Raw genomic sequence first — 57,671 nt, 5'->3', positions numbered from 1 at the left:
TTCTGGAATCCCGATTTTTTCAAAAGTATCTTTAATTTTATCTGGCACATCATCCCATGAACGAGCTGGCTTATCACTAGGTTTTTGATAATATTTAATTTTATCAAACTCAATATCTGATAAGTCTGGGCCCCATTCTTGCATTTTCATTTTATGGAAGGTTTCTAATGATTTTAAGCGAAACTCTAACATCCAATCAGGTTCGCCTTTGACTCTTGAAATTTCACGAACGACTTCTTCTGTTAAGCCAGTTCCGGTACTATAAACGGGTTCGACATCATCGTGAAAACCAAATTTATATTCTTCTAACTCTGGTACGCCCACATTGATCACTCCTCATGTTTTATTTCTTCGGTAATTTTTGTTTCAGTTGGGTTGGCAATTGCTTTATCCAAGGCTTTCCAGGCTAAAGTGGCACATTTAATTCGAGCGGGGAATTTCGCCACACCAGAAAGCATACTTGCATCGCCTAATTCATCTTCTAAAGTAATTTCTTGTCCTTGAACCAATTCAGAAAAAGCAGCAGATAATTCTTTGGCTTGCTCGAGCGTTTTGCCAATTACTGCATCGGTCATCATGGAAGCAGAGGCCGTCGAAATCGAGCAACCATGCCCATGAAAAGCAATATCTTGAATCAGACCTTGATCATCAATCGCCAATTCTAAATGAATCACATCGCCACAAGTTGGATTATTTAGCTCGATTTGTTGACTAGATTGATCCAAAGTTCCGTGATGATGTGGATGACTAGAATGATCCAAAATAATTTGTCGATATAAGTTATCTAATTTAGATAGCGCCATTTGCAAAAAACTCCTTTGTTGCCAGAATCGCTGCCACTAATTGGTCGGCTTCTTCTTTGGTATTGTAAAAATAAAAACTTGCTCTAGCCGTTGCAAAACAGCCTAGTTCTTTAATTAAAGGTTGTGCACAATGATGACCCGCTCTGACTGCAATGCCCTGCATATCTAAAGCAGAAGCGACATCATGTGGGTGCAGATGATCCAAATTAAAAGCAATCACCGCCGTATGTTCTGCAGGATTTTGCGGTCCATAGATAGTTAGTCCTTCAATTTGTTGTAATTTTGGTAACAGATCAGCGACAATGGCTTGTTCATACTCATGAATGGTTTGCATACCGATGTTTTCTAAATAATCAATTGCTGCACCTAAACCAATCGCCCCGGCAATATTAGGGGTACCTGGCTCAAATTTCCAAGGTAAGTCAGTCCAAGTACTTTTATAAAGGTCAACAAAATCTATCATCTCACCGCCAAATGCCACGGGTTCCATTTTTTCAAGTAAGGCTTGTTTGCCATAAAGAACACCGATGCCTGTTGGGCCACACATTTTATGACCGCTAAAACAATAGAAGTCACAATCTAAATCTTGGACATCCACCGGCATATGCGCCACTGCTTGCGCCCCATCAACAACCATAATCGCTTGGTGTTGGTGAGCAAGTTGCGCAATTTTCTTCACTGGATTTACTGTCCCTAAAACATTAGAAACTTGCGCCAAAGCAACAATAGCTGTTTTTTCATTAATGATTGTTTTCGCTGCTTGTACGTCTAAATGTCCATCAGCGGTTAAAGGGATATAGCGCAATACGGCTTGCTTGCGTTTGGCTAACTGTTGCCAAGGAATCAAATTCGCATGGTGTTCCATTTTCGATATAACAATCTCATCGCCGGCTTGGATGAATTCACCATAACTTTGCGCAATGATATTTAAACTATCGGTTGTGCCTTTAGTAAAAATAATTTCTTTATTGCTATTGGCATGGATAAATTGTTGAACTTTTTTCCGCGCTGCTTCAAATTCGGCTGTTGCACGTTCAGCTAAGGTATGCACGCCCCGATGAACATTGGCATTATCTTGTAAATAATAATGATTTAATACATCTAAGACAGCTTGCGGTTTTTGTGTCGTTGCTGCATTATCTAAATAAATGAGTGGCTCATCATTGACAATTTGATCAAGCACTGGAAAATCCGCGCGTATCTTCTTGGCATCAAAAGTTTCTGGCATTAAGCATTCAACTTCCCTTCGATGACATCTACTAATTCTTGTTGCACCGTTTTAATTGGAATAGCTGTTAAGACGCCACCTAAGAAACCACGGATGACTAAACGTTCGGCATCTGCTTTCTTCAAGCCACGACTCATCAAATAATACATTTCTTCAGGATCCACACGACCGACACTAGCTGCATGTCCTGCGGTAACTTCATTTTCATCAATTAATAAAATAGGGTTCGCATCGCCACGAGCTTGGTCAGAAAGCATTAATACACGGCTTTCTTGTTGGGCATCTGCTTGTTTAGCGCCCTTAATAATATGACCAATGCCGTTAAAAGTTAGGGTTCCTTTTTCACGAATAACACCATGTTGTAGAATATGACCCACTGAATAAGAAGCTTTATTCGTCACTCGTGTATCGATAGCTTGGACTTGTTTGCCTGCACTAATCGCCACAATTTTGACTTCAGCGTGTGAACCAACACCGACTAAGTCAGAATCAAAATCAGCGACAATATTGCCATCATTCATAACACCTAAAGCCCAATCAATTGAAGCATCACGCATTAAATAGCCACGACGATTCATATAAGCTGCGACATTTTCACCTAATTGGTCGATGGCAGAATATTTTACTTTCGCACCCTCTTTTGCAATCACTTCAACTACGATATTGCCGGCGATTTCTTTTGCAGCCTTTCCTTGGGAGATAAAACGTTCTAGATAATTCAATTCACTATTAGTATCTGCAACGATTAATAAATGTTTGTAAAAATGCGCTTTAGAGTCCCCATTATGATAAAAAATCGCTTCAAAAGGTTCTTCTACTACGACATTTTTCGGTACATATAAGAACATTCCACTATTTAAGAAAGCCATATGCGCAGCGGTTAGTTTATTTTCATCAAAAGGTACTGCTTTGGTCATTAGATATTGTTCGACCAATTCAGGCATTTCCTGTAAAGCTGTAAACAAATCGGTAAAGACTACCCCTTGTTCGATTAAATGTTGTGGTAATTGTTCAAAAATAGTTTGACTATCTTGTTGCACAAACATTGGATGATTATCGATTTGATCAAAACTGGCAACATTTTCACTATATGTTTCTTGACCATTTAGCACGTCTTCGTCAATTGCTAATAATGGCCAACGATGAAATTTCGCACGTTCGATTTGTGGTAAAGCTAATTCATTGATTTTAGCTAAGGCTTGTTGGCGAAGAGCAAGCATAAAGGCTGGTTCTTCTTTTAAAGCAGAAAAGACGTTGACTGCTTCTTGATATTCCATCAGATCTTTTTTCATTGATCGATTCCCCCTTACGCTTCGTCTTCTTTGTATTCAATACCTAATTCTTTACTGATACCGGCATATCCTTCTGCTTCAAGACGTTTAGCTAAATCAGCATCGCCAGTTAAGACCACACGTCCATCCATCATAATATGCACGACATCTGGTGTAATATAGTTTAATAAACGTTGATAGTGGGTAATGATTAAAGCCCCAAAGTCATCGCCACGCATCGCATTGACCCCTTTAGCAACTACTTTTAAGGCATCAATATCCAAACCAGAGTCAATTTCATCTAAAATCGCAAAGCTTGGTTCTAACATTAATAATTGTAGAATTTCATTACGTTTCTTTTCCCCACCTGAGAAGCCTTCATTTAAGTAACGTTCAGCCATTTCTTCAGGCATATTTAATAAGTCCATCTTTTCGTCTAATTTTTTCAAGAATTCGCGAACTGAAATCTTATCATCTTCTTCACGACGCGCATTGATTGCAGCACGCATGAATTCTGCATTAGTAATTCCTGGGATTTCACTTGGATATTGCATTGCTAAGAATAAACCTAAGCGCGCACGTTCATCCACTTCTAATTCTAAAATATTTTGACCATCTAATAGAATTTCCCCTTGTGTCACTTCATAATTTGGGTTACCCATAATTGCAGCGGACAAGGTAGATTTCCCTGTTCCGTTTGGTCCCATAATGGCATGAATTTCACCTGTTTTTAGCGTTAAGTTCACGCCTTTTAAAATTTCCTTATCTTCAATTGAAACATGTAAGTCTTTAATTTCTAATGTTGACATCTCATTGCCCCCTTTTATAATGTTCTTTTTTATTTTAGACTAATTGAGAATGATATTCAAATCAATTGCACTCATTTCGCGAAAAATTTTTTAACTTTTTAGAATAAGTATAAAAAAGAAAGTATTGTCTCCAGGATTTCCCTAAAAACCAATACTTTCTTCTATTTATGAATTACTATGAATTACATCGATTATTCTTCTTCGTTTAGTAAAGCTTTACGTGATAAATTAATACGTCCTTTATCATCGATTTCTGTTACTTTAACAAGGATTTCATCGCCTAATTTCACGACATCTTCCACTTTATTCACACGTTCATTAGCCAATTGAGAGATGTGTACTAAGCCATCTTTACCTTTGATTAAATTGACAAAAGCCCCGAATTTTTCAATACGAACGACTTTTCCAAGATAAACTTGGCCAACTTCTACTTCTTTTGTGATTTCTTCAATGATTTCAATCGCTTTTGCAATCATTTCAGCATCAGATGAAGCAATTGAGACATTACCATCTTGGTCAATATCAATTTTTACGCCTGTTTGTTCGATGATATTATTGATTGTTTCGCCGCCTTTACCGATGACATCTTTAATTTTAGCTGGATCGATTTGAATCATTTCAATCTTAGGCGCATATGGGCTCAATTCTTTACGAGGTTCACTGATTGTTGAAGTTAACTCAGCTAAGATTTCCATACGAGCTTTTTTCGCTTGTTCTAACGCTTCTGTTAAGATTTGTTCGGTAATCCCTTGAATCTTAATATCCATTTGTAAAGCAGTAATCCCATCTTTCGTACCAGCTACTTTGAAGTCCATGTCTCCTAGGTGGTCTTCTAAGCCTTGGATATCTGTTAAAATTGTATAGTTTTCGCCATCAGAAACTAACCCCATTGCAATCCCAGCTACTGGCGCTTTGATTGGCACCCCAGCATCCATTAAAGCTAGTGTACCGGCACAAATACTTGCTTGAGAAGATGAACCGTTAGACTCTAATACTTCCGCAACTAAACGGATAGTGTAAGGGAAGTCTTTTTCACTAGGAATGACTTGCGCTAAAGCACGTTCGCCTAAAGCACCATGTCCGATTTCACGACGACCAGGAGAACCTGCACGACCAACAGACCCAACTGAAAATTGTGGAAAGTTATAGTGGTGGATGAAACGTTTAGACTCTTGAACACCTAAACCATCGATTACTTGATGTTCCCCCAATGGCGCTAAAGTACAAGCTGATAAGGCCTGAGTTTGTCCGCGAGTAAATAATCCTGAACCATGCACACGTGGTAATAATGCTACTTCAGAAGATAATGGACGAATTTCATCTAGCTTACGACCATCTGGACGAATCTTATCAATCGTAATTAATTCACGAACGACATCTTTTTCTAAGTCTTCCGTGATTTGTTTGACTTCTTTTAATAATTGACTTGCTTCTTCTTCGTCTTCAATATCAGCGGCGATGGCTTCGTATTCGGCAATAATCATCGCTTTGACGTTTTCGATTTCTTCTTCACGCGCCAATTTTTCTTCTGTTAAGACGGCGGTTTTCATTGTTTGGTAGTTTGCATCATAAATGGCTTTTTTCAATTCTGGATCAAGTTGCAATAACACAACTTCCATCTTCTCTTTACCAACTTGGCTCACTACTTCTTCTTGGAACGTCACCATTTCTTTAATAGCTTCAAAACCAAATAATAATGCACCTAACATATCTTCTTCAGATACTTCTTTGGCACCTGATTCTACCATGTTAATCGCTTTTTTTGTTCCGGCAACTGTTAAATCAATATCTGATTGCTCTTGTTGTTCAATAGTAGGATTCAATACATATTCGCCATTGACACGACCCACTTGAACACCAGCAATCGGACCATCAAATGGAATATCTGAAATAGAAAGCGCTAAAGAGGAACCTAACATTGCGGCCATTGCTGGTGAGCAGTCTTGTTCCACACTCATAACGATATTTGTGACTTGAACTTCATTTCTAAAACCTTCCGCAAACATTGGACGGATAGGACGGTCAATCAAACGCGCGGTTAAAGTAGCTTCTGTAGACGGACGACCTTCACGTTTAATAAAGCCCCCTGGGACTTTACCAACTGCGTACATTTTTTCTTCATAATTGATGGTTAATGGGAAGAAGTCAGCATCTTTGGCTTCTTTTGAGGCAACTGCTGCACTTAGTACTACAGTATCTCCATAACGAACTAAAACAGCACCATTGGCTTGTTTTGCTAATTGACCGATTTCAACTGATAGTGGGTGGCCTCCCCAAGTGGTTGAAAATACTTGTTTTGTCATAATGTTTCCTTTCTTACCGGGGGACTTGCTACTAAACAAAGGGAAACGCACAAAAATTTGTTCCCTTTCCTTTGGTTAGTAGTAAGACAAAGAAACCCCAGTGATAAAAATTTCAATCAATTTTATTCGTGGGCAAAGTTTCCCACTGGATAGCTTTGTTTACGGATTTAGGCAACGAATCCTAGTGCATAAGGTATTTTTGAGACCTTATCTACTGAATTTTCTCATTGCTTCACTACCTTTTACAAAAAAAGTGAGATTCAGTGTGAACCTCACTTTTTCTTCTGAGTCGATTAACGACGTAATCCTAATGATTGGATTAATTCGCGGTAACGTTGCACATCTTTTTGACGTAAGTATGCTAATAAGTTACGACGGTGACCAACTTTTTTCATTAGTCCACGATATGAATGGTGGTCTTTTTTGTGTTGGCGAGCATGTTCATTTAGGTGGTTGATTTCTTCTGTTAATACAGCGATTTGTACTTCTGGAGAACCAGTGTCACCTTCATGACGTGCATATTTTTTCATGATTTCATTTTTTAATTCTTTTGAAATTGCCATTTCATTACACCTATCTTTCTAATATATTGCTCCGAAAACTGAGTAAAGCGTTGGTGATTCGCAAAACCAAGTAATGGAGGTGTTTTTACACACAAATTTACTTTACTTGATTTATGCGTAAAATGCAAGAACTTTTCATGAAAAACACGCTTTTTTCAAAATCACTCAATTTCTGTCAAGACTTATTGGTAAATAACAGACAGCTTTATTGCCTTTTTATTAAAGATTTTGTATTTTCTGAAAACAAAAGGAAAATTACTTGCAATTTCATTCAAAATCTCCTAAAATGTTTCAACATAAAGAGAAAGATTTTAGTTTTCTTTACTTTAATGATGATGTTGACTTTTTGAAAATAAAAATACATCTAGGAGGTAGAGTCATGCATTCAATTACTATTCAAGATTTCCAAGCAATTGTAGGAAATGAAGATGTGGTCGTATTAGACATTCGCGACAAAGCGGCGATTGCAGAATTTAGCTTACCAAATACTGTTGCAATGACTACAACAAGTTTACCTAATCGATTAAATGAATTAAACGCCGAAACTCAATATTACGTACTTAGCCATTCAGGTCGTCGTTCAGAGATTATTGCTGAATTTTTACGTAACAATGGTTTCAAAGCAACTCATATTATCGGTGGCGTTAAAGCCTTCAAAAAAGCTGCCTAAAACTCACATTGCAAAAAAGGTCCTGCGATTGTACCGACCCCCAAAAGTTAGACCATAAAATCTAACAATTGGAGGTCGGTATTTTTATGTCCAAATATTCTTTTGAGTTTAAAAAGCAAGTTGTAAATGCTTATCTTAATGGCGAAGGTGGTTATACTTATCTTGCAAATAAGTTCGGCATTCCATCTGTTAATAAAGTTAAACTATGGGTGGATAATTACAATGCATTTGGTGATGAAGGATTAAAACGTTCTAGAAAAAAAGATTTTTATTCTTTTGAAAAGAAGCTTTCTATAGTAGAGTTATATTTATCAAGTGAAATCTCATATCAAGATTTAGCTCTGCAAGAAGGAATTACTAATCCAAGTATGATCACAAATTGGGTGAGTCGCTTTCGTGCAGCTGGTCCTGATGCCCTAAGACCACGCAAGAAGGGACGAAAGAAAACATTGAATACAACTAATGGCAATACACAAAACAAACCAGTTGAAGAATCTTCTGTTGATACAAGTGCAGAACATGTAAAAGAGCTAGAAGAGGAACTTCTTAAATTGAGAATTGAGAATGCCTTTTTAAAAGAACTGAGGAGGCTGCGTTTAGAGGACGAGGAAAAAATGAGAGAACGGCACTCGTCATCAACAGTCTCCGACGAGAATTCAAACTAAAAGACCTTCTCTCTTATACAGGCATGCCTAAAGCAACATATATGTATTGGCAAAAACGATTTGATAGAGAAAATCCTGACAAAGAACTTGAAGAAAAAATCCAAGAAATCCGTAAGAATAATAAGGATTACGGATATCGTAGAATACATGGAGAGCTTCATAATCAGGGATATCTCATCAACAAAAAGAAGGTTCAGCGAATAGTTCAAAAACTTGGCTTGCAGGTGACATCCTACACACGCAAAAGTAGGAAATATAGTTCCTATAGGGGCAGGACTGGTACCATTGCACCCAACAGAATTCGCAGACGCTTTAATACGCACATACCCCATCAAAAAATCACAACGGATACGACTGAATTTAAGTATTATGAAGTTGATGTCAAAGGACATATGACAATGCATAAGCTGTATTTAGATCCATTTATGGATATGTGTAATGGAGAAATACTAAGTTACGGTATCGATAAGAAACCTTCAGCAAAGAATGTAATGAATGCCTTGGATAAAGCCATTGAAATCACTTCAGACTGCCCTTATAGACGAACATTCCATTCTGACCAGGGTTGGGCATACCAGATGAAGGCGTACTCTCACAGGCTAAAAGAAGAACGAATATTTCAAAGCATGTCTCGAAAGGGCAACTGTCTAGATAATTCCGTAATGGAGAATTTCTTCGGTCTGCTTAAGCAAGAGATATACTATGGCGTTATTTACTATAGCTATGAGGAATTAAAAATGGAAATAGAACGATTTATAAAGTATTATAATGAACAACGAATAAAAGAAAAGTTAGGATGGATGAGTCCTGTTCAATATAGGCTCCATCTTTTAGCTGCATAATGAAAACGAGACGACCGGAGTCGTCTCGTAAAAAAGTCTAACTTTTGGGGGTCACCTCATTCGCAGGACCTTTTTTTATCTTTCTTCTGAGTTTTCAATTTCTTCATACAATCGTGAACGTGCTTGATACCATTGAAAGATATTGCTAATCACTACTTTTAATACGGCATAGGTCGGAATCCCTAAAACCACACCGACTAGGCCAAATAATTTTCCTGAAGTTAATAATACAAATAGGATTGTAATTGGATGAACGGCTAATTGACTTCCTAAAACTAATGGTGAAATAAAACGTCCTTCAATCGTCTGCTCAATCACAAACACGACTAAGACTTTCACTAATAAAATAGGGCCGCCTACAATTCCTAAAATAATCGCAGGTACCATTGCTAAAAAGGATCCTAAATATGGAATCAAATTTAAGAATCCAGCAATCACTCCTAATGTAATTGCATAATCTAAGCCAATAACAGAAAAGCCAATGACAAACATTACCGCCACAGCAAAAGCCACCGTTAATTGTCCTCGAATATAAGAAGCGATTTGATCATTTGCTTCACTTAAAATTTTTAAAGTAGGTTGACGTAATTTGGTTGGTAAAAATTGTACGATATAGGGCCCTAAATTCTTACCATCGCGCAATAAATAAAACAAAATAAACGGCATAGTAATTAATGAGATGACAATCGTTGCCAAAGTGCCAAAGAAACTGCCGATATTTTTAATCGTGACAGTCGATAAGTTTTTGACCAAATCAGTAATATTATCAAGTAATTTCTGACCTGAATCTTGAAACTCGGTCGTTAATTTATTCAAAGTTGGATCATTGAAAAATTTCATTCCTTCTTTTTGAATGGTTTCAATATATCCAGGTAGATGGTTGATAAAACTCATCGTCTGAGATTGGATGCTAGGGATAATGACGATTATTCCCCAAACAATCAAGGCAATCACGACAATAAATAAACCAATAATACTATAAACGCGCTTCACTCCTTTATTTTCTAACAAGTCCACGAGCGGATTCATCAAATAATAAAGAATACCGGCCATAATAATCGGTAAGCCCACAACAGCTAAAAATTGCCAAACTGGCTCAAATAAATACGAAACCTTGGTAAATGTAAAGACTACTAATAAAAATAATAAGATATTTAGCAATACAGCTGTCATCTGATTATTTAGAAACCATCGCCAAAACCAAGAAATCTTTCCCTGATGCTTTGATTCCTGCATGCTCTTTTCCCCCTATTCTTCGTAGGTAATCATCATTCCTTCTGATAATTTAGGGAATACATAAGGTTTGACATAAATCATGCTTGAAATCATCTTATCCTCATCAATTGGATTAAATGAAATATTGACATGACTCAATTCATGCATGTTATGTTCCACTGCATTTCCCACTTTTTCTACATGATACACTTGATCGCCGAATTTTAACTCCATCCCAGGAACGATTTTCGCTTCTTCATTGATAAATTCTTGAATCACCGCATAATCTTTTAAAACTGATGTGGCTTTTTTGCCAAATAAAATTAAAATATTTTCGGTGGTTGTTGCTACCATTTCACCTATTGAAATAATCTTTGCTTGCGCCATTAAACATTCCCTCTGTTCTCTAATTTTTCTTTATTATATCATATTTCATTTCATATGAGTAAATTCATGTTTTTTATGGTACAATATTTTTATAAAAGTTATTGGAGGTCTGATTATGCAAGAAAAGATTTTTTTAGGCACATATACTAAAAAGAAAAGTCAAGGTATCTATACTGTTGAACTAGATACAGACAAGAAAGAGCTAACAAATTTAACTTTATTCACTGAAGAGAGTGGTCCTACATTTGTTGCTTTAAGTGAAAAAGGAAATTTATATAATGTGACTAGTGTAGATGGCAATGGCGGTGTCGCTAGTTATTCAAAAGATGGCAAACTATTGAATACGGTTACTTCTCCAGGAGCTTCTCCTTGCTATGTAGCGGTGGATGAAGAGCGTCAATTAGTCTTTAGCGCAAATTACCATAAAGGTCAAGTTACTGTTTATAAAATTGAAGCAGATGGTAGCTTAACGTTAACCGACGAAGTAACCCATACAGATCCGACTGGTAGCCACGAAAACCAAGACAAACCTCATGCGCACTATGCCGATTTAACACCTGACCATCGCCTAGTTGCTTGTGATTTAGGAACTGATACTGTTTATACTTATGATTTAAGTGCTGATGGCAAATTAAGTTTAGCGAGCAAATTAAAAGTAGCCGATAAAACAGGCCCTAGACATCTTACTTTCCATCCGACACTAGATATCGCTTATTTATTTGGTGAATTAAATAGTACTATTAGTGTCTTAGCTTATAATCGCGCCGATGGACATTTTGAAGTATTGGCCACTTACCCAACATTACCTGCTGATTACGAAGGTTTTAACAGTGGTTCTGCTGTTAAAGTAACGAAAGACGGCAAATTCTTATATGGTTCCAACCGTGGCGATAACTCAATTGTTGTCTTTGCGATTGCTGAAGATGGACGTAGCTTAACCTTTATTGAACGTGTAGATACTTATGGTGACTTCCCTCGCGACTTTTCTTTAAATCCAAGTGAAGAATTTTTAGTTTGTGCACACCAAAATTCTGATAATCTTACTTTATATCAACGTGATGCCCAAACCGGAAAATTAACCTTACTACAAAAAGATGTCTTTGCACCAGAAGCAGTTTGTGTCAAATTTGTATAGAGAGGATGAAGCTGAATGTTTTCAAAAACGCCCGTAGAATTATTAGTGAAAGATGCCTCAAATATCTATAATAAATGTCAATCTTTACTAGAACTCGTTCAAAGTCGACGCTATGATGAAAATCTCGTTATCTTGACTACCGCTGAAGTCTATGCGATTGCTGAAAAGCTATATCTTCGCTGTGATACCTTTACCAACTTACAAACAGAAGAAATTAGTAACTATATCAATGCATTTGATGATTTTTATTTCCAATTGAAGCAAATTCTATTCCATGATAAGGATGATTATGCATTATTAGCCAGTCATCTAGAACGCATGAATGTATGCTTTGAAAAACTTTATAAACTATATGATTTATTCTAAGGTGGAAAAACAGATGACATTACAAGAAGTACTTGATAGATTACGTAAAGACTTAGATATGCCTAAATTTTATGCTCCTTTAAAAGACAAAGAGTATACCGAAGAGGAATATCAAAAACTAAAAGCAGATTTACTTGATTATTATCGCAATTACGTCGATAATTTTGAACATTAATCCTAGGACCCGCAAGTGACGTGATGCTTGCGGGTTTTCTCATTTTAGTCTTTGTATTAAGCCAGTTATTCAACTATTCATACTCATTTACCAACAATTTTCCCCATTTATTCGAGCTTTCACATTAAAATTGAATTAAAATTATAATAAAATCATTCATTTTCACAATATTTCATGATATATTTCAGTAAATATCAGAAAGGTGGAAAAGTTCTTGATAGAATTTTTAAAAGATTTATCCTTATTAAAACGTATAGCAATTGGTATTATTCTTGGTATTCTTTGTGGTATCTTCTTGCCACATTGGACATTTATTACCATTTTTGGGAGTCTATTTGTCGATGCATTGAAAGCCATCGCCCCTATTTTGGTATTTGTACTGATTTTGGCCTCCATCTCCCAACACAATAGCGACAATAAAAGCTATCTCAAACCTGTTATTACACTTTATCTAACAGCAACCCTATTCGCTTCAGTTGTGGCAGTATTCGCAAGCTTTCTATTTCCAGTTAAGATTGCTTTACAACAGACAAGTACGCAACAAGCTGCCCCACAGTCGATTAATGAAGTGCTAAATACAATTCTAACCAATATCGTTCAAAACCCACTACAAGCCATGATTGAAGGAAACTATTTAGCCGTTCTTTTCTGGTCAGCATTAATCGGGTTTGCTTTAAGATTAGCAAGTCCAGCTGTGAAAAAAGCCACCCAAGAAATTGCCCAAGCGATCACTTTAGTTGTCCAATTAATTATTGCCTTCGCCCCACTTGGCATTTTCGGCTTAGTGTTTCAATCGGTTGCAACCACTGGGTTAAAAGGACTTTTACAATATGGGCAATTATTATTATTACTCGTTGGTTCCATGTTCTTTGTCGCCCTAGTCGTCTACCCAATTATGGTATTTTTCCTAATCAGAGAAAATCCCTATCCCTTGGTTTTCTACTGCTTAAAAAACAGTGCGATTCCAGCCTTCTTTACCCGCAGTTCCGCAGCCAATATTCCAATTAATATGTTGCTTGCCAAAAACATGGGGCTTACCGAATCAGCCTATTCCATTTCTTTACCATTAGGGGCTACTATCAATATGGGTGGAGCAGCCATTACTATCTCAACGATGACACTTGCTGCAGTCCACACATTAGATATGCAAGTTTCGCCAGTACTAACTTTAATTTTGTGTATCCTTTCTGCTTTAAGTGCCTGTGGTGCCAGTGGAATTGCCGGAGGATCATTATTATTGATTCCTTTAGCATGTAGTTTATTCGGCATTTCCAATGATATCGCCATTCAAGTCGTTGGTGTTGGTTTTATTATTGGAGTGGTACAAGATGCAATTGAAACAGCTGTCAATTCCTCTAGCGACATTCTCTTTACCGCCGCTGCTGAATTTAGAGATTTACGAATCAATAATCAAGACATTCATTTAAAAGAACGTTTAAGTAAGTAATCCTCAAAAAGCCCGTCTGATTGCGACTTCTCGCATCAGACAGGCTTTTTGGGACATAAAAAAACCACTAGGTTGGTTAGGCCTAGCGGAAAAAGGAGTAATTACTCAACTAAGGAGTAAAATGAAAAATAAAAAGGTTATTGTTGGTTATGTGATTATTATATACTAGGTAAAACAATTTATCCTAAAAACTGACTAATATTTAGATTAGATTTTTCTCCTTTTTTGGAAGTGCTTTTATCATTAACGTTTCATCAAAAGCATGGTCATTCTTTGAATCGCAAAAGCTATTGTGTCAGTCGCTTCATCTTGGTGCTGCTCAGCTTGATTAAAGGCCTCTACGTCTACCTCGGGAGTTTTACAGTTGAATTGAAATATTTTCGCTCTATGCCTTGGTATAAAGCTATTTTTTTGTCAAATTTTTTCAATTTTACACTCGTACTTTTTCGTACTTTATGGTATAATAGAGTTGGGTGATTACTATGGGAATGCGTTTAAAATCAACAAAATCTAAATATTCAGAGTCGTTTTCAATTATTGATGATTATACTCATCCTGAAACCAATAAACGCTCTACATTTGTTGTGGAGGCTCTAGGTTCTTTAAATTCATTGATGGAAAAATATCAAACTACAGACAGAGAAGTAGTTGTCAATCATTTGAAAGATTATATCGAAGAGCGAAAACAACAACTGAAGGCAGAAAATGGTAAAATGCTTATTGAAGTTGCTCAAAAGGATTTAATAGAAAAAGATGAAACCAGCATTTACAATGTTGGATATTTGTATATCAAGGATATTCTTTGTTCTCTAGGGCTAAAGCGTATATGTCAAGAAATTCAAACTCGATACAAAATACAATTTAATCTTTTTGATATCTTATGTGATTTAGTTTGTACACGTATTATTGAACCTTGTTCAAAACGCGCAACCTTTGAATACAAAAAACGTTTTTTACATCAATCTACTTATCAATTGGAAGATGTGTATCGGGCACTTCATATTTTGTATCAAGAACGATATACGATTGAAAATGCATTATATCAAGGATCTACAAAATTATATCCGCGCAATACTAATGTTTTATACTACGATTGTACAAATTTTTACTTTGAAACAGAAGAACCAGATGAATTTAGATTATATGGTTTTAGCAAAGAACATCGTCCCAATCCAATTGTTCAATATGGGTTGTTTATGGATGGTAATGGGATACCTTTAGCGGACTATGCTTTCGCAGGGAATATGAATGAGCAGCCTACGTTACGCAAATTAGAACAAAAAATTGAAGAAGATTTTCAGTTGAAAAAGTTCATTGTCGTTGCGGATGCTGGATTAAATGGTTGGGAAAATAAAGTGTATAATAACATGAAAAACAATCATGCCTATATTGTGACACAACCTATCAAGAAATTAAAAAAATCACTACAGGAATGGGCTATTGATCCTTCAGGTTGGAGAATTAGCGGCTCTAGAGAGAAATTCAATTTACAGGATATCATGAACGCCGCAGAAAATGCCGAAACTGATTTGAAACATTATAAAATAAATATTGACGGTACGGAACGAAATGTTTATGATTTGATTTTTTACAAAGAAAGATGGGAAAAGACAACAAAAAAATCTGACGTAGCCAAAGATAAATATTCTCTTGAAGAACGTTATATTGTATCGTTCAGCTTTCGTCAGAAAGCTTATCACGAACATATTCGTCAGAAAAAAATTGATCGTGCTCTTAAATTTATTGAAAATCCAAGCAAGTTAGATCGTAAAAATCAAAGACAGCCTAGCTATTATATAAAAACGACCACAACTACTGAGGATGGAGAAATCGCCTCTAACAAGGTCATTCAATTAGATACAGAAAAAATTAAAAATGAAGCAAAGTTAGATGGATTCTACGTAGTGACGACTGATTTAGAAGATAAAAATATCGGTATCATCATTCAAGCTAACCGTCAAAGATGGGAAATCGAAGAAAGTTTTCGAATTATGAAAAGTGAATTTCGAACCAGACCTATGTATGTTAGAAAAGAAGAATCAATCAACGGGCATCTATTAACCTGCTTTATCGCTCTTCTTGTTTATAGAATTCTTGAAAAACATTATTTGTCAGAAAAATATAGTCCAGAGCAAATCATTACAACCTTACGTCAAATGAATATCGTTTATCTTGAAGGTTCAAACTATACTCCTGCTTTTGACCGAACTGATTTAGTTGATGAATTGATGGATATTTTTGGATTCCAAGTGGCTAGAAAGATATTATCGCAAAAATATATAAAAAAATTTTCTAGAGTGGTTAACTCAGAAAAAAGTACGAAAATAGAATAAAGTAAGAAACGCCCCTAAAAGCTTATGTATCAAGCATTAGGGGCGTTTTATAATTAAATAACTGTAAAACTCAGGATTATATACTAGGTAAAACAATTTATCCTAAAAACTGACTAATATTTAGATTAGATTTTTCTCCTTTTTTGGAAGTGCTTTTATCATTAACGTTTCATCAAAAGCATGGTCATTCTTTGAATCGCAAAAGCTATTGTGTCAGTCGCTTCATCTTGGTGCTGCTCAGCTTGATTAAAGGCCTCTACGTCTACCTCACCTTCAAGGCTAGCAATCATATCTAGGCAACCTTGCACATATTTTTGATAAGCAGCTACTAACTTTTTATGCAAACCAATTACCCTAGCTGGTGCTTTTAACCCTTGTAATTTGGCTAAGTATGCTTTATATGTTTGGGTTCCTTCATTAAAAGTAGCTAAAATCTCAGATAATTGTTCAGAAGATAAAGTAGCAAGTTGATTGTCTTCTATTGCTTTTTTCACTTCTTCAAATTTGGGATTCATTTTTTCCCCGACAGCTTCTGTATCTTGAATAAGTTGATTAATCATTTGAATATAATATCCTAAATCGACACGCATAGATAAATTCTCTCCTTTTCGTAATGAGTCTATTTTAGCATATTTTTGAGATAAAAAAAACGCCACTAGCTAGATATCCTAACTAGTAGCGCAATTATTTGATTAGTCTTTACCCATTGCACGTTGAATAGCTTTGACAATTTCAACAACTGGAATAATCGCAAATGAAGAAGCTAGAACGATTCCCCATTGATATAAATCAAGGTGAGAAACTCTAAAGATGTCATTCAATCCTGGTACAACAATAATGACCATCATTAAAGCAAATGACAATAGTATCGCCCAGTTAAAGACGCGGTTTTTAAAGGCACCCACTTTAAATAGAGATTGATGAACCGACTTCACGTTAAATGCGTGGAATAGTTGCATTAATCCTAATGTTGCAAAGGCCATGGTTAACGCATCGGCATGTTGTAATTGACTTAAAGCCGCCGCAGACATACCTGGTGTATTCGCTGCAGTGTGATCTGGCCATTGAATTGCTGCCCAGTATACGAATAATACAGAAGCCGCTTCTAAAATACCTTGGTAAATGATACTACTCAAGACCCCACCAGAGAAGAAGTTTGAATTCTTACCACGTGGTTTGTGTTGCATCAGTCCTTGTTCAGCTGGTTCCATACCTAAAGCAATGGCAGGGAAAGTATCAGTTACTAAGTTAATCCATAATAGGTGAATTGGTAATAACGTATCCCATCCCCAAAGTGTCGCTAAGAATAAGGTTAAAACTTCCCCTAAGTTCGCAGCCAATAGATATTGAATGGCTTTTTGAATATTAGAGAATACTTTACGTCCTTCTTCAACAGCCACAACAATTGTCGCAAAGTTATCATCAGCAAGGACCATATCAGAAGCCCCTTTAGAAACTTCCGTACCAGTAATCCCCATACCAACACCGATATCTGCTTGTTTCAAGGCAGGCGCATCGTTTACCCCATCACCGGTCATCGCAACGACCTTACCAGCTTTTTGCCATGCTTTCACGATACGTACTTTATGTTCAGGAGAGACACGTGCATAAACAGAATATTGGGTCACTTTTTGGGCAAATTCATCATCAGACATTTGGTTTAATTCAGCCCCAGTTAATACCGCAGCATCGTCTTTTTCTTTAATAATACCAAGACGTGCGGCAATTGCTTCAGCTGTATCACGGTGGTCACCAGTAATCATAATTGGACGAATACCTGCTTCTTTGGCCACTTTAACAGCATGAGCAGCTTCAGCACGTTCAGGGTCAATCATCCCCACTAAACCAGCAAATACTAAATCATTTTCAAGTGTTTCGCTGACTAATTCTGGCATTTCATCTACAATCTTATAAGCCATTGCCAAGACACGTAGAGCTTGTTGGGCCATGTCTTTATTATTGGCTAAAATATTGTCTTTATCTGCTTGTTGTAATGGACGTACTTGACCATCCATTAAAATTTGCGTCGTACGAGTTAATAAGACATCAGGCGCACCTTTGACAGCAACTAAATATTTGCCATCTGCTAATTGGTGAACAGTAGACATCAATTTACGATCAGAGTCAAATGGTAGATCAGCCACACGAGGTTCAACCACTAATGCAGCCTTCACGTCAAAGCCTTGATCTAAACCAAATTGAATTAAGGCAGTTTCTGTTGGATCACCGATTAAAGTGCCTTCTTGAGAAAATTTAGTGTCATTGGCAAAGTTCATTACTTTAATCGCCATATGATCATTGGCAAATTCATCATGCACTGCAAATTGTTGGTTATCCACATATAATTTTTCAACTGTCATTTGGTTAAGAGTTAGTGTACCTGTCTTATCAGAAGCGATAATATCAGTAGCCCCTAATGTTTCTACGGCAGGTAATTTACGAATCATAGCGTTACGTTTGGCCATGACTTGTGTACCAAGCGCTAGGATAATCGTAACAATGGCAGGTAAACCTTCAGGAATCGCTGCAACGGCAAGTGAGATAGAAGTTAATAACATATCTGCCCATGAAGTATTGTTGAAGAAAATACCAACAAAGAACATAATTACCGCAATCACGACAATCGCAGCTGTTAAGAATTTACCTAATTCGTTTAAGTTACGTTTTAATGGTGTTTCTGTTTCATCGGCTTGAGCTAACATTCCGGCAATCTTACCAACTTCGGTATCCATACCAGTGTTAACGACAATCCCTTTACCACGACCATAAGTGACATTACTATTTGAATAAGCCATATTCACACGGTCACCAATACCCACTTCAGCATTTTCTAAAACGATTAATTCTTTTTCAACTGGCACTGATTCACCGGTTAAAGCTGCTTCTTCAATCTTCAATGAACTTACTTCAACCAAGCGCATATCTGCAGGAACAATATCCCCTGCTTCTAGTAATACTAGGTCACCTGGTACTAATTCATCACTTTTGACTGTCATCGGATGACCATCACGAACGATATTCGCATTTGGTGTAGACATTTGTTTTAAAGCTTCAATGGCTTGTTCGGCTTTGGCTTCTTGCACCACACCCATGATGGCGTTAATGATAACCACCGCTAAGATAATTAATGAGTCCACTACTTCATGTGAAACAACAGCAGAAATAATTGCAGCTACTAATAAAACAGCAATCATCAAGTCTTTAAATTGCTCGATGAATTTTTGTAGCATACTTTTTTTCTTACCTTCTTCTAGTTCATTTGGGCCAAATTTTGCTAAACGCGCCTTTGCCTCACTAGAAGTTAAGCCATCAAGAGTTGTATCTAACGCCTGTGTGACCTCATCGACACTTTTTGCATAAAAAGCTTCATGCAATTGTGCTTGTTTTTGTTGTTCTGACATATGTTCCTCCTTCAAAATTCTCGCTAACCAATTACTTGAACTGGTTGCTAAATTTCACAAGTCTATTTCTTGCTAAAAAAAATAGACCTGTGTATGCAAAAAAATACATACATAAGTCTCACTAATTAAGGCAACACCAGAAATTTCTTTCTTGCTGGTGATGTTGCCACAGTATTCCTACTGCCAGTTACTCCCTCATGAATTATTACATTGTCATTATACTAAACAATTCCAAACCTGACAACAACCAACACTCACAGAAAACGTTAACAAATGAAATAAAAAATAAGGTTGTGAGAAAGGTCGATCAGCTACAAGCAGAAGGTTATCAATCAACTTGGTCAAATACGAGAAAATTCATGTGTTACCTACTGCTTAGAAAATCGGATGAAAGGAGATTTTCTTAAGCAGGAGGGTGAATTTTCCGAGTATTTAGTTGATTGATACCGAGAAAGCTAAGGTTGTCCGGAATGACTGGAAAATCCACTATGTTTAAAGATTTTCCTAGGCAGTCCGGCTTAGATGCGATGTAGCTACCCTTCGAACACCGTCTAATAAGGTTGTAAATCGACTTGGTCAGCTACGAGCGGATAAGTTTGTCCAACACGTCGGGAAAGTCCGAGAAGTAAATACTTTCCCAGACAGGGTGGCTTATACGCCGAAGTAGCTAGTCGATTTACACCGTCTATCAAGGTTGTGAGGCAGCTCAGAAAGCCTCGAAGAAATTTTGTGCTTACCTACCGCTGAGAAAATCGGATGAAAGGAGATTTTCTCAAGCGGGAGGACGAATTTTCCGAGTATTTAGTTGATTGATACCGAGAAAGCTAAGGTTATCCGGAATGAGTTCTAAAGGTAAAAAAACTAGCCACTCAAAATGAATGACTAGTCAAAAATCTAAATGGATAAAGAATTAAGCGATAATCGAACCATTTGGCATGTTTTCAGGAGCTTCTACAATTTGTAGGCGTCCTTGACTATCTTCAGCAGATAAAATCATCCCTTGGCTGATTTCTCCACGCATTTTTCGTGGTTTAAGATTTGCGACAATTACCACTTTTTTACCGATTAAAGCAGCTGGATCTGGATAGAACGCTGCGATACCTGAAAGAATTTGACGGTCTTGCTTATCCCCTGCATCTAAGCGGAATTGCAATAACTTGTCGGCATCTTTCACACGTTGGCAATCGATAACTTCAGCGACTTTTAATTCTACTTTATCGAAATCATCATATTTAATTTGCTTTTCTTTCACACTTACTAATTCTGTTTCTTCAGGGTTCCAATTGACTTTTTCTTCAACACTTGGCACACCTTGAGCCATCTTTTCTTGAATATAAGCAACTTCTTGTTCTACATCAAGACGTGGGAAGATTGGCACACCTTTTTCGACTACTTTTGTATCTTTAGGAAACTCACCAAAACGTAAATCAGTCAATTCTTTACTTGCATTACTAATACCAAGTTGTTCAAAGATTTGATTTGGTACATTGGTCATCACTGGTTGTAAAAGAATAGCGACAATACGTAATACTTCGGCTAAGTGAATCATAACAGAATCTAATTCAGCTTTACGTTCAGGATCTTTTGCTAAAATCCATGGCTGAGTTTCATCGATATATTTATTTGCACGAGAAATCAAATTCCACACTTCGCCTAAAGCAAGGTTAAATTCCATATTGTCCATCGCTTCATGATATTTACTGATGACATTAGCCGCAGTTGTAGAAAGATCCGCATCAAAGTCAGTAACACGAGATTTATACTCTGGAACAAAACCGCCACAATATTTGTTAATCATCGCAACTGTGCGGTTTAATAAGTTACCTAGGTCATTGGCTAAATCATAGTTCACACGCGAAACGAAATCTTCTGGAGTAAAGACGCCATCAGATCCAAATGGTACCACACGTAATAAGTAGTAACGTAAAGCATCTAAACCATAACGTTCCACTAACATTTCGGGATAAACGACATTCCCTTTAGATTTACTCATCTTGCCGTCTTTCATTAATAACCAACCATGACCAAAAACTTTCTTAGGTAATGGTAAATCAAGCGCCATTAATATGATTGGCCAATAAATAGTATGGAAACGGACAATTTCTTTACCAACCATATGAACATCAGCTGGCCAGAATTTTTCAAATAAACTTTCATCATCGCTACCATAACCAAGTGCTGTGATATAGTTTGATAACGCGTCAATCCACACATAAACCACGTGTTCAGGATTCGCATCAATTGGAATTCCCCATTTGAAAGTCGTACGAGATACCGCTAAATCTTCCAGTCCTGGTTTGATAAAGTTATTGATCATTTCATTTTTACGAGACTCTGGTTGAATAAACTCTGGATGTTCTTCATAATACGCTAATAAACGATCAGCGTAGTTACTCATTCTAAAGAAATAAGACTCTTCTTTCACTAATTCAACTTCATGACCACTTGGCGCTTTACCACCAATCATGTTGCCTTCTTCATCACGATAGACTTCAGCTAATTGTGTTTCTGTAAAGAATTCTTCATCAGATACAGAATACCAGCCTTCATATTCACCTAAGTAAATATCTCCTTGATCAAGTAAACGTTGGAAAATCTTGCGGACTGCTTTTTCATGATAGTCATCAGTGGTACGAATAAATTTATCGTAGCTAATATCTAAGGTTTTCCATAATTTTTTAATATCCGCAGCCATTTTATCCACATATGCTTGTGGTTCTAATCCCAATTCAGCTGCTTTCTTTTCAATTTTTTGACCATGTTCATCCACACCAGTAAGATAAAACACATCAAAATCCATTAATCGTTTATAACGGGCCAATGCATCACAAGCAATGGTCGTATAAGAATTGCCAATATGTAACTTGCCACTTGGATAGTAAATCGGAGTGGTAATATAATAAGTTGGTTTTTCAGACATCTTTCAATTTTTCCTCCAATCAATAAACGACTTATACCAAATTATTGTAGCATTAGATGAAATGATTATCAATTGAAAAATAAGGTTGTGAGGTAGCTTGCACAGACATGAAGAAATTCGTGTGTTTACCTACCACTGCAAAAATCGGATGAAAGGAGATTTTTGCAAGTGGTAGGGCGAATTTCACAATGTCTAGCTGCCGAACACCGTGGATAAGGTTGTAAATCGACTTGGGCAGCTACGAGCGGATAAGTTTGTCCAACACGTTGGGAAAGTCCGAAAAGTAAAGACTTTCCCAAACGGGGTGGCTTATACGCCGAAGTAGCTAGTCGATTTACACCGTCTAATAAAGTTGTGAGAAGGGGCATTCAATGAAATAAAGGTACAAATTACTTAAAATGTGATATAATGAGAGTTACCAGGAAAATTGTGAGGATTATTTATGAAATCAGCTTCGAAAGCGGCTTTTTTATTTGCTTGTGTGCTGACATTTTTACATATTTTGCTATTTATCAATCGTGATTATATTCAAGCCTACTTTATGATGCACCACGGTATAGCAATCTTTTTACAATTGCGCCTATTATTCAAAATTCTTTGTTTAGTAGGAGTAATCATTCTAGGTGTGCCACAGGTCCGCAAAAAGCCCAATCTTTGGTTCCCATATACGGGACTATTCTTATTGAATCTCATATTATCTTAAAGAGGTGTTGATCGAATATGGAATTTTCATCAAAAGCCGAAGAAAAAAAATATTACGAACAAATCGCAACGGAAGAAGGATTCTTAAAATGGTACCATGAACAAGAACATCCTACCTACGAAGCCCCTTCTTTAACCGTAGATATGGTATTACTTTGTTATAATCGCCAAGAAGAACAACTGAAATTGCTATTGATTCAGCGTAAAAGTCACCCATTCCGTCATTCTTGGGCTTTACCTGGAGGATTCGTCTCAAAAGGTGAGTCCACTGATGATAGTGTCATTCGCGAAACATTAGAAGAAACCGGTGTACATATTAACCAAAATCAAATTGAACAACTCTACACATTTTCTACACCAAATCGTGACCCTCGTGGTTGGGTGGTAACTGTTAGCTATTTAGCCTTTATCGGTGAAGAGCCAGTAGATGCCGGCGATGATGCGAGCCAAGTACGCTGGTTTAATTTAAATCGCAAACAAAATACAATTGTCCTTGAAAACCAAGAAACGCAAATCATTCTCGATTTAGAAACCGGTGAATCGCTTGGAAAAGATACCTTAGCCTTTGACCACAGCCAAATTATTCTTAAAGCATTCCATCATGTATTAGAAACAATGATGCATGACCCACGCGTACTATTAGTATTGGGACCTGGCTTTACGATTACCGATGCCAGAAAGGTCTTTGCTAAATTTTTAGGCATTGATTTTAAAAATATAGACCACTCTAACCTCAAAAAAGCATTGAATGATCATTTAGAAGCTATCGGTGAACGTGCTAGTGGTGTTGGACGACCATCAAAAATCTATCAATTAAAGACCGATAAAAAAATCAGCCCGAAATAGGCTGATTTTTTGTGGTTTTTCATAATTAGTGGGCACTTTTCCTAGAAACAAATCAATTATTACCTAGGCGAACCCTGGCACCCCTACCAGTTATTTTTTTAAATATTTTGACAATTTATGATTTGAATCTCTTTACCGTACCATTGTGCTTTATATTTCAATAAACGAACTAATTGATGCCATTCATTGCTGGTGAATAAAGCATCTTCAGCACAAGACCTATCTTCTGGTTCGACAATTTCGATTACATCATATTCCTTAATATAAAAGACAGATAAATGATTCAAATAATCTTTTATCTGATTATTAAGGTGTGTCAATAATTTGTCATACTGTTTTTTTTGCTTCTGGTAATTCTTACAGTCGGCTAATATCCGATTTTGCTTACGCGCAACCCGAGCCTTTACCTTTAATCTTCGTTGTAAAAACGCCAGACGTCCTTTCGTATGTTGAATGGGTTCAATCACTTCAGCACGATATTTCGCTTGTTGGACTAATTGATGCGCATCAAAAGAAAGTCTGATTTTTTTACCTGTTTTCTCGAACTTATCAATGGTTTCCACGCACAAAATCGAAGCATAAAACTCCTCGTTATTCTTCGCTGAAATAGTCACTGATTTAATTTTGCCAGTAATTTTTCGATGTTCGCATATTTGAATTTTTTCTTTTAACTTTGGCAATTTCAGATAACCATCCTCTATACGTACTGTCCCGTTTTGATTATTGGTCGTGTAAGATTGCCAGACAGAACTCTTATTTTTCAACTTAGGATAGCCACTACGCTGTTGATAGTAATTTTGAAAAGCCCTATCTAAATTTCTCTTCGCATTTGCAAGGGCTAGACTATCCGTCTTTTTTAAAAAAGGATAATCACGTTTGAGACTCGCTGGCGTAATAATCTCTTCACTTGTGCGCTCAGCTGTATCTAACTTCAGAAAATAATTATAGATGAAGCGAACACAACCAAACGTTTCAATAAAGAACCTTTTTTGTGCTTCATTGGGATAAATTCTAAATCGATAACCCTTTAAATTTTTCATCGAATCAACCTTATTATTTAATATACAAAGGGTAGCTCCTAGGTAGATAAGCCAATTTGGTTAGAAAAGACTTATATTAAGCTGTCTTTTTCGCCGATTTGGGAACCTTATCTACCTTTAGCTGACCAACCCTTCTTACATCCTTTTCTAATCAGTGTAAATCGACTAGCTACTTCGGCGTATAAGCCACCCCGTCTGAGAAAGTCTTTACTTTTCGGACTTTCTCGACGTGTTGGACAGACCTTATCCTTCTCGGTATCAATCAACTAAATACTCGGAAAATTCACCCCCCTGCTTAAGAAAATCTCCTTTCATCCGATTTTCTTAGCAGTAGGTAACACATGAATTTTCTCGTATTTGACCAAGTTGATTGATAACCTTTTGCTCGTAGCTGATCGAGTCGATTTACATCCTTTTCTTCTCTGCTAGTTTTTCGGCGAAGTGTTTGGCTTCTTCATCGCTAACATAGACATAGTGGCCTTCTGCGATTTCTTGCATCTTTCGTGGTATTCTGTCTTCTTTAGGTGGTGTATACTTGATACGTTTACGAGTACGTTCATAATCTGGATCAGGTAATGGAATCGCTGATAGTAGACTTTCTGTATATGGATGTACCCCATAATGGTAAATCTCATCACTCGTACCCATTTCAAGCAATTTCCCATGATGCATTACGCCGATACGGTCACTAATATGTTTCACCATCGATAAGTCATGGGCAATAAATAAATAGGTAAGATTTTTTTCTTTTTGCAAGTCTTGTAATAAGTTAACAACCTGCGCTTGAATCGAAACGTCTAACGCAGAAATTGGTTCATCACAGATAATGAATTTCGGATTAACCGCTAAAGCACGCGCAATCCCAATTCTTTGTCGTTGTCCACCAGAAAACTCATGTGGATAACGTGTACCATGGTTTGGATTTAACCCTACTGTTTTTAACAAGTCATCCACCATTTGATTACGTTCTGCTTCACTTTTTGCTAAATGGTTGATATCAATCCCTTCAGCAATAATATCACGAACCTTCATTCGCGGATTCAATGAAGCATAAGGATCTTGATAAATCATTTGTACTTCACGACGAAATTCTTTTAATTCATCGCGTTTTTTCAACTTCATAACATCTTTTCCATCAAAAGTGATTTCTCCGCCACTTGGTTGATTTAATCGGATAATCGTACGGCCAGTAGTCGATTTCCCACTTCCTGACTCACCTACCAAGCCAAAAGTCTCACCTTCATAAATATGGAAAGTAATGTCATCTACCGCTTTAACTTCATCTTTGCGGCCAACGTTAAAATATTGTTTTAAATTTTTAACATCTAATAAAACTTTTTTCACGTTACGACTTCCTTTCTAGGCTTGACCTTTTTTTATTTGATTTTTTTCTGCAAATTTTGCCCAACGAATTTGAATTTCTTTCGGTGGGGTTACTTTTGGTGCTTGAGGTGCTAATAACCAAGTAGCAGCCTTATGCGTTGGTGACACTTCAAAGAATGGTGGTTGTTTTTCAGCATCAATCTTTAAAGCATACTCATTACGTGGATAGAAAGCATCTCCTTTTGGTGGTTGCAATAAATCTGGTGGTGTCCCTGGAATCGCATATAGTCGCTCTTCTCCACCTTCTAAGGATGGCATCGAACCTAATAAGCCCCAAGTATATGGATGTTGAGGATTATAGAAAATTTCCTCAGAAGTGCCGATTTCTACAATTTTTCCTCCATACATAACAGCTACACGGTCTGCCACATTTGCTACTACCCCCAAATCGTGGGTAATAAAGATAATCGAGGTTTTAATTTTTTCTTGAATATCTTTTAATAGTTCTAAAATTTGGGCTTGAATCGTTACGTCTAGCGCAGTCGTTGGTTCGTCAGCGATTAAAATTTGTGGATAACAAATCAAAGAAATCGCGATGACAATCCGTTGACGTTGCCCACCTGAAAATTGGTGTGGATAGTTGTTCAAGCGTTTTTCAGCATTTGGAATTCCTACTAGTTTTAATAGTTCTAAGGCCTGTTCCATCGCTTCTTTTTTTGAAATTTTCGTATGTTTTAATAAAGATTCTGCCACTTGTTTTCCGATTGGCATGGTTGGGTCTAGAGAAGTCATCGGATCTTGGAAAATCATCGCAATCTCTTTCCCACGAATTTTTTGCATTTCTTTTTCGGTCTTTTGTACAATATCTTGACCATTAAATAAGATTTGACCATTTTCAATATTGGCATTACTTGCAAGTAAGCCCATGACACTTCGAGTAGTGACTGATTTACCACTTCCGGATTCCCCTACAATCGCTAAGGTCTCCCCTTCATATAAATCAAAACTCACATTACGGATGGCTTGCACTTTGCCGGCGAAGGTGTCAAATGAAATTTCTAAATCTTTTACTTCTAGAATTTTTTTCATATTCGTTTACTCCTTCATCTTAGGGTCGAAAGCATCACGTAAACCGTCTGCTAAAAGGTTAAACCCAATCATAATTACTGATAGCATGATGGCTGGAATCCACATTTGATATGGCAAGAATAAGAATGTCTTATATCCATCACTTAAAAGCATCCCTAGAGAAGCTGCTGGTGGCTTAATCCCTAAACCGATAAAACTTAAGAAGGCCTCGAAGAAAATTGCTGATGGAATACTAAACATCATTTGCACAATAATCACGCTAGAAATATTCGGCAAGATATGTTTAAATGCAATCTTCATTTTAGATTCACCTAATGTAGTCGCTGCGAGTACAAATTCTTGATCTTTTAGCTTCAAGGATTGGGCCCGCACAATTCTGGCCATTGGAATCCAGTTGGTAATCGCCATTGCTGCAATGATTGATGGAATACCTGGTTTAAATACAACTAACATCAAAATCATTACGACTAAGGTTGGAATACCAGATAAGATTTCAATCAAACGTTGTAAAATCGTATCGACACGTCCACCAAGTAAGCCAGAAATCAAACCAACGACTACCCCGATGGAAATATCTAGTATAGCCGCAATAAAGGCGATAAATAGAGAAATTCGCGTTCCCATTAATAAGCGACTTAATAAATCACGACCTAGACTATCTGTACCAAAAATAAAGTACACATCTTTAGGTACGTCTGCTTCTTTATATTTATCGACTAATTCACCCCCGACCATGGCTTTCCCGTTAAGGCCATTGATATCTATACCAGGAATTTTTGGTGGTAAGTTAATATAGTCAATATTTTGTTTAGCTGGATTATGTGGTGAGAAGAAAATTGCGCCCACACTCACAACTAAAATAATCGCTAATAAAGTAATTGAAAATACAGCGGCCTTATTTTTCTTTAATCGACGCCATGAATCCTGCAAGAATGTCAAAGAAGGAGCGGCAATGGCTTCACGTTCTTCAACGGTATCTTTTTGTAGAAATTCAAATTCAGAAGCAGGAATTTTGGCAATCTCTTCATGCATTTGTTTCACTTCCATCTAGCCACGACTCCCTTCTGATACACGAATACGAGGATCAACAATTCCATAAAGGATATCGACCACTAAGATAACGACAACCAACATTGTAGAGTAAAGGATTGTTACGGCCATGATGGTTGGATAGTCATTTGTAGTAATTGATTTAACGAATTGTTCCCCGATACCTGGAATAGCAAAAATATTTTCGATAACCAATGAACCAGTCATCAAACCGACTGCTAAAGGTCCTAATAATGTTAATAATGGAATCAAACTATTACGTAAACCATGATGAAAAACAATTTGCCAACGACTCAATCCTTTGGCACGCGCTAATTCAATATAATCACTATGTAAGACTTCGACCATTTCCGTACGAATAAAACGAGCAGAATCGGCTAATGGACTCATCGCAAGGGCAATCGTCGGTAAAATCGTATATGCAAAACCTTCCCATTTCGCGATTGGTAAAATGTGTAATTTCATCGCAAAGAAATATTGTAATAATACCGCAAACACGAAGTTAGGAATCGAACGCCCAATGATAGCCACTAAAGTCGCCAAGGTATCCACCCAAGTATTTTGCTTCATGGCTGAAATTGCCCCTAAAACTGTTCCGAAAATCGTACCTACAACAATAGCTTGGAACCCTAATTGTAAGGAAGGTCCAATACGATCCATTAATAATGAAGCAACAGGTTGATTTTTAAATTGGAAACTAGTCCCAAAATTAAAGTGTAGGGCATTCCATAAATATTTTCCATATTGAACAATGACAGGTTGATCAAGCCCCATTTGTTTATTTAAAATAGCAATTTGTTCTTTGGATAATTTCTCAGCGTTGGTATATGGTGTACCAGGTAGAAGCTTCATTAAAAAGTAAGTAATGGTAGCAATCAACCACAAAGTAATTACCATATAGAATAGTCGCTTAAGAATGTATTTTACATAACTATTCAAATAGGTTCCCTCCAATTTTTTAAGTATAGGATTTTTTGACTTCTCACATGATTTTGTGTACATTTAGCATAGATAAACCAAGAAAGGAGCTTCTTATGCGTCCCAAAAAGTGGTCTCTGTATCTATCTCTCATTATTTTACTTGGCAATATAGGATTTCTAACAATGAAGCATGAATTACATTTGGTCAATCTTTCAGACACTTTGTTTTTATCCATGCTACCATTTTTAATCATTGCCGTCTTTTTGTGGATTTTATCTTCTGGAGTGTTTGATTTCTTCCATTACTCCATGAAAAAAGCCTTCAAAAAATTAAAAGAAGATGATCTTTCACTCTCGCAAGCAAGTAAAGGTAGTTCCCGCTTCTTTTTTGAAATAAGTGGCCTACTCTTACTTACGAGTGTGCTTTGTCTACTTTTTTCTGGTTATTTTTAAACCTATAAAGCTGATGCACTGAAGTAAAAGTGCATCAGCTTATTTTTTGAAAGTTTCACATTGCTTTATTTAGCGATGTAAGTCCACTTGAAGTCGTATTTCGCACCAGCTGGGTGGTTGACGATACCTTTGACTTTTGGATTACGCATATAGGCAACTGCTTTTTGATAGATTGGCACTACCCCTTGTTCATCCATGATAATCTTTTCAGCTTTTACAAAGTCATCCCAACGTTTTTCTTCATCAGCGGCATCTGTAGTAGCTGCGGCACGAACAAGTTTCGTATATTCTTCATTGTTCCAGTTTCCACGGTTGTAGCTGTTACCAATTGTAAACATATCTAAGAAGCTAGAAGCATCTGCATAGTCAGCACCCCATCCGCTTAGAACCGTATCAAAATCACCTTTGTTTGAACGATCTAGACGAACTGAGAATGGCACTGGACTAACACTTACTTTTAGACCTGGTAAGTTTTCTTGTAATGAACCTTGTAGATATTCAAGCATCTTTTTAGCCACATCTGAGTCAGAAGACAAAATGTCTAGTTTCACTTGATCGACACCAAGTTCTTTCTTGGCTTTTTCCCAGTATTCTCTTGCTTTCTTCTTATCATATTTCACAGGAGATTTCGCTTCTTTGACAAAATCTTTCTTCGTCTTAGGATCATAAATGAATTTTTCTGGCATCAAGTTGGTTGTCGCAATTGAACCATTGGCTAAAACTTGTTTTGCTAGAGAATCACGATTGATTGCATAGGAAATAGCTTTACGTAAATTAGCATTGCGATATGGTGATTTTTCATCTTTTTGGTTAAATTCTAGATAGAAAGTTGAAGCTTCTGGAATCGTTAAGTAAGCTTCATCATTAGCCATTTGTTGTGCTAATTCACCATTTAGCGTTACTTGATCAGATTGACCATCTTTAAATAAGTTCAATGCTGTTGAAGATTCTTTAATAACACTCACATTGATTTTATCTAATTTCACATTTTTAGCATCCCAGTAAGTATCATTTTTCGCATAAGACCATTCTGTATCTGTACCTGGGCCATCAAAACCTTCTAAAGTAAATGGTCCGTTATAAACAGCATTTTCAGATTTTGTTGCATAGTCACTACCAAATTTCTCTACCACTTTTTGACTTTGTGGGAAGAAGATTGGAAATGCTAGTAATTGGTCAAAGTATGGTGTTACTTTTGCTAGTTTAATTTCTAGTGTATAATCATCCACCGCTTTAATACCTAATTCACTTGTTGCTTTCTTACCGGCAGTGATATCAGAAGCATTAGCAACTGGTTCAAATAGGTAAGCATATTCAGAAGCTGTCTTTGGATCGACTGTACGTTGCCAACCATAAACATAATCTTTCGCCGTTACTGGGTCGCCATTTGACCATTTAGCATCTTCACGTAATTTTAATGTGTAAGTTAATCCATCCTCACTTACTTTTGCCATTTCTGCAGCACCTGCAGGAATTGGTTTATTATCTTTGTCTAATCGATATAGACCTTCATAACAGTTGTTTAAAGCTGAAAAACTCACTTCATCTGTTGCTAATGAAAGGTCTGCTGATGGCATTTCAGCACCCTCAACCATATTAAAGACTTGTTTTTTCGCTACTGCTGATGTGTCAGAAGATTTACTTTCTTCCTTTTTTGATGAGTTTCCTGTTGAACAGCCCGCTAACACTAATCCGCAAACTGCCAGAGTTGCAATCACCCATTTTTTCTTCATACTAAACTCCCCTATCATTAATTTTGTTTTAAAAAAATTAGCTTAATGCAATTTTAAATAATAATTATTAAAAATTCAACTAGTTTTTCTCAATTATTTTTAATTTTTCATAATATTTGAAAGTTGCTATCAATTTTTTGTTTTTATTTTTCAGTAAAACATTTTTATATTAACATTATCAGAAAGATATAGATTTTTTTCTGTTCTTTTTACAAAAATAAAAAAATTCAGATTATTTCAAACAATTAGATTCATATTTTAAGTAAGCATTAAAATAAGCAGTCTAGCAAACTGCCAGACTGCTTAAATAAACTTATCCTTCTCGGTATCAATCAACTAAATACTCGGAAAATTCACCCTCCTGCCTAAGAAAATCTCCTTTCATCCGATTTTCTTAGTAGTAGGTAACACATGAATTTTCTCGTATTTGACCAAGTTGATTGATAACCTTTTGCTCGTAGCTGCCCGAGTCGATTTACGACCTTATTTGACTTCTACCCATTTGTATTCGTATTGGGCGCCGGCTGGGTGAGCAACGATGCCTTTTACTTTTGGATTGCGTAAGTGTGCTTCTGATTTATAGAAGACTGGGATTACGCCACTTTCATCTAGAAGTACTTTTTCAGCATCTAGTAAGTCATCCCAACGTTTCTTTTCATCTGTCGCATCAGCATTACCTGAAGCATCAACTAATTTATCATATTCAGCATTACTCCAGCGACCACGGTTATAGCTATTACCAGTAACGAATAAATCAGTAAAGCTACTTGCATCTAAATAGTCAGCTGCCCAACCACTCACAATCATATCGAATTGACCTTTATTTCCGCGATCCAAACGAACAGAGAATGGTACTGGCGTTAAGTTCACTTTCACACCATCTAAAGTATCTTGTAATGAACTTTGTAGGTATTCACTGACTTTCTTCGTCGCATCGGTATCATCAGAAACTAATTCAATTGTTAAGCTATCAATGCCTAACTCTTGTTTAGCCTTGTTCCAATATTCTTTGGCTTTTTTCTTATCGTATGTCACTTTGACTTTAGAATCTTCAGTAAAGTCTTTACCATCTGGACCTGTCATATTACCTGTAGGAACTAAACCAGTCGCCACTGCAGAACCATCGCCCAAGATATTATTCACTAAAGATTTACGGTCAATAGCATAAGAAAAAGCTTTACGTAAATTAGCATTGCGATATGGTGATTTTTCATCGCGTTGGTTTACTTCTAAATAAGTGGTACGTGCTTCTGGTTGTGTCACATAAGCTGGATCATTTTTCATTTGTTTGGCTAATTCACCAGTTAAAATGACATCATCTGCTTGACCATCTTTGAATAAGTTCAATGAAGTAGAAGATTCTTTGACTACATTGACATTTACTTTATCTAATTTGACATTTTTTGCATCCCAATAAGAGTCATTTTTCTTATAAGCCCACTCAGTATCGGTACCAGGTCCATCAAAACCATCTAATACGAAAGGTCCATTGTAGACAGATTTATTAGATTTTGTCGCATAAGCATCGCCAAATTCTTTCACCGTTGCCTCATGTTGTGGGAAGAAAGAAGGAAACGCCATTAAGTATGGGAAGTATGGTGTTGCCTTTTCTAATTGAATTTCTAATGTGTAATCATCTACAGCTTTAATCCCTAATTCGCTCACTGGTTTTTCACCATTGATGATGGCTTCTCCGTTTTTCACTAATGCATATAGATACGCATATTCAGCTGCTGTTTTAGGATCTGCTGTACGTTGCCAACCATAGACATAATCTTTGGCCGTTACTGGATCACCATTTGACCATTTAGCATCTTTACGTAATTTAACGGTATAAGTCGTACCATCCTGAGATACTTCTGCCTCTTTTTCAGCGCCTGCAGGTTGTGGTTGGTCTTTTTTATCCAAACGATATAACCCTTCATACACATTGTTCAAAGCTGTGAAACTAATCGTATCAGTCGCTAAAGAAAGGTCTCCTGAAGGCATTTCTTGTTGGACCACGACATTAATTTCTTGTTTTGCAGCCTTATCGCCACTTTCAGTTTTGGCTTTGTCACCGCCACCTGTTGAACATCCCGCTAAAACTAAAGCGCATAAAGCAAAAGATGCTAATACCTGTTTTTTCTTCATTTTCATTCCACCCTTTTATCCATCTATCTTTCAATACTATGAGAGATAAACTAATAATAATGATTAATTATTAAAAAATCAACATAATTTTCATCCGTTTTTAATAATATAACTGATAATTTATCTTGTTTGTTCTGAATTGTCTGAAAAATCAAGCAAGGAAGCTTTTTTTAAAAAATGCAAAAAAATGACTTGCCTCCTTCAATTTTTTAAAAGAAAACAAGTCATTATGGATTGAATTCATTTCGAACTACGTAGCTGCCCGAGTCGATTTACGACCTTTTTAATCTGTATTCGGCGAGCTGCCTCACATCCCTTTATACACGGCGTTCGAAGGGTAGCTACATCGCATCTAAGCCGGCCTGTCTAGGAAAATCTTAAAACATAGTGGATTTTCCTGACATTCCGGACAAACTTAGCTGCTTGTAGCTAATCGACCCTTCTCACGACCTTTTTTTCATTTGTTTGCTTCGTAGTTGGCCACAGGCGGCATCGATGTCGGTTCCGTGTTCTTTACGGATGACACAGTTAACGCCATTTTTCTTCAATGTATCATAGAAACGCAATACATCGTCTTTGCTACTTCTTGAATATTGGTCATGTTCACTGACTGGATTATATGGAATTAAGTTCACATAGGCTAGTTTCTTCTTATCTTTGAGTAAATTCGCCAATTCTTGGGCATGATGCACACGGTCATTCACACCGGCCAACATAATATATTCAAAGGTAATACGGCGGTTAGTCTTTTCTAAATAGAAATCTACCGCATCCATTAATTTTGCCAATGGGAAGCTGCGGTTAATACGCATGATAGATGTACGTAATTCATCATTTGGCGCATGTAAAGAGATTGCAAGATTTACTTGTAAACCATTATCAGCAAACTCTTTAATCTTCGGTACAATCCCACTCGTTGAAACAGTAATATGACGCGCACCAATAGCCATACCTTTTGGATCATTCACGATGCGTAAAAATTTCGTTACATTATCATAATTATCAAAAGGTTCACCAATTCCCATCACCACGATATGAGAAACACGTTCACCTAAGTCACGCTCATCAAAATAGTGTTGCACAAGCATGATTTGGGCCATGATTTCCCCAGCTGTCAGGTCGCGTTGTTTTTTCAATAAGCCACTCGCACAGAAGGTACAACCAATATTACAGCCCACCTGCGTCGTCACACAGACACTCATTCCGTAATCTTGACGCATTAAAACTGTTTCAATCATATGCTTATCAGGTAATTCAAATAAATATTTTACTGTACCGTCACTTGATTCTTGCACGACAATTTGATTTAACGGACAAATCTCAAAGTTCTCTTCTAATTTAGCAATCAAGGCTTTGGATAGGTTGGTCATTTCCGCAAAAGTCATCACTCGCTTTTCATATAACCATTCCCAAACTTGAGTCGCACGGAATTTCTTTTCGCCATTTGCTTCAAACCAGGCAATTAATTCTGCTTTTTCTAATCCATAAATAGATGGTTTCAATCGTTTTTCCCTCACTTTATCAATATCGTATCCACTATAGCGAAAAATTTAGGGAAATGCAATGAAATCTACTTTAAATTTTGCTGAAAACTGACCTGAGAAAATCTAAGTGCGAGCACCACTTGCGTCAAGCCAAAGACCACAAATAGGCTATAGTAAGTTTGAATATGTATCAACTGACAAACAAACATCACGAGCAAACCTGCTAGATTAACAATAATTGTTTGCATAACAACCATTTTTTCATGATTTTGCGCTTGTAAGTAGACCTTAATGATTTCATAAAATGGGACAGCTAGCATCACACTAAAAGTAAATCCCGCCATGAATGTTAAGTGACTAAACATTTGCTGGGTAAAAAGTTGCGCAAAAGCTGGGATAGTCAAAGTTCCTACAATGGATAGCCCAATAAACAATAGAAAATTTATCCGCAATAACCATTTTAACAGTTGTGCCTTTTGTTTTTGAGTGACTTCTGGTAAAAAGACTGGCAAACTATTGGCATACATTAGACTTGGTAATTTTATAATTGCAAACATTTGAGAAATGACAGCATAAGCACCTAGCGTAGTATTCCCCAAATGTCCCATAAAACTTTCAAAAACGAGGATAAATAAGACACTCTCAAATATTTCCTGGATGGCTAACGGAATACCTAAACGTGTGATAGCAAGCATTTGATTAGCTGATTGCAAGAGACTTTGCTTGAGGATGGGAAAAATATGCCATAAATAGGCCAATACGAGGTACAAGACACCTGCCATATTCGCTAAGGCCGCTCCTTGAATCTCCCACAGTGGCACTAAAATGATATTCAAGCCACATTCGAGTAAAGCACTGATTACGCCGATACGAAAAATCACTGTTGTCTTTTGGGCGAATTTGAGCAGATTGCTAAAAAGAAACGAAAGCAATAATAGTAAGATATAGCCCGACATGATATAGAGATACTGACTCGCTTTTAGCAATAAATCCCCTTGAAAACCATAAAAATATCGCAAAAACAGTTTGCCAAAAAGCAAGCAAAGAGCTAAGAAGCCCCCGCCAAATAATAAACACAAGCGCAAGGCTGAATGTACATATTGCTGGAACTGTTGCTTCTCTTGGTAAAAACTTCGCGCCGCCAAAATATTAAAACTCAGACTAAATGCCCCTAATATTCCACCAAAGGCATATAAAAAATTTTGAATAATCGTAATGGCAGAAAGAGAATGCGTAGAACCGGCTGTTGCAAAGTGTAGTGCTGCAATGCCAATCGCCATCTGTAGCAACTGACTGGCGATTAAGGGAAATACATAGTGATTGATTTGTTGTTTAAGTGTTTTCATCTTAATTCCTTTATATTTAATATACTTGTACATTTTATCACAAATAAAAAATACACAATACAACAAAAGCCTTGCTATCAGAGTCGATCCTCTCGACCTAGCAAGGCTAATTTGTTATTCATAATCTTGAGGCAGCTCATCATACTCCGCAGGTGTATCTAGGGATTCCAGATAAACTTTCCGTGGTTTACTCCCCTCAGAAGGGCCAACTACCCCATTGGCTTCTAACTCATCTACCAGACGGGCAGCTCGATTATAACCAATTCTAAAGCGCCGTTGTAAAAGCGAAACACTTGCCGTTTGCATCTCAACAACTAAGGCCTTGGCTTCTTCATACAATTCATCTTGTGGATAGTCATTGTTGCTTTCACTTGGTGCTTCTTCTTCCAGATTCATCATCTTCTCGTCATAATTTGCCCCCATTTGATCGGTCACAAATTTGACAATACGCTCAACTTCTCCATCTGAAATAAAGGCTCCCTGCACACGGATAGGTTTATTCTCACCCATTGGTAGGTAAAGCATATCTCCACGTCCCAATAGTTTTTCCGCCCCATGACTATCAATAATGGTGCGCGAATCCGTTCCTGAAGATACTGCAAAGGCAATACGTGAAGGTACATTGGCTTTGATAATTCCCGTAATGACATCAACACTTGGACGTTGTGTGGCTAAAATCATATGAATCCCAGCTGCCCGGGCCATTTGTGCTAAACGAATAATCGCATCTTCAACTTCATTACTTGCGACCATCATCAAGTCAGCCAATTCATCAACAATCACCACAATAAATGGTAGAATTGGACGTTTTTGCCCATCTTCTTGATTTTTTGCTTCAATTAGTTCATTATAACCAGCAATGTTGCGCACACCAGTAGCCGCAAATTTTTCATAGCGTTCTTCCATTTCTTTCACGACTTTTTGAAGCGCTTGGGCAGCTTTACGTGGGTTGGTTACCACTGGTGTTAACAGATGCGGAATCCCATTATACACATTCAACTCAACCATTTTCGGATCAACCATCATTAATTTCACTTGATGTGGTTTGGCTTGCATCAAAATACTGGTGATAATCCCATTAATCGCTACCGACTTCCCACTACCTGTCGAACCAGCAATCAATAAGTGCGGCATTTTCGTTAAATCACATGTCTGCACTTTACCAGAAATATCACGACCTAATGGCACTTCAAGAATCTTATCTGGATGTGCCGGTGTGGCTTCAATAACTTCTCTAAATGAAACCATCGAAATATTTTGGTTTGGCACCTCAATCCCAATCAATGACTTACCTGGAATGGGTGCTTCCATCCGAATATCTTTGGCCGCTAAAGCTAAGGCAATATCATCGGTTAAACTAACAATTTTGCTCACTTTTACCCCAACAGCTGGCTGAATCTCAAATTTCGTCACAGAAGGGCCTAAGCTTGCCTTCACCACCGTAGCATCGACGCCAAAGCTTTGGAAAGTCTGATTTAAGATTTCCCCGTTTTGCTTAATTTTTTCATATTCATCGCTTTGATCTTGAACTTTCGCCGGATCAAGCAACGTACTTGGTGGCAACTCATAAAATTCATCTGGCTCCTCATTTTCCATGCTAAATTCTAATGGATCATCGCCTTCTATGTCCTCTTCAGGAGCTGCTTTGGTTTTGCGGGAACGTTTGGGTGGAACCTGACTCGCATCCTTTTGTTCTTGCATTAACTTTTCAGCCTCAGTTGGCTCAATCAAACTCATCTGATGAGGCTCAATAATCATTTCTGGTGCTTTATGTTGGCGTTCTTGTTCCTCAGTTTCAGTAAAAGGTCGCACTTGATTTTTCTGCTGTTCTAACATTTGCTGACGGAGTGCTTCTTTTTCAGCCTCTTTTTTCGCTTGTTTGGCCTTTTTCTTTTCTTCACGCAATTTTTGTTTTTCTTCACTGACCTTGAGACGTTGACTAATTGCCTCGCCAAAATCTTGAAGAAAATCAATCAAATCTTGCGCCGACTTTTGCGTAAATAAAAAGACCCCAACAAAAATACTTAAGACACCCAATACATAACTACCAAATTGGGCCACTAAGAAGTAAGTTACTTGGTAGAGCGCGCCACCAATCATGCCTCCACCAAGACTTTGGCTAATTTGGCTATGTTTTAAATCACTCACCCATAGATTTAGCGTTGTTCCTAAAATATTAGGATTTTTAGTATGAATCTTCGCAAAAAGCATCGCCGAAACAATCACTAATATCCCAACATAGGTTAATGCCAAACCAGCACTACGCTTACGAGAATCAAAGACGGTGAGCTGATGTTTGACCAATAACCAGATTCCATAAAAAATGAGTATTACCGCTAATAATGGGTACGTATTTCCAACAAAAAATCTTAATATATTGGCAAATAAAATGCCTAAAAAGCCTAATTTAAATAAACCAAGTAAACTTAAAAAAATAAAAGAAAAGCCGGTAATAATCATTGCCATGGTTTGATTATTGGCTTGCTGTTTTTTTGTTCTCTTGGTCGATTTTCTTTTCTTTCTTTGCGCCATAAATCATTTCAACCCCTTCATCCTTTCCATTATACTAAAAATATGACAAAAAAACGATGCCCGAAATCAAATTCATCACATCGTTTCTAATTATACCTAAATTCCGTATTCCTTTATCATTTTTAAAAAGTAGCACGCACTCAAAGCAAGCTCACATCGGATACTTTTTTTGAAAATACAAATTGATATACATTCCAATCATAAAAATAATGTAAATGAATAGAAAGAAATAGTCGTGTACCACAAATAATTTATAGATTAAGTAACCAGTCATAAAGCCAAATAGCGCGCCATAAATGACAACCAAAAATTTCATCGTACTATCTAAACTTCTAAATTTTAGATCCAGACTTCTCATTTTTTTGTTTAATTCTTGCAACATAAGACTCACCCTTTCTTTCTAATGTGTAACTCCAATGATGAGTAAACAGGATTAGCTATCAAGATTTTTCCTATCCCTTTGTTACTCCGTCACTTCTACAAGTTCATTATATCACAACTCACACTTAGTATAAAGCGTTACCATTATAACGAAATAATCATTCTCCCTCATTTAATTTTCGAAGGAGAATGACGTACTTAAAACCCAAATAACGTAATTGCAAGTGGAAGAAGTCCAGCTAAAAGAATGCTTAAGCCAGCTATCCAATAATTCTTATAGCATAGAGCCAGCAGTAAACAGATTATGCCAATTATCGGATTAATAATCAACCCAACGACACCACCCCAACGAAAATTTCCCAAAATATCACTCAAAAAATCAGTAGGGAGGATAAACACACTCAACCAAAACAACAGACCAATCACAAGTAGAACTGGATAATACTTCTTAATTACCATCTGAAATTCCCTTCTTCATCTCTTTCTTCTATTTATTAAGACTCTATATACTATCACAGCAATTAGCATCCAAAAAGTGACAAAATTAAATACTTTTGCAACGGAAGGAAGATATGCATTGAAAATTATCGACAGTAAAAATGCTAATACAAAACTAAAGATTAATAAATGGTCTTTTTTCATCGCTTTTCCCTTCTTTTCATCCATGTTCTATCTATAACGGCTAATGAGTAATCGCTGCCACCACTTATGAAAAGTCATCTTATAACCACACTTTCCTCTCGTCAACTTAATTGTAATTCATATAAATCAAAAAAATAAGAATACATTAACGAAATGCAGGTTTTATCAACGAAATGCAGTCTATACTAAAAACATTTGATTACAACCAAATATTTTCAACTAATCTAAGGGCAAAACGACTCTAGCTATAAACTGTTGATTTTTAACGTTGATATCAAAAATTCCCTTACTTCTTTCAACAGCATCTCTAACATTTTTCAAACCCAAACCGTGATTTTTCTCATCTGCTTTTTGAGATTTAATCAGTCCATTTTCAATACTGATTTCATTTGATACCTTATTTTTCACAACAAAAATAAATTGTTGATTCTTAATCGAACATGACACACTAAAGAAATCATTTTTTCTAGGATTGTTGCCTCTAGCGCGTTTTGTAATAAGTTATAGCAAATAATCGTTAAATCAACGGAATCCACATTTAAGTCTTTTGGAATGATTCCTTCTATATTAACTGTGATATTATTTTCGCGTGCTTTTTCGATTAAATTCGTCAACAAGATATCGATTATCTGATTCCCTGTATAAAAATATTGCTTATCAAAATGAAAAAGATGCGCGATTTCATCCAAATAATTCATCACTGCTTGATCATTGTGCTCTTGAGCGATTTGGGCAATTGTTTGAAAATGAGCTTTCATATCATGACGGAAATTTCTAGTCTGCTTACTCTGATGCAAAATATTCTCAAAATAAACCTCTTGCATAGAATGGAATTGTTGTTGAAGTCGAAAATTTTCTTCTAATAGGCTATAATTTTGGGCTAGAATCACTTGATAAACACCTAAAAAATTTAAAATTGTAGCAGAAAATACTGAAAAAAATCCAAATAACGCTCCATCTTTAAGCGGATGAATCAAATGTTGGTAATGATTCACATAAAATATCATCATACAAGTTAATACCAAAATCGTATAGAGCGAGACTAACTACTTGTTGCTGAGCATAATTTCGTCATCCAACCATCTTTTTCTGAATAAACATAATAGCAATAGAACTAGCAAGGAAACGCCCATTGTAAAATCAGAATAGGGTGATAAAGAGAAGAGGTTAATCACTTCAATATGAAATAAAAAACGAAAAATATACATCACATTTAAGTTCAACAGAGCAATCATCACAAAAATGAAAGGATATAAGACTATCAGTTTTGAGGTGACCCCCAAAAGTTAGACTTTTTTACGAGACGACTCCGGTCGTCTCGTTTTCATTATGCAGCTAAAAGATGGAGCCTATATTGAACAGGACTCATCCATCCTAACTTTTCTTTTATTCGTTGTTCATTATAATACTTTATAAATCGTTCTATTTCCATTTTTAATTCCTCATAGCTATAGTAATTAACGCCATAGTATATCTCTTGCTTAAGCAGACCGAAGAAATTCTCCATTACGGAATTATCTAGACAGTTGCCCTTTCGAGACATGCTTTGAAATATTCGTTCTTCTTTTAGCCTGTGAGAGTATGCCTTCATCTGGTATGCCCAACCCTGGTCAGAATGGAATGTTCGTCTATAAGGGCAGTCTGAAGTGATTTCAATGGCTTTATCCAAGGCATTCATTACATTCTTTGCTGAAGGTTTCTTATCGATACCGTAACTTAGTATTTCTCCATTACACATATCCATAAATGGATCTAAATACAGCTTATGCATTGTCATATGTCCTTTGACATCAACTTCATAATACTTAAATTCAGTCGTATCCGTTGTGATTTTTTGATGGGGTATGTGCGTATTAAAGCGTCTGCGAATTCTGTTGGGTGCAATGGTACCAGTCCTGCCCCTATAGGAACTATATTTCCTACTTTTGCGTGTGTAGGATGTCACCTGCAAGCCAAGTTTTTGAACTATTCGCTGAACCTTCTTTTTGTTGATGAGATATCCCTGATTATGAAGCTCTCCATGTATTCTACGATATCCGTAATCCTTATTATTCTTACGGATTTCTTGGATTTTTTCTTCAAGTTCTTTGTCAGGATTTTCTCTATCAAATCGTTTTTGCCAATACATATATGTTGCTTTAGGCATGCCTGTATAAGAGAGAAGGTCTTTTAGTTTGAATTCTCGTCGGAGACTGTTGATGACGAGTGCCGTTCTCTCATTTTTTCCTCGTCCTCTAAACGCAGCCTCCTCAGTTCTTTTAAAAAGGCATTCTCAATTCTCAATTTAAGAAGTTCATCTTCTAGCTCTTTTACATGTTCTGCACTTGTATCAACAGAAGATTCTTCAACTGGTTTGTTTTGTGTATTGCCATTAGTTGTATTCAATGTTTTCTTTCGTCCCTTCTTGCGTGGTCTTAGGGCATCAGGACCAGCTGCGCGAAAGCGACTCACCCAATTTGTGATCATACTTGGATTAGTAATTCCTTCTTGCAGAGCTAAATCTTGATATGAGATTTCACTTGATAAATATAACTCTACTATAGAAAGCTTCTTTTCAAAAGAATAAAAATCTTTTTTTCTAGAACGTTTTAATCCTTCATCACCAAATGCATTGTAATTATCCACCCATAGTTTAACTTTATTAACAGATGGAATGCCGAACTTATTTGCAAGATAAGTATAACCACCTTCGCCATTAAGATAAGCATTTACAACTTGCTTTTTAAACTCATAAGAATATTTGGACATAAAAATACCGACCTCCAATTGTTAGATTTTATGGTCTAACTTTTGGGGGTCGGTACATTTCTTAGCACTTTCCTTTTTTACTAATAATAAGAGCAACATGATTGAAAAGAATGCTTCTTGTGTGGGATTAACAATATTTAACGCGCGATTGATATATATTGGAATAACTATTAACAAACTGATTAACGTCCCCCATAAAATTTTTGAAGAGACAAAGTTTATTCCACCAAAAAAGGCATAACCTAATAATACCGCGATAAGAAACAACAATTCATACATCACTGCATTGATTAACTCACCCATTTAGATCACCCATTTTCCATATAATCCATGTATTTTCGTTGTAATTCTTGATATTTTTTTCGACCCAGAGGAATTTTCGCATTTGAGAGCAGCGTCACATCTTTCCAAGTCATCTTTTTAACTTTTGATAGCACAATGGCATAAGAACGGCGACAAACAAAAATCGGTAGTTGCTGAAATTGTGCTATTGTCTCTGTAAAAGATTGATGGATAATCATCTCCGCTTGTGGAAATAGATGAATTTTCGTATAGCCTCTTAGCGCTTCGAAATACTCGATATTTTCTAGATAGAGGGTATGAACCGTATCATGAATATCTTTTATCGTTATTTTCAAGTTACTCTGTGTAATCTTTTTACTTACCTCTAACACTTTGATGAATAACTTTTCCTTCTCGATGGGCTTACTGATAAAGCCTAGCGTTTTTTCACTAAAAGCTTCACTCATTTGTTCAACAAAATTTGAGACATATACGATCCATGAAATCTTTTTATTCCTTATCAAATATTGATTTAAAGCAATCCCATCTAGTCCATCCATTTCAATATCTAAAAGTAAAAGGGCCATCTTTACTGCTTTTTCATCCTGAATATAGTCCAATACTTCTTGTGCATTCATAAAATCGAACACTTTGATTTCTTGTCCATACTGATGAGAAAATTATGACAATAGGTTATGTAATTGTTCATGAATAGCCATATTATCATCACAAATTGCTACGTTCATCTTTCTCACCTCTCGTTATAATTATATCACTTTTTCGTCATTGAATATACCAAAATATAAAACGCTTTCTTAGTTTTTTCTCTGAATAATAAAAAAAGAACCACTTCCTTTTATTGAGAAGTGGCTCTGAGTATCAAAAGCAAATCCTTATTGTTTAGGTGTGACGTCTTGGCCAAACCATTTTTCTGAGATTTCTTTAAACTTGCCATTTTCTTGTAATTTTTTGAAACCTTCATTAATTTGTTTGGCTAATTTTTCGTCATCTTTACGTATCCCAACAGAGAAATCTTCGCTATCAAATGGTAATTCGATAATATTATATTCTGCTAATTTTTTGGCTTGTGTCAAGTAGTATTCAGCATATACCTTATCAATTAGCAGACCATCAATCCGGCTATTTTCTAAATCGATAAAGGCTTCATTAAAACTAGCATACAGCGTCGCATCATTATTTTTAACGATATCTTGTAGAACTTCTGGCTGTTTCGTAAAAGTATCATAACCTGAAGAGCCTTCTTGTGCCCCTAACACTTTGCCTTTCATTTGTTCAGGCTTGGTGATATTGCTTTTCTTAGGTGTGACTAGCACTTGGGTATTTTTCATATAAGTATCTGTGAAAGTCACTTTTTTCTGACGTTGAGGAGTCACAGAATAACCATTCCAAATCATATCGATCGTTCCATTTTTTAATTCTGTTTCTTTCATCGACCAGTCAATTGGTTGGAATTTCACCTTTTGATCCGTTAATTCAAATACGGCTTTCGCTAAATCAACATCAAAACCAACAATTTTACCACTGTCATCTTTGAATCCCATTGGCACAAAGGTATCATCTAGCCCTACCACGACTTCTTTTTTGTCGGCAGCAGACTTACTCGTTTCGCCTTTTTTCTGAGTAGAACATGCGCCTAATACTAAACCTAACGCAACAACTGATAATACTTTAAATAATTTTTTCATTTTCATCTTCTCCTTTTATTTTTATGTTTATTCAACAGGGGTTACCTGATAAAGTTGATCGGCAATTCTCTTGGCAAATTCCAAATCATGAGTCACCACAATTTGCGTCATACCTGCTTCTTTCATTTCTAAGATTAAATCAGCGACTTGTTGACTTAAACCTGGATCAAGGGCACTCGTTGGCTCATCATAAGCTAACACTTTGGGATTCATCGCCATCGCCCGTGCAATTGCGACCCGTTGTTTTTGCCCACCAGATAATTGATAAGGATAATGGTCCAAAAGTTGAGATAAACCTAAACGTTGCGCCAAGTTTTGTGCCATTTGTTGAGATTCGACCGCCGATTGCTTCAATGCCAACTTAGGAGCTAACGTAATATTTTCCATCACACTTAGATGTGGAAATAATTGAAAATCTTGAAAGACGACCCCAACGACTTGTTCCTTTGAAGTGCTTGGATTAAAGGGGTGGCCATCTAATAAAAATTCGCCACTATCATAAGTTTCTAAACCAGCTAATATTCTTAACAGTGTCGTTTTCCCACCACCAGAGGGACCTACAATACATAAAATCGAGCCTTCTTCAATGGATAAATCTAGATTGCGAATAATTTGTCGTGAACCGAATGCTTTGTTGACTTGTTTTAGTGCTAACATACAATCCCTCCTAACGATAATAATTTAAGCGTCCTTCAAAGTATTTCAACAGTAAAGTCACGATGGCAGTCATTAATAGATAAACGATTGCCACGCCTACTAATGGCAACAAGGTAGATTCTCTTTCCATCGCAATTTTACCAATACGCATCACATCGGATAAACCTAAAATATATACAAGCGAAGTATCCTTGACTAGGTTAATAATTTCATTGCCGACAGAAGGTAAGGTAATTTTAGTGACTTGCGGAATGATGATTTTACTAATCGTTTGCCAAGGACTTAGATGCAATACTTTGGCTGCTTCATATTGGCCTTTAGGTATGGATTGAATCCCACCACGGAAAATTTCTGCATAATAGGCGGCATAGTTTAGAATAAAGGCAATCAAAGCTGCTTCAAAACGATCAAAGACGATGCCGATATAAGGCAAGCCGTAAAAGACTAAAATTAATTGTAATAGTAACGGGGTTCCGCGCATGAGCCAAACATAGAATTGAATCAATAATTTCACTGGATAAAAGCGGCTCCTTAATAAGAATGCTAACAATACCCCTAGTGGAATTGAACCTAAGATGGTCAATCCAAATAGCTTTAATGTTACCCCTGCCCCTTGAATAATTTGGGGAAACGTATCTAATATTACTTGCACATGTATAACCTCATTTCTCTATGATTGGTGAACTTACCCACTATCTTGCCCTCAAGGTATAAAATAAGTCCTTTGATCATTTTGACCAAAGGACGTGATTGACGTGGTGCCACCTTTTATTTATCTTTCCCTCGCAGAAAAGAACTCCGTGAGTCAAGTAAACTTTTTTTTGGGAAACCTTATCCTGCTTGGAGCTGATCGACCCACCTCATATCCTTAAAATAAAAAAGTCCTTTGGTTTTTTTAACCAAAGGACGTGTTGACGTGGTTCCACCTTTTTTCACAACTACCTCGCAGTAATTGTCTCAATAAGTCTACTTGACTCTGGCTATAACGGGCCACCCGAATCTTCCTACTTCCTCATTTCAGAAAATCTACTCCAAGATGTGTTTCACACATAGGTCTCTACTTCTTTGCACCAACCAGAAGCTCTCTGAAAAAGGACTATGGCTACTCTTCTTTTCAACGTATTTTCAATTTGATGAATCCAATTTATCAGAAAATTTTGAGGATGTCAATATGAAAATTCGATTAAAATTTTAAATTCGAAATTAAATAAACCATTAATAAATCATTTAGCTCTTTCAAATTCAAATCAAAACGTTGTTGAAACTTTTCCATTTTATACAATAATGTATTACGGTGCATGAATAAATCTTTAGCAGTCGAAGAAACGTTGGCTTGATTTTTCCATAATGCATGGATGACTTCTTTCATGCCTTCTTCTGCAAAAAAGATTTTTCCTAACTCTTTTAATGACTCATAATTCGTTAAATCTTGACTCGTTGCTAAATATAAAACGCAATCACTCAAAGAAAGATACTTTTTAGGATTTTCAACTAACATTTCTTGAAATAACCGGCTTTCCTCACGATAAATCTTCGTAAAATCAACCTCGCTTGGATAAAAAGCCCCCACAAATATCTGGGTAAAGGTCGCAAAATCATCATCCAAAGCCGTGAACAATCCATGCAATTCTTCTTTTTGATAATAATTCTCTGTTCTTTTGTCAATAAGTAGGGCTTGGTTTGAACTAACAAATAAACAATCGACTAAATTTGGCAAAATAGTTTCCATCGTTTGTATCCATGAATGATAAATACTGTCATCCATCCGCTTAAACTGGACTTGAATAATCCGGTATTCACCCGCGTCTTTTTCAGAAAGTCGTGTATGTTTGAATAAAACTTGATACCAAAATTTGCGCTCTAATTCATAAAGAGGGGCTACATTGGGATATAATGTTAAAAGTAATTTTTGCTCTGTAACGCTTAACTTTTGCTTTTCAATACAAAAGAACTTTCCCTTATATGGAATACACAAAAAATCTTTATTAAATAAAGGCTCATCCTTAATGAAACCTTCCGCATAAATTTGCTCTAAAGGTAAAATTTGCATTGTCATCACCTCAATTATTTTCATCTTTATTGTATCTAAGAAAGACAGATTCGACAATTCTTTCTATGTGTGAAAAGCGATTTCAACATTTTGCACAATTCACTGAGGTGTTCTTTGTACATGTTAACGTTGAGATGTAAAAGGCTTTCATTTATATTAAGGATGTCGATAAAAAGATTTCTCGCAAAAATAAACTTTGCGAATAGGATGATTAAACATAGAAAGAGGTATAAACTTATGGTAGAAATGGCTTTACGACATGTATATAAAAAATATGATAACGCTGAAAAATATTCAGTAACAGATTTTAACTTAGAAATTGCCGACCGCGAATTTATCGTTTTCGTTGGTCCTTCTGGTTGTGGTAAATCAACTACTCTACGTATGATTGCCGGTCTTGAAGATATTTCTGAAGGTGAATTATTAATTGGCGATAAAGTGATGAATGATGTCGCACCAAAAGATCGTGATATCGCGATGGTATTCCAAAACTATGCCTTATATCCACATATGACAGTATTCGATAACATGGCTTTTGGTTTGAAATTACGTAAATATGATAAAGCAGAAATCAAAAAACGTGTGGAAAATGCCGCTCAAATCTTAGGCTTGTCTGAATATCTTGATCGTAAACCAGCTGCTCTATCTGGTGGTCAACGTCAACGTGTTGCCTTAGGACGTGCGATTGTGCGTGATGCTAAAGTCTTCTTAATGGACGAACCTTTATCAAACTTGGATGCGAAATTACGTGTAGCCATGCGTGCAGAAATCGCGAAGTTACACCAACGTTTAAATACAACAACGATCTACGTTACTCACGACCAAACAGAAGCGATGACAATGGCTGACCGTATCGTTATTATGAAAGACGGTATTATCCAACAAATCGGCTCTCCAAAAGAAGTTTATGATACACCAAGCAATGTCTTTGTAGCTGGTTTCATCGGATCACCTGCCATGAACTTCTTCAAAGTAACCTTAAAAGATGGTTATATTACAAACGATGGTGGTTTGAAAGTGAAATTACCTGAAGGACGTAATAAAATCTTAGTTGAAAAAGGTTATGAAGGAAAACAATTAATCTTTGGTATCCGCCCAGAAGATATTCATAGCGAACGTGTCGTATTAGATGCAACTCCTGATGCTTGTGTGAAATCAACTGTTGTCGTATCTGAACTTTTAGGTGCTGAAACCATGCTTTATACTATGATTGGTGATACTGAATTTGTTTCTCGTGTGGATGCGCGTGATTATCACAAACCAGGTGAAGAAGTAGAATTAGCCTTTAACTTGAATAAAGCACACTTCTTTGATGTAGAATCTGAAGAAGTTATCCGTTAATCTTGCACATTTCTAGTCTTCGTCCCCTTTTTATACATTAGTTTAGGCCTAGCAATCCATCTGCTAGGCCTTATTGTTATGCTTGATTTTCTTGTGGTTTTATTTCCGCTGATTTTAAATTGGCTTGTAATAGAATGGGTAACAGTACCATCATGACAATCATAACGATTCCTGAAATAAAGAAGGTCAGTCCACCGTTGGCCACTTCAAATAAGAATGAATAAAAAACAATTCCCAGAGGCATTAATAATTGCACTCCAGTCATTAAAAAGTGAAAGACACGACCTTGAAACTGTGGATCGACATACGCGCTTAACCAAGTATTCAGCGGCACATTTAAAAGGGTAATACATACACCCATTACAAAATTTCCGACAATCATAATGACAATCATCCATTTTAACGGAAGAGATTGCATCAATATAAATCCGAGAATACTCATAATTGCCCCTAATGAAATCACATAAATGTAGGTATTCAAAAGTGGATAACGAATATTTTTAATCATAGATAAAATCAAGGAAGCCAAGATTAATCCAAATCCAAAAGCTGATTCAGAAAAACTATAAGCTTGTGTTGGAAAATGAAGTTGGTGAATTTGAATATATGGAATTCCGACGCTAATAGAAGATAAGACGAAATTAATGGACATACCCATCACCATCGCAAACATCAATAAACGATCCTTTTTGATATAATTTAATCCGGATAAAAACATCTTTAACAAAGAATCCTGTGACTCATCCACGTGACTGTCGCTAACTTTGCGATAATGAAAATTCACCATCATCAAGACTATTACTGCCAGACTTTCACAAACAACTTCCAACAATACGATATTGGCTAAGGAAATAAGCACATAAATGATGCCACCAATAATTGGCGCAATAATTTGACTCACTGCTGAAACTAATTGTTCAAAACTTCTCACCTTTTGTAAATCGGCTTCATCTACCAAATGAATAGTTGCTGCTCCATAGGCCGTACTCAGAAAAATATCCGCTAGCCGTAATACAATCAATAGCAAATAAGTGGAAATCAACACGGAAAAACCACTTTTTAACGAAAAAGCATAAAAGACAAGCATCAGAATACTCACAACTTGTGCAATAAAGATGATTTTCTTCTTTTCAAAACGATCGACCACTGCCCCAGCAAATGGCAGTAAAACCAACGATACCACAGGACCAATTAACTGCGTCCCACCAAAAGCAAGTGCAGAATTGGTTTTGGATAAAATTTCTAACCCGATAACAAAAGATAAAACACTACTGCCTAAAGAACCAAAAATCAATGAAGTAATGATTTTAACAATCTGTTTGTTTCCTTCTTTCATTTCATCACACCTTTTTTTAATTATTTTTTCATTCATTTTACCACAGCCAAATATCATGCACAACATAAAAAAGATACTCGCCTCCATGCAGGATTTGAGTATCTTTTGTATTATTTATCTTCAGCCATCATCGCTTTTAAGGCTAAAGCTAATGGACTTTCCATTTCTGTATTTTCTTGACTGTATTTTTTCAATAGTCGTTTTTCTTCATGTTTGGTCATTTTTTGTTTTCGTTCAGCCTTGGTTTGCATTTTTTCAGTCGTGCCATCATATTTACAACGATAATAAGCGCCATTTTTCCCTTCGATGATTTCCATTTTCTTATGACATTGTGGGCAACGATGATTGGATACTTTTGGCTCTTTTCGTCTTGAGTATTGACAGTCTTCATTCGTGCAGACCAAACGCTTGCCATCGCGACCATTCTTTTCTTTTAAGAGCGAACCACATTCTGGGCAACGTTTTTGCGTAATTGAAAAATCTTGATAGCTTTGGTTACTTTGCTTAATCTCAGCCACTAAACGCTTCGTATCTTGTTCGATTTGTTGGATGAATTCTTGACTCTTCATCTGACCTTTCGCAATTTTTTCTAGGTTTTTCTCCCATTTTTCCGTCAATTCAGGCGTGACTAATGAAGGATTCACCAAACCTAGTAGCTGTTTTCCCTTAGGAGTGACCGCTAAATAATTGGCTTTGCGTTCCATCAAGTCGCTTTTAATCAACTTTTCTATCATTTCAGCACGCGTGGCCGGCGTACCTAAGCTATATTTTTCCATCTTCGCCAACAAAGTACCTTCACTCAATGGCTTAGGCGGGGTGGTCAATTGTTTTTCAATGCTAAACTCACCCTTGATTTTTTGACCTTCTGTATAGTGCACGACCTTTGCTTTTACTTCGTCACTTGCCCCTTTCCAACCTGGTTCAAGCACTTTTTTATTACTTGCAACAAAGCGTTCAGCACCAAATGATAGTGTGATTTTCTCAACCTTTTCTTGATATTCAGGTAAGAACAACATCAAAAAGCGTGACACAATCATCTGATAAATGCGTTGTTCATCACTGGATAACTTAGCAAAATTTGCCCTTTGTTCAGTTGGAATCAAGGCATGGTGGTCAGAAACCAACGCATTATTAAAGACTTTCTTTAAGACAACTTTAGACCCATTTTTAATAATCGTCTTGACTTGCGGATCAAAATCACTAATTGCTTGTAGGCGTTCCTTCATCGTATTTTGCATATCCGTGGTTAAATACTTACTATCAGTCCGCGGATAAGTGACGACTTTATGGGTTTCATATAGGCTTTGCACCAAGGAGAGCGTTTTTTTAGCAGAAAATCCGTAACGTTGATTAGCCTCACGCTGGATTTCTGTTAAGTCATAAGGTAATGGTGCGGCTTGGCGTTTGACTTTTTCTTCAATTTTTTCCACGGTGCCTGCTGTTTGGCTCATCTTTTGAACTAATTGTTGGGCCGCTTCTCGTGTTTTGATAGCTTGCGGATTCTTTTGTTGATGAGTAAAGGTCAACTGATTATCGGCAAACTGAATTGTAAAATATTCTTGTGGAAGAAACTTTTCAATTTGCTTTTCTTGCTGTCTCACTAAGGCCAAGGTCGGTGTTTGTACACGTCCAGCACTTAGATTATCTTGATATTTCACAGTTAAAGCGCGGGTCACATTTAATCCTATCAACCAGTCCGCCTTTGCTCTAGAAATAGCTGACTCATATAAATTGTCATATTGACTGGCTGGTTTTAAATTGGCAAAACCTTGTTTAATGGCTTTGTCTGTTTGTGATGAAATCCATAGACGCTTCACTGGTTTGTTAAATCTCACCCACTGCAAAATCCAACGGGCAACTAACTCTCCTTCACGTCCAGCATCGGTCGCAATCACGGCTTCTCCTACATCTTTTCGTTTGGCCAACGATGCAATCGCCTTTAATTGATGACCAGTTTTTGGTAAAGGTTTGATACCTATTTGCTTTGGTAACATTGGCAGTGTCTCTAATTGCCATTGTTGCCATTCTTTGTTTAGATCTTCAGGCATTTTTAAGGTTAATAAATGTCCTAAAGCCCAAGTGACGATCACTTTGTCGCCTTCATAGTAATTTTTAGTTTTCTTCGTTGCTTTTAACACTCTACTCAGATCTTTGGCAACACTTGGTTTTTCCGCAATGATTAGCTGTTTCATATAAATTCCTTTCACTTGTTATTGTGACGGGTTCAAAATCTTTTAATAAAGCAATGGAATGATATTGCTGTAAATCATCCTCACATTCCTCACAATAACGTAATTCTTCTTCATTCCAAAACGCACAAAGATAATTTTCTTTTGCACTGACACAGGAATATTTTATTTTATATTCATGCCATAATAAGGTGTAAGCTACGACTGCTTCCTCAAAAGTAGCAAAATATTGTTCTTCCACAATGTCTTCTTGCCAACCTTCAAAGAACCACCACACTTCATTATCACCATGCATACGAATTACTTGATACATCCTATTCACCATCTCTATTTTCCTAAATCATTCGTAACAAATCAACAAAAACTTTTATAACAATTTTTAGTTTGTATTTCCTTTTGTTTCATTCGTTGTAAACTATATACTATTTTTCCTTGATAACTCTATAGTATTAAGCTTTGATTTATCTGGCAAATAATTTACTTGTGAAAAGGACAGTAAAGCAAATTTGTAGTATCTCATTTATAAAAAAAATACCGAACAGCCGCTAACAAACAACGACTATTCGGTAATATACAGTCTAACTTTTGGTCATGCTGTTGCCCGTAGCTGACCGAGTCGATTTACGACCTTTATTGACGGCGTAAATCGACTAGCTACTTCGGCGTATAAGCCAGCCCGTCTGGGAAAGTCTTTACTTTTCGGACTTTCCCGACATTCTGGACAAACTTATCCGCTCGTAGCTGATCGAGTCGATTTACGACCTTTATATATACTGCATTTGTTTTTGGTCTTGGTAGGCTTGGTCGATGAGTCCGCCGCCTAAGCATTCTTCTCCGTCATAAAAGACGACTGCTTGGCCAGGGGTGATGGCGCGGGCTTTTTCATCGAATAATACTTCAGCACGGTCCCCATCTAATAAACGGACAGTAACGGGTACATCTTGTTGCCGATATCTAAATTTAGCGGTACAGCGAAATTCTTGTGGTTTTTCTTCATTCGTTGTGAAGTGAATTTGGCTTGCTGTTAAACGGTTCGCATACAATAATGGATGGTGGAAACCTTGATCTACAATTAAGGTATTTGTTGCAAGGTCTTTTCCTACTACAAACCATGGCTCTTGTGTTTTACCGCCCCCACCAATACCTAAACCTTGGCGTTGACCGATTGTATAATACATTAAACCATCATGCGTTCCTTTTTCTATTCCATCAGGAGTCATCATTTTCCCAGGTTGAGCGGGTAAATATTGACTCAGAAATTGTTTAAAGTTCTTTTCACCAATGAAGCAAACACCCGTTGAATCTTTTTTCTTGGCAGTTGCTAAACCAGCCTTTTCCGCGATAGCACGTACTTCTTTTTTCTCTAAATGTCCAAGTGGGAACATAGTTTTAGACAATTGTTCTTGTGATAACTGACTTAAAAAGTAAGTTTGGTCTTTGTTATTATCATTTCCTCTTAGCATATGCACGACGCCATTTTTATCACGTTTCACTTGTGCATAATGACCCGTTGCGACAAAATCTGCACCTAGTTGCATGGCATAGTCTAAAAAGGCTTTAAACTTAATTTCTTTGTTGCACATAACATCAGGATTTGGGGTACGACCCGCGCGATATTCGGCTAAGAAATATTCAAAAACACGGTCCCAATACTCTTTTTCAAAATTCACTGAATAATAGGGAATCCCAATTTGTGAAGCGACTGCCGCAACATCTTTATAATCTTCTGTTGCCGTACAGACACCATTTTCATCGGTATCATCCCAGTTTTTCATGAAGATTCCGATGACATCATAGCCCTGTTCTTTTAATAAAAGGGCAGTAACCGACGAGTCAACCCCGCCACTCATACCTACGACAACACGAATTTTGCTGTTGTCTTGCATAAAAAATCACCATCATTTCTTTATAGATTCTGAAATCTACTACGATTGAAGGTCGCATTATTTTCAGTAAATTTCATTATAGCGCAATTTTTCCCAACATGCACGAAAAAAATCGCAGTACACAGACTACGATTTTCTTACCTTATGCTTTTTCTAATAAACCACGATCGATAAATCCATCCATCAAGAAATAGAATTTATCTTGCAACATTTTATGCTGTTCGCTCTTGAAAATATTGACTGCTTTAAGACCTGTCGCATTGGTAATCGACATTTTTAAAGTTTGAAGGTCTTTAGAAATAGTTATTTTTAATTTAAAGCCTTCCTTACTTTGAGGAGTTGCTTCTAATGAACGAATCAGTTGGAAGTTGCCTCCATTTGTTTCAACAAAACCATTATCACGCAAGGTATAACGTTTTGCATTTGGGTTCATTTGGTATTTGACAGTTGAACCTAGAACTGTTGCTGTTTTTTCAAAAGCCATAAATCTAGCCTCTTTTCATGTTTTTCTTTATTTTATCACAGCTTTTGTCATCTGAAAACCTTTGCCTAGATTTAAGAAAACAAATTTTACGCTTGTTGAAATTTGCGCACGACTTGTCCTAATTGTTGAGCTAGTTGTCCTACTTCGTCTAACGTATTGCCAAAGCCAAAACTGACACGAATAGCGGTATGAATTTTTTCATCCTTTTTTCCATACATCGCTTCTAATACATGGGAAGGATTAACATTCCCCGCTGTACATGCCGAACCAGTTGAAATGGCCATGTTTGCTAAATCTAGATGCATCAAAAGCATTTGATTATTCACTTGATTAAAGGAAAGATTCCATACCTGTGGCAATTTATTTGCTTCATCGCCGTTCACTTGATACCGAACCTGTTGTTGGGATAACACGTCTAGAAAATGCTGACTTATCGCTTGAATCTGTGCTTGTTCTTCAGCTAAATGTTCATGGTGAAATTGTGCCACTTCAGCCATCGCACAAATCGCGGGTAAATTTTCAGTTCCAGCCCGACGCTTTTCTTCTTGCTCACCACCATGTGTGATTGGCTGTAATTTTACGCTATCTTTTTTATAAAGAAAACCAATTCCTTTAGGGCCATTGATTTTATGGGCAGAAATACTTAATAAATCTATGCCTAATTCTTCTGGAAAAATCGCCACTTTTCCATAAGCTTGTACCGCATCCGTATGAAAAACAGCGGGATGGTCTTTTAAGATTTCACCAATTTGGACAATCGGTAATAAGTTACCCGTTTCATTATTCGCAAACATGATTGAGACTAAAATCGTGTCCTCCCGCAGCGCCTGTTTCAAGTCAGCTAGCGAAATTTGTCCATTAGCATCCACTGGTAAGTAGGTCACTTCAAAGCCTTGTTTTTCTAAGTAATGTAAAGTTTCCATAACTGCTGGATGCTCTATGCTTGTAGAGATGATGTGACGTCCTTTCGCTTGATTGGCAAAAGCGGCTCCGATAATGGCATAGTTATCGCCTTCTGTTCCCCCACTGGTAAAAATAATTTCATGAGGTTTAACCTTTAAAGTTTTAGCAATGACTTGGCGCGCCTTTTCTAAATATTCATGAGCTTTGCGACCATATTGATGAATACTTGAAGGATTACCAAACACCTCATTCATGATAGCAGTCATTTTTTCAATGGCCACTGGATGCATAGGCGATGTTGCTGCATGGTCAAAATACATAAAATCTACTTCCTTTACTAACAAATAAGCCAAATCAGCTTACTAAACTTCGCAATTTCTGTCAAGTAAACTCATTTGGCTAAACAATTATTTTTGATCTTCAATGGATAGGCGGAATAAAGGACTCATTGGGGTATTTTCTTGGATACGTTTCATCGCTTCTCCCATTAAATCCGCACAAGTAATATAATGAACGACATTTGGCTTGCGACTATCATCAATCAGACATGAATCAGTCACACAAATAGATTGAATCGGTGCTGCATCTAAATCAGCTTTAGCCCCTTCACATAATAAAGCATGAGAAGCACAAGCATAAATTTCAGTAGCGCCTTGCTCAGTTAGCAGTTTACTTGCTTTAACAAAAGTTTGACCGGTATTTAAAATGTCATCCACCATGATACATTTCTTACCTTTGACATCCCCAATCACATAGCCACCTGCTTCATACTCATCTGATTGATCCACAATGGCTAAAGTAGAACCTAAATATTCTGCTAAGCTACGTGCACGTTGAACACCACTATTTTTTGGTGAAACAACGACATAGTCATCACCAGACATTCCTTGATCTAGATAATACTGAGCAAACAATGGAATCGTGAATAAATTATCCACTGGAATATCAAAGAAACCTTGTACTTGTACTGTATGCAAATCTAATGTTAACACTCGAGTTGCACCCGCTTTGGTAATCATATTTGCAATTAATTTTGCAGTAATTGGTTCATGTGGACGCGCTGTACGATCTTGACGCGCATAAGCATAATAAGGTAAGACGACATTGATTGACTTCGCACTCGCCCGTTTCATTGCATCAATCATAATTAAAAGTTCCCAGTAATAATCATTCACTGGTTGATTGGTCGATTGGATTAAGTAAGTATCCACCCCACGGACACTTTCTTCAATGTTAATCGCAATTTCGCCATCACTAAATTGTCGCGCTACACATTTTCCTAATTCTTGTCCAAAGACTTTAGCAATTTTTGCTGCTAATGGTTGATTCCCGTTGAGACTAAAAATTTTGACATTGTCTGTTGCAGAATTCGCCACCGTTTCATCCTCCAAAAATGTTTTTTCTTTTATTGTATCATATCTTGAGGTGATTTTGAAAATTTTCTTGTGTTTTCATAAAAATAATTATCGTTTAATCGAAACTGTGCTATTAACCCACTTTGCCGGAATAATTTTGGCCGGATTGCCCCAGACATCATGCACCAGCAAATCATAGCTACCGTCTTCATTTTGCAAATATCCGTAGCAAACAACCCAGTGATTCCCATAGTCACTCCCTCTTTTCTTAGATAAACCCACAATCAAGGGAAGTCCGGCATCAATTCGTTTTTTAATACGTGTCAGACAAACCATAGTAGTACTATGGGCACGATAAGGCATCTGGTAACGCCTAAAAAATCGATTCACCCCCATCGACAACTCAATCGGTAAGGTAGGAAAGCCAAATGGTTGCACCAATAGTTTTAATATTTCGACCAAGCTTGCTTGACCTTGCTGTGTATTTTCCTGTAAAAAGTCAGGCAAAATAGCTGGCGTAAAATGTT

The 57,671-nt window shown here is 36.7% G+C and carries 52 protein-coding genes and 1 other annotated feature (2 of these 53 running past the window's edge); of the genes, 11 read left to right on the top strand and 41 right to left on the bottom strand.

The features are described 5' to 3' along the window. The 7 genes from sufB to rpsO all read right to left on the bottom strand — a co-directional run. Positions 1 to 324 carry the 5' end (the start) of a Fe-S cluster assembly protein SufB gene (gene sufB / locus I567_RS04595; protein WP_016251081.1) on the bottom strand. It extends 1,068 nt beyond the left edge of the window, so 324 of the gene's 1,392 nt are visible here — the first part of the coding sequence; the start codon lies at positions 322 to 324; the stop codon falls past the left edge of the window. Positions 325 to 329: 5 nt separating this feature from the next. Continuing rightward, complete coding sequence (gene sufU / locus I567_RS04590) at positions 330 to 803, bottom strand: Fe-S cluster assembly sulfur transfer protein SufU (RefSeq protein WP_016251080.1); 474 nt, start codon at positions 801 to 803, stop codon at positions 330 to 332. Beyond that, positions 790 to 2,031, bottom strand: a complete 1,242-nt coding sequence (locus I567_RS04585) for an aminotransferase class V-fold PLP-dependent enzyme (protein ID WP_016251079.1) — start codon at positions 2,029 to 2,031, stop codon at positions 790 to 792. The genes sufU and I567_RS04585 overlap by 14 nt, the downstream gene beginning before the upstream one ends. After that, positions 2,031 to 3,323, bottom strand: coding sequence for a Fe-S cluster assembly protein SufD (gene sufD / locus I567_RS04580; protein ID WP_016251078.1), 1,293 nt, complete (start codon positions 3,321 to 3,323; stop codon positions 2,031 to 2,033). Before sufD ends, I567_RS04585 begins: the two co-directional genes overlap by 1 nt. Before the next feature lie 14 nt (positions 3,324 to 3,337). Next, positions 3,338 to 4,111 (bottom strand): Fe-S cluster assembly ATPase SufC, encoded by a 774-nt coding sequence (gene sufC, locus I567_RS04575; RefSeq protein ID WP_016251077.1) that lies wholly within the window; start codon positions 4,109 to 4,111, stop codon positions 3,338 to 3,340. Positions 4,112 to 4,302: 191 nt separating this feature from the next. Then, the gene (pnp, locus tag I567_RS04570; RefSeq protein WP_016251076.1) at positions 4,303 to 6,414 is read right to left on the bottom strand and encodes a polyribonucleotide nucleotidyltransferase; all 2,112 of its coding nucleotides are present in this window, start codon (positions 6,412 to 6,414) and stop codon (positions 4,303 to 4,305) included. Between the two features lie 293 nt (positions 6,415 to 6,707). Further along, positions 6,708 to 6,977 carry a 30S ribosomal protein S15 gene (gene rpsO, locus I567_RS04565; RefSeq protein WP_016251075.1) on the bottom strand — a complete coding sequence of 90 codons (270 nt, stop codon included), beginning with the start codon at positions 6,975 to 6,977 and terminating at the stop codon, positions 6,708 to 6,710. Between the two features lie 379 nt (positions 6,978 to 7,356). On the opposite strand from rpsO, the gene I567_RS04555 reads away from it, so the two are divergent. Together I567_RS04555 and I567_RS12370 are read left to right on the top strand one after the other, a co-directional pair. Continuing rightward, on the top strand, positions 7,357 to 7,647 hold the full coding sequence (locus I567_RS04555; RefSeq protein WP_016251074.1) for a rhodanese-like domain-containing protein: 291 nt from the start codon (positions 7,357 to 7,359) through the stop codon (positions 7,645 to 7,647). 86 nt (positions 7,648 to 7,733) lie between these two features. Continuing rightward, positions 7,734 to 9,154 (top strand): IS3 family transposase gene (locus tag I567_RS12370; protein WP_111736146.1). Its coding sequence is split into 2 segments (ribosomal slippage): positions 7,734 to 8,301 and positions 8,301 to 9,154, totalling 1,422 coding nucleotides; the frame shifts between segments, so codons are not numbered across the junction. 75 nt (positions 9,155 to 9,229) lie between these two features. Here I567_RS12370 and I567_RS04540 read toward each other — a convergent pair. Both I567_RS04540 and I567_RS04535 read right to left on the bottom strand, forming a co-directional pair. After that, entirely contained in the window at positions 9,230 to 10,390 is a 1,161-nt protein-coding gene (locus I567_RS04540; RefSeq protein WP_016251072.1) for an AI-2E family transporter, read from the bottom strand. A 12-nt stretch (positions 10,391 to 10,402) separates the two neighbouring features. Then, a complete protein-coding gene (locus I567_RS04535; protein WP_016251071.1) occupies positions 10,403 to 10,756 on the bottom strand; it encodes a PTS glucitol/sorbitol transporter subunit IIA in 354 nt (117 codons plus the stop codon). A gap of 115 nt (positions 10,757 to 10,871) precedes the next feature. Here I567_RS04535 and I567_RS04530 point away from each other — a divergent pair, with 115 nt between their 5' ends. The 5 genes from I567_RS04530 to I567_RS04515 all read left to right on the top strand — a co-directional run bounded on the left by I567_RS04530 (position 10,872) and on the right by I567_RS04515 (position 16,212). After that, positions 10,872 to 11,891, top strand: a complete 1,020-nt coding sequence (locus I567_RS04530; RefSeq protein ID WP_016251070.1) for a lactonase family protein — start codon at positions 10,872 to 10,874, stop codon at positions 11,889 to 11,891. A gap of 15 nt (positions 11,892 to 11,906) precedes the next feature. Then, complete coding sequence (locus I567_RS04525) at positions 11,907 to 12,257, top strand: hypothetical protein (RefSeq protein ID WP_016251069.1); 351 nt, start codon at positions 11,907 to 11,909, stop codon at positions 12,255 to 12,257. 13 nt (positions 12,258 to 12,270) lie between these two features. Continuing rightward, positions 12,271 to 12,432: a hypothetical protein gene (locus tag I567_RS12740; protein WP_016251068.1), complete on the top strand. Its 162-nt coding sequence runs from the start codon at positions 12,271 to 12,273 to the stop codon at positions 12,430 to 12,432. A gap of 214 nt (positions 12,433 to 12,646) precedes the next feature. Beyond that, positions 12,647 to 13,879 carry a serine/threonine transporter SstT gene (gene sstT, locus I567_RS04520; RefSeq protein WP_016251067.1) on the top strand — a complete coding sequence of 411 codons (1,233 nt, stop codon included), beginning with the start codon at positions 12,647 to 12,649 and terminating at the stop codon, positions 13,877 to 13,879. Between the two features lie 482 nt (positions 13,880 to 14,361). Continuing rightward, positions 14,362 to 16,212: an IS1634 family transposase gene (locus tag I567_RS04515; RefSeq protein WP_016251066.1), complete on the top strand. Its 1,851-nt coding sequence runs from the start codon at positions 14,362 to 14,364 to the stop codon at positions 16,210 to 16,212. A gap of 161 nt (positions 16,213 to 16,373) precedes the next feature. Here I567_RS04515 and I567_RS04510 read toward each other — a convergent pair whose 3' ends face one another. The 3 genes from I567_RS04510 to metG all read right to left on the bottom strand — a co-directional run bounded on the left by I567_RS04510 (position 16,374) and on the right by metG (position 22,533). Continuing rightward, on the bottom strand, positions 16,374 to 16,802 hold the full coding sequence (locus I567_RS04510) for a hypothetical protein (RefSeq protein ID WP_016251065.1): 429 nt from the start codon (positions 16,800 to 16,802) through the stop codon (positions 16,374 to 16,376). Positions 16,803 to 16,904: 102 nt separating this feature from the next. Beyond that, complete coding sequence (locus I567_RS04505; protein ID WP_016251064.1) at positions 16,905 to 19,613, bottom strand: cation-translocating P-type ATPase; 2,709 nt, start codon at positions 19,611 to 19,613, stop codon at positions 16,905 to 16,907. Positions 19,614 to 20,523: 910 nt separating this feature from the next. Then, positions 20,524 to 22,533 carry a methionine--tRNA ligase gene (gene metG / locus I567_RS04500; RefSeq protein ID WP_016251063.1) on the bottom strand — a complete coding sequence of 670 codons (2,010 nt, stop codon included), beginning with the start codon at positions 22,531 to 22,533 and terminating at the stop codon, positions 20,524 to 20,526. A 442-nt stretch (positions 22,534 to 22,975) separates the two neighbouring features. On the opposite strand from metG, the gene I567_RS04495 reads away from it, so the two are divergent. Together I567_RS04495 and I567_RS04490 are read left to right on the top strand one after the other, a co-directional pair. Beyond that, on the top strand, positions 22,976 to 23,236 hold the full coding sequence (locus tag I567_RS04495; protein WP_016251062.1) for a hypothetical protein: 261 nt from the start codon (positions 22,976 to 22,978) through the stop codon (positions 23,234 to 23,236). A gap of 17 nt (positions 23,237 to 23,253) precedes the next feature. Beyond that, positions 23,254 to 24,081, top strand: coding sequence for an NUDIX domain-containing protein (locus I567_RS04490; RefSeq protein ID WP_016251061.1), 828 nt, complete (start codon positions 23,254 to 23,256; stop codon positions 24,079 to 24,081). Between the two features lie 98 nt (positions 24,082 to 24,179). Here I567_RS04490 and I567_RS04485 read toward each other — a convergent pair whose 3' ends face one another. From I567_RS04485 to opp3b, 5 genes are all read right to left on the bottom strand, one after another. Then, positions 24,180 to 25,121, bottom strand: a complete 942-nt coding sequence (locus I567_RS04485) for an RNA-guided endonuclease TnpB family protein (protein ID WP_016251060.1) — start codon at positions 25,119 to 25,121, stop codon at positions 24,180 to 24,182. Between the two features lie 405 nt (positions 25,122 to 25,526). Continuing rightward, on the bottom strand, positions 25,527 to 26,465 hold the full coding sequence (locus tag I567_RS04480) for an ABC transporter ATP-binding protein (RefSeq protein ID WP_016251059.1): 939 nt from the start codon (positions 26,463 to 26,465) through the stop codon (positions 25,527 to 25,529). Positions 26,466 to 26,480: 15 nt separating this feature from the next. Next, positions 26,481 to 27,533, bottom strand: a complete 1,053-nt coding sequence (locus I567_RS04475) for an ABC transporter ATP-binding protein (RefSeq protein WP_016251058.1) — start codon at positions 27,531 to 27,533, stop codon at positions 26,481 to 26,483. A 6-nt stretch (positions 27,534 to 27,539) separates the two neighbouring features. Next, positions 27,540 to 28,580 carry an ABC transporter permease gene (locus tag I567_RS04470; RefSeq protein WP_016251057.1) on the bottom strand — a complete coding sequence of 347 codons (1,041 nt, stop codon included), beginning with the start codon at positions 28,578 to 28,580 and terminating at the stop codon, positions 27,540 to 27,542. Continuing rightward, positions 28,581 to 29,522: an oligopeptide ABC transporter permease gene (gene opp3b / locus I567_RS04465; RefSeq protein ID WP_016251056.1), complete on the bottom strand. Its 942-nt coding sequence runs from the start codon at positions 29,520 to 29,522 to the stop codon at positions 28,581 to 28,583. A 95-nt stretch (positions 29,523 to 29,617) separates the two neighbouring features. Here opp3b and I567_RS04460 point away from each other — a divergent pair, with 95 nt between their 5' ends. Further along, positions 29,618 to 29,956: a DUF3899 domain-containing protein gene (locus tag I567_RS04460; RefSeq protein WP_016251055.1), complete on the top strand. Its 339-nt coding sequence runs from the start codon at positions 29,618 to 29,620 to the stop codon at positions 29,954 to 29,956. Positions 29,957 to 30,021: 65 nt separating this feature from the next. Here the strand turns inward: I567_RS04460 and I567_RS04455 are convergent, their stop codons facing one another. The 16 genes from I567_RS04455 to I567_RS04370 form a co-directional block, all read right to left on the bottom strand. Continuing rightward, positions 30,022 to 31,689, bottom strand: coding sequence for a peptide ABC transporter substrate-binding protein (locus tag I567_RS04455; RefSeq protein ID WP_016251054.1), 1,668 nt, complete (start codon positions 31,687 to 31,689; stop codon positions 30,022 to 30,024). Positions 31,690 to 32,172: 483 nt separating this feature from the next. Next, positions 32,173 to 33,822, bottom strand: a complete 1,650-nt coding sequence (locus I567_RS04450; protein ID WP_016251053.1) for a peptide ABC transporter substrate-binding protein — start codon at positions 33,820 to 33,822, stop codon at positions 32,173 to 32,175. A gap of 443 nt (positions 33,823 to 34,265) precedes the next feature. Beyond that, entirely contained in the window at positions 34,266 to 35,324 is a 1,059-nt protein-coding gene (rlmN, locus tag I567_RS04445; protein ID WP_016251052.1) for a 23S rRNA (adenine(2503)-C(2))-methyltransferase RlmN, read from the bottom strand. A 68-nt stretch (positions 35,325 to 35,392) separates the two neighbouring features. Further along, positions 35,393 to 36,652: an MATE family efflux transporter gene (locus I567_RS04440; RefSeq protein ID WP_016251051.1), complete on the bottom strand. Its 1,260-nt coding sequence runs from the start codon at positions 36,650 to 36,652 to the stop codon at positions 35,393 to 35,395. A 114-nt stretch (positions 36,653 to 36,766) separates the two neighbouring features. Continuing rightward, on the bottom strand, positions 36,767 to 39,184 hold the full coding sequence (locus I567_RS04435) for an FtsK/SpoIIIE family DNA translocase (protein ID WP_016251050.1): 2,418 nt from the start codon (positions 39,182 to 39,184) through the stop codon (positions 36,767 to 36,769). 151 nt (positions 39,185 to 39,335) lie between these two features. Continuing rightward, a complete protein-coding gene (locus I567_RS04430) occupies positions 39,336 to 39,566 on the bottom strand; it encodes a hypothetical protein (protein ID WP_016251049.1) in 231 nt (76 codons plus the stop codon). A 197-nt stretch (positions 39,567 to 39,763) separates the two neighbouring features. Further along, entirely contained in the window at positions 39,764 to 40,024 is a 261-nt protein-coding gene (locus I567_RS04425; protein ID WP_016251048.1) for a hypothetical protein, read from the bottom strand. 402 nt (positions 40,025 to 40,426) lie between these two features. After that, positions 40,427 to 40,615 (bottom strand): GHKL domain-containing protein, encoded by a 189-nt coding sequence (locus I567_RS04415; RefSeq protein WP_016251047.1) that lies wholly within the window; start codon positions 40,613 to 40,615, stop codon positions 40,427 to 40,429. Continuing rightward, positions 40,612 to 41,217, bottom strand: coding sequence for an ATP-binding protein (locus I567_RS04410; protein ID WP_018345329.1), 606 nt, complete (start codon positions 41,215 to 41,217; stop codon positions 40,612 to 40,614). Before I567_RS04410 ends, I567_RS04415 begins: the two co-directional genes overlap by 4 nt. Before the next feature lie 317 nt (positions 41,218 to 41,534). After that, positions 41,535 to 42,955 (bottom strand): IS3 family transposase gene (locus tag I567_RS12365; protein WP_111736148.1). Its coding sequence is split into 2 segments (ribosomal slippage): positions 41,535 to 42,388 and positions 42,388 to 42,955, totalling 1,422 coding nucleotides; the frame shifts between segments, so codons are not numbered across the junction. A 21-nt stretch (positions 42,956 to 42,976) separates the two neighbouring features. Then, complete coding sequence (locus I567_RS04395) at positions 42,977 to 43,258, bottom strand: hypothetical protein (protein ID WP_016251044.1); 282 nt, start codon at positions 43,256 to 43,258, stop codon at positions 42,977 to 42,979. Positions 43,259 to 43,263: 5 nt separating this feature from the next. Next, positions 43,264 to 43,887, bottom strand: a complete 624-nt coding sequence (locus tag I567_RS04390; protein ID WP_016251043.1) for a LytR/AlgR family response regulator transcription factor — start codon at positions 43,885 to 43,887, stop codon at positions 43,264 to 43,266. 243 nt (positions 43,888 to 44,130) lie between these two features. Beyond that, the gene (locus I567_RS04385; protein WP_016251042.1) at positions 44,131 to 44,943 is read right to left on the bottom strand and encodes an amino acid ABC transporter substrate-binding protein; all 813 of its coding nucleotides are present in this window, start codon (positions 44,941 to 44,943) and stop codon (positions 44,131 to 44,133) included. A 27-nt stretch (positions 44,944 to 44,970) separates the two neighbouring features. Next, positions 44,971 to 45,600, bottom strand: coding sequence for an amino acid ABC transporter ATP-binding protein (locus tag I567_RS04380; protein ID WP_016251041.1), 630 nt, complete (start codon positions 45,598 to 45,600; stop codon positions 44,971 to 44,973). 10 nt (positions 45,601 to 45,610) lie between these two features. Next, positions 45,611 to 46,252 carry an amino acid ABC transporter permease gene (locus tag I567_RS04375; RefSeq protein WP_016251040.1) on the bottom strand — a complete coding sequence of 214 codons (642 nt, stop codon included), beginning with the start codon at positions 46,250 to 46,252 and terminating at the stop codon, positions 45,611 to 45,613. A gap of 247 nt (positions 46,253 to 46,499) precedes the next feature. Then, positions 46,500 to 46,727: a binding site (T-box leader), on the bottom strand. A 56-nt stretch (positions 46,728 to 46,783) separates the two neighbouring features. Continuing rightward, a complete protein-coding gene (locus tag I567_RS04370) occupies positions 46,784 to 47,650 on the bottom strand; it encodes a helix-turn-helix domain-containing protein (RefSeq protein WP_016251039.1) in 867 nt (288 codons plus the stop codon). Between the two features lie 237 nt (positions 47,651 to 47,887). On the opposite strand from I567_RS04370, the gene I567_RS04365 reads away from it, so the two are divergent. Continuing rightward, the gene (locus I567_RS04365) at positions 47,888 to 48,991 is read left to right on the top strand and encodes an ABC transporter ATP-binding protein (RefSeq protein ID WP_016251038.1); all 1,104 of its coding nucleotides are present in this window, start codon (positions 47,888 to 47,890) and stop codon (positions 48,989 to 48,991) included. Positions 48,992 to 49,067: 76 nt separating this feature from the next. Here the strand turns inward: I567_RS04365 and I567_RS04360 are convergent, their stop codons facing one another. The 8 genes from I567_RS04360 to I567_RS04325 form a co-directional block, all read right to left on the bottom strand. Beyond that, positions 49,068 to 50,327, bottom strand: a complete 1,260-nt coding sequence (locus I567_RS04360) for an MFS transporter (protein WP_016251037.1) — start codon at positions 50,325 to 50,327, stop codon at positions 49,068 to 49,070. A gap of 110 nt (positions 50,328 to 50,437) precedes the next feature. Then, complete coding sequence (locus tag I567_RS04355) at positions 50,438 to 52,519, bottom strand: DNA topoisomerase III (protein WP_016251036.1); 2,082 nt, start codon at positions 52,517 to 52,519, stop codon at positions 50,438 to 50,440. Further along, positions 52,467 to 52,829 (bottom strand): DUF1033 family protein, encoded by a 363-nt coding sequence (locus I567_RS04350; RefSeq protein ID WP_018345423.1) that lies wholly within the window; start codon positions 52,827 to 52,829, stop codon positions 52,467 to 52,469. Before I567_RS04350 ends, I567_RS04355 begins: the two co-directional genes overlap by 53 nt. Positions 52,830 to 53,280: 451 nt before the next feature. Then, on the bottom strand, positions 53,281 to 54,402 hold the full coding sequence (mnmA, locus tag I567_RS04345) for a tRNA 2-thiouridine(34) synthase MnmA (RefSeq protein ID WP_016251034.1): 1,122 nt from the start codon (positions 54,400 to 54,402) through the stop codon (positions 53,281 to 53,283). A 142-nt stretch (positions 54,403 to 54,544) separates the two neighbouring features. Continuing rightward, positions 54,545 to 54,886: a DUF1831 domain-containing protein gene (locus I567_RS04340; protein WP_016251033.1), complete on the bottom strand. Its 342-nt coding sequence runs from the start codon at positions 54,884 to 54,886 to the stop codon at positions 54,545 to 54,547. 86 nt (positions 54,887 to 54,972) lie between these two features. Continuing rightward, positions 54,973 to 56,109 carry a cysteine desulfurase family protein gene (locus I567_RS04335; protein ID WP_016251032.1) on the bottom strand — a complete coding sequence of 379 codons (1,137 nt, stop codon included), beginning with the start codon at positions 56,107 to 56,109 and terminating at the stop codon, positions 54,973 to 54,975. 87 nt (positions 56,110 to 56,196) lie between these two features. Then, entirely contained in the window at positions 56,197 to 57,165 is a 969-nt protein-coding gene (locus I567_RS04330; RefSeq protein ID WP_016251031.1) for a ribose-phosphate diphosphokinase, read from the bottom strand. 87 nt (positions 57,166 to 57,252) lie between these two features. Beyond that, positions 57,253 to 57,671 carry the 3' portion of a C39 family peptidase gene (locus I567_RS04325; RefSeq protein WP_016251030.1) on the bottom strand. It continues 115 nt past the right edge of the window, so 419 of the gene's 534 nt are visible here — the last part of the coding sequence; its start codon lies off the right edge, out of view; it ends in the stop codon at positions 57,253 to 57,255.

The organism is Enterococcus cecorum DSM 20682 = ATCC 43198 (assembly GCF_000407565.1).
In the GTDB taxonomy this organism is placed as follows: Bacteria; Bacillota; Bacilli; order Lactobacillales; family Enterococcaceae; genus Enterococcus_E; species Enterococcus_E cecorum.
The sequence above is the reverse complement of the archived record's forward strand: the minus strand, read 5'-3'. Positions and strand labels throughout refer to the sequence as shown.

What these genes read in the sequence shown, in the direction of transcription:
- sufU (WP_016251080.1), bottom strand. Translation starts at nt 803, where the DNA reads ATGGCGCTATCTAAATTAGATAACTTATATCGACAAATTATTTTGGAT.
- I567_RS04335 (WP_016251032.1), bottom strand. Translation starts at nt 56,109, where the DNA reads ATGTATTTTGACCATGCAGCAACATCGCCTATGCATCCAGTGGCCATT.
- I567_RS04555 (WP_016251074.1), top strand. Translation starts at nt 7,357, where the DNA reads ATGCATTCAATTACTATTCAAGATTTCCAAGCAATTGTAGGAAATGAA.
- I567_RS04395 (WP_016251044.1), bottom strand. Translation starts at nt 43,258, where the DNA reads ATGGGTGAGTTAATCAATGCAGTGATGTATGAATTGTTGTTTCTTATC.
- I567_RS04540 (WP_016251072.1), bottom strand. Translation starts at nt 10,390, where the DNA reads ATGCAGGAATCAAAGCATCAGGGAAAGATTTCTTGGTTTTGGCGATGG.
- I567_RS04410 (WP_018345329.1), bottom strand. Translation starts at nt 41,217, where the DNA reads ATGATGATATTTTATGTGAATCATTACCAACATTTGATTCATCCGCTT.
- I567_RS04385 (WP_016251042.1), bottom strand. Translation starts at nt 44,943, where the DNA reads ATGAAAAAATTATTTAAAGTATTATCAGTTGTTGCGTTAGGTTTAGTA.
- I567_RS04380 (WP_016251041.1), bottom strand. Translation starts at nt 45,600, where the DNA reads ATGTTAGCACTAAAACAAGTCAACAAAGCATTCGGTTCACGACAAATT.
- I567_RS04440 (WP_016251051.1), bottom strand. Translation starts at nt 36,652, where the DNA reads ATGAAAACACTTAAACAACAAATCAATCACTATGTATTTCCCTTAATC.
- I567_RS04510 (WP_016251065.1), bottom strand. Translation starts at nt 16,802, where the DNA reads ATGCGTGTCGATTTAGGATATTATATTCAAATGATTAATCAACTTATT.
- sufC (WP_016251077.1), bottom strand. Translation starts at nt 4,111, where the DNA reads ATGTCAACATTAGAAATTAAAGACTTACATGTTTCAATTGAAGATAAG.
- I567_RS04505 (WP_016251064.1), bottom strand. Translation starts at nt 19,613, where the DNA reads ATGTCAGAACAACAAAAACAAGCACAATTGCATGAAGCTTTTTATGCA.
- I567_RS04470 (WP_016251057.1), bottom strand. Translation starts at nt 28,580, where the DNA reads ATGGAAGTGAAACAAATGCATGAAGAGATTGCCAAAATTCCTGCTTCT.
- I567_RS04535 (WP_016251071.1), bottom strand. Translation starts at nt 10,756, where the DNA reads ATGGCGCAAGCAAAGATTATTTCAATAGGTGAAATGGTAGCAACAACC.
- mnmA (WP_016251034.1), bottom strand. Translation starts at nt 54,402, where the DNA reads ATGCAAGACAACAGCAAAATTCGTGTTGTCGTAGGTATGAGTGGCGGG.
- rpsO (WP_016251075.1), bottom strand. Translation starts at nt 6,977, where the DNA reads ATGGCAATTTCAAAAGAATTAAAAAATGAAATCATGAAAAAATATGCA.
- I567_RS04585 (WP_016251079.1), bottom strand. Translation starts at nt 2,031, where the DNA reads ATGCCAGAAACTTTTGATGCCAAGAAGATACGCGCGGATTTTCCAGTG.
- I567_RS04435 (WP_016251050.1), bottom strand. Translation starts at nt 39,184, where the DNA reads ATGGCGCAAAGAAAGAAAAGAAAATCGACCAAGAGAACAAAAAAACAG.
- I567_RS04370 (WP_016251039.1), bottom strand. Translation starts at nt 47,650, where the DNA reads ATGCAAATTTTACCTTTAGAGCAAATTTATGCGGAAGGTTTCATTAAG.
- I567_RS04450 (WP_016251053.1), bottom strand. Translation starts at nt 33,822, where the DNA reads ATGAAGAAAAAACAGGTATTAGCATCTTTTGCTTTATGCGCTTTAGTT.
- I567_RS04460 (WP_016251055.1), top strand. Translation starts at nt 29,618, where the DNA reads ATGCGTCCCAAAAAGTGGTCTCTGTATCTATCTCTCATTATTTTACTT.
- I567_RS04525 (WP_016251069.1), top strand. Translation starts at nt 11,907, where the DNA reads ATGTTTTCAAAAACGCCCGTAGAATTATTAGTGAAAGATGCCTCAAAT.
- I567_RS04475 (WP_016251058.1), bottom strand. Translation starts at nt 27,533, where the DNA reads ATGAAAAAAATTCTAGAAGTAAAAGATTTAGAAATTTCATTTGACACC.
- I567_RS04495 (WP_016251062.1), top strand. Translation starts at nt 22,976, where the DNA reads ATGAAATCAGCTTCGAAAGCGGCTTTTTTATTTGCTTGTGTGCTGACA.
- pnp (WP_016251076.1), bottom strand. Translation starts at nt 6,414, where the DNA reads ATGACAAAACAAGTATTTTCAACCACTTGGGGAGGCCACCCACTATCA.
- I567_RS04515 (WP_016251066.1), top strand. Translation starts at nt 14,362, where the DNA reads ATGGGAATGCGTTTAAAATCAACAAAATCTAAATATTCAGAGTCGTTT.
- I567_RS04425 (WP_016251048.1), bottom strand. Translation starts at nt 40,024, where the DNA reads ATGGTAATTAAGAAGTATTATCCAGTTCTACTTGTGATTGGTCTGTTG.
- I567_RS04350 (WP_018345423.1), bottom strand. Translation starts at nt 52,829, where the DNA reads ATGTATCAAGTAATTCGTATGCATGGTGATAATGAAGTGTGGTGGTTC.
- I567_RS04490 (WP_016251061.1), top strand. Translation starts at nt 23,254, where the DNA reads ATGGAATTTTCATCAAAAGCCGAAGAAAAAAAATATTACGAACAAATC.
- I567_RS04430 (WP_016251049.1), bottom strand. Translation starts at nt 39,566, where the DNA reads ATGTTGCAAGAATTAAACAAAAAAATGAGAAGTCTGGATCTAAAATTT.
- I567_RS04485 (WP_016251060.1), bottom strand. Translation starts at nt 25,121, where the DNA reads ATGAAAAATTTAAAGGGTTATCGATTTAGAATTTATCCCAATGAAGCA.
- I567_RS12740 (WP_016251068.1), top strand. Translation starts at nt 12,271, where the DNA reads ATGACATTACAAGAAGTACTTGATAGATTACGTAAAGACTTAGATATG.
- I567_RS04340 (WP_016251033.1), bottom strand. Translation starts at nt 54,886, where the DNA reads ATGGCTTTTGAAAAAACAGCAACAGTTCTAGGTTCAACTGTCAAATAC.
- metG (WP_016251063.1), bottom strand. Translation starts at nt 22,533, where the DNA reads ATGTCTGAAAAACCAACTTATTATATTACCACTCCGATTTACTATCCA.
- I567_RS04355 (WP_016251036.1), bottom strand. Translation starts at nt 52,519, where the DNA reads ATGAAACAGCTAATCATTGCGGAAAAACCAAGTGTTGCCAAAGATCTG.
- I567_RS04455 (WP_016251054.1), bottom strand. Translation starts at nt 31,689, where the DNA reads ATGAAGAAAAAATGGGTGATTGCAACTCTGGCAGTTTGCGGATTAGTG.
- sufD (WP_016251078.1), bottom strand. Translation starts at nt 3,323, where the DNA reads ATGAAAAAAGATCTGATGGAATATCAAGAAGCAGTCAACGTCTTTTCT.
- I567_RS04365 (WP_016251038.1), top strand. Translation starts at nt 47,888, where the DNA reads ATGGTAGAAATGGCTTTACGACATGTATATAAAAAATATGATAACGCT.
- I567_RS04530 (WP_016251070.1), top strand. Translation starts at nt 10,872, where the DNA reads ATGCAAGAAAAGATTTTTTTAGGCACATATACTAAAAAGAAAAGTCAA.
- I567_RS04360 (WP_016251037.1), bottom strand. Translation starts at nt 50,327, where the DNA reads ATGAAAGAAGGAAACAAACAGATTGTTAAAATCATTACTTCATTGATT.